This is a genomic window from Paenibacillus sp. GCM10027626 (assembly GCF_042676285.1).
Taxonomy (GTDB): Bacteria; Bacillota; Bacilli; order Paenibacillales; family Paenibacillaceae; genus Paenibacillus_Z.
This window is the reverse complement of record NZ_JBHTHC010000015.1, coordinates 1-57,671: the sequence shown is the minus strand read 5'-3', so window position 1 is coordinate 57,671 and position 57,671 is coordinate 1. Positions and strand designations below refer to the sequence as shown.

The 57,671-nt window shown below is 48.8% G+C and carries 53 protein-coding genes and 3 riboswitches (1 of these 56 running past the window's edge); of the genes, 38 read left to right on the top strand and 15 right to left on the bottom strand.

Annotation, left to right across the window (positions count from 1 at the left end):
- On the top strand, positions 1-451 hold the 3' portion of the coding sequence (locus ACFQ0N_RS25295) for an SCO family protein (protein WP_379331555.1). 173 nt of this gene lie to the left of the window's left edge; the window shows 451 of its 624 coding nt (coding positions 174-624); the start codon falls outside the window, past its left edge; its stop codon occupies positions 449-451.
- A 16-nt stretch (positions 452-467) separates the two neighbouring features.
- A complete protein-coding gene (locus ACFQ0N_RS25290; RefSeq protein WP_379331553.1) occupies positions 468-1,394 on the top strand; it encodes an AEC family transporter in 927 nt (308 codons plus the stop codon).
- Here the strand turns inward: ACFQ0N_RS25290 and ACFQ0N_RS25285 are convergent.
- A complete protein-coding gene (locus tag ACFQ0N_RS25285) occupies positions 1,391-1,759 on the bottom strand; it encodes a DNA primase (protein WP_379331551.1) in 369 nt (122 codons plus the stop codon). The two genes, ACFQ0N_RS25290 and ACFQ0N_RS25285, sit on opposite strands and share 4 nt — an antisense overlap.
- A gap of 537 nt (positions 1,760-2,296) precedes the next feature.
- A complete protein-coding gene (locus tag ACFQ0N_RS25280) occupies positions 2,297-3,451 on the bottom strand; it encodes an MFS transporter (RefSeq protein WP_379331550.1) in 1,155 nt (384 codons plus the stop codon).
- A gap of 190 nt (positions 3,452-3,641) precedes the next feature.
- Between ACFQ0N_RS25280 and ACFQ0N_RS25275 the strand changes: the two genes are divergently transcribed.
- The 11 genes from ACFQ0N_RS25275 to ACFQ0N_RS25225 all read left to right on the top strand — a co-directional run bounded on the left by ACFQ0N_RS25275 (position 3,642) and on the right by ACFQ0N_RS25225 (position 15,262).
- Positions 3,642-4,079: a hypothetical protein gene (locus ACFQ0N_RS25275; RefSeq protein ID WP_379331548.1), complete on the top strand. Its 438-nt coding sequence runs from the start codon at positions 3,642-3,644 to the stop codon at positions 4,077-4,079.
- Between the two features lie 38 nt (positions 4,080-4,117).
- On the top strand, positions 4,118-5,284 hold the full coding sequence (locus ACFQ0N_RS25270) for a transglutaminase domain-containing protein (RefSeq protein ID WP_379331545.1): 1,167 nt from the start codon (positions 4,118-4,120) through the stop codon (positions 5,282-5,284).
- A gap of 66 nt (positions 5,285-5,350) precedes the next feature.
- On the top strand, positions 5,351-7,384 hold the full coding sequence (locus ACFQ0N_RS25265; RefSeq protein WP_379331542.1) for a peptidoglycan D,D-transpeptidase FtsI family protein: 2,034 nt from the start codon (positions 5,351-5,353) through the stop codon (positions 7,382-7,384).
- Between the two features lie 65 nt (positions 7,385-7,449).
- Complete coding sequence (locus ACFQ0N_RS25260) at positions 7,450-8,199, top strand: Cof-type HAD-IIB family hydrolase (protein WP_379331540.1); 750 nt, start codon at positions 7,450-7,452, stop codon at positions 8,197-8,199.
- A 4-nt stretch (positions 8,200-8,203) separates the two neighbouring features.
- Positions 8,204-8,680, top strand: a complete 477-nt coding sequence (locus ACFQ0N_RS25255) for a DUF456 domain-containing protein (RefSeq protein ID WP_379331538.1) — start codon at positions 8,204-8,206, stop codon at positions 8,678-8,680.
- A gap of 94 nt (positions 8,681-8,774) precedes the next feature.
- Positions 8,775-10,412, top strand: a complete 1,638-nt coding sequence (locus ACFQ0N_RS25250) for a putative polysaccharide biosynthesis protein (RefSeq protein WP_379331536.1) — start codon at positions 8,775-8,777, stop codon at positions 10,410-10,412.
- 70 nt (positions 10,413-10,482) lie between these two features.
- Positions 10,483-12,060, top strand: coding sequence for a copper amine oxidase N-terminal domain-containing protein (locus tag ACFQ0N_RS25245; RefSeq protein WP_379331534.1), 1,578 nt, complete (start codon positions 10,483-10,485; stop codon positions 12,058-12,060).
- A gap of 43 nt (positions 12,061-12,103) precedes the next feature.
- Positions 12,104-12,448: a thioredoxin family protein gene (locus tag ACFQ0N_RS25240; protein WP_379331532.1), complete on the top strand. Its 345-nt coding sequence runs from the start codon at positions 12,104-12,106 to the stop codon at positions 12,446-12,448.
- 213 nt (positions 12,449-12,661) lie between these two features.
- Positions 12,662-13,591, top strand: a complete 930-nt coding sequence (locus ACFQ0N_RS25235) for a COX15/CtaA family protein (RefSeq protein ID WP_379331530.1) — start codon at positions 12,662-12,664, stop codon at positions 13,589-13,591.
- Between the two features lie 105 nt (positions 13,592-13,696).
- Positions 13,697-14,431, top strand: coding sequence for a Cthe_2314 family HEPN domain-containing protein (locus ACFQ0N_RS25230; RefSeq protein ID WP_379331528.1), 735 nt, complete (start codon positions 13,697-13,699; stop codon positions 14,429-14,431).
- 105 nt (positions 14,432-14,536) lie between these two features.
- Positions 14,537-15,262, top strand: coding sequence for an SDR family oxidoreductase (locus ACFQ0N_RS25225; protein ID WP_379331830.1), 726 nt, complete (start codon positions 14,537-14,539; stop codon positions 15,260-15,262).
- Positions 15,263-15,386: 124 nt separating this feature from the next.
- Here ACFQ0N_RS25225 and ACFQ0N_RS25220 read toward each other — a convergent pair whose 3' ends face one another.
- Positions 15,387-15,632: a NifU family protein gene (locus ACFQ0N_RS25220; protein WP_379331526.1), complete on the bottom strand. Its 246-nt coding sequence runs from the start codon at positions 15,630-15,632 to the stop codon at positions 15,387-15,389.
- An 85-nt stretch (positions 15,633-15,717) separates the two neighbouring features.
- Here ACFQ0N_RS25220 and ACFQ0N_RS25215 point away from each other — a divergent pair, with 85 nt between their 5' ends.
- A complete protein-coding gene (locus ACFQ0N_RS25215; RefSeq protein ID WP_379331524.1) occupies positions 15,718-15,939 on the top strand; it encodes a YuzB family protein in 222 nt (73 codons plus the stop codon).
- Between the two features lie 32 nt (positions 15,940-15,971).
- Here the strand turns inward: ACFQ0N_RS25215 and ACFQ0N_RS25210 are convergent, their stop codons facing one another.
- Positions 15,972-17,039 (bottom strand): NAD(P)/FAD-dependent oxidoreductase, encoded by a 1,068-nt coding sequence (locus tag ACFQ0N_RS25210; RefSeq protein ID WP_379331522.1) that lies wholly within the window; start codon positions 17,037-17,039, stop codon positions 15,972-15,974.
- A 93-nt stretch (positions 17,040-17,132) separates the two neighbouring features.
- Positions 17,133-18,236, bottom strand: coding sequence for an aminofutalosine synthase MqnE (mqnE, locus tag ACFQ0N_RS25205; RefSeq protein WP_379331520.1), 1,104 nt, complete (start codon positions 18,234-18,236; stop codon positions 17,133-17,135).
- Positions 18,237-18,528: 292 nt separating this feature from the next.
- Between mqnE and erpA the strand changes: the two genes are divergently transcribed.
- Positions 18,529-18,891, top strand: coding sequence for an iron-sulfur cluster insertion protein ErpA (gene erpA / locus ACFQ0N_RS25200; RefSeq protein ID WP_379331518.1), 363 nt, complete (start codon positions 18,529-18,531; stop codon positions 18,889-18,891).
- 535 nt (positions 18,892-19,426) lie between these two features.
- On the opposite strand, the gene ACFQ0N_RS25195 is transcribed toward erpA, so the two are convergent.
- Positions 19,427-20,053 (bottom strand): helix-turn-helix domain-containing protein, encoded by a 627-nt coding sequence (locus tag ACFQ0N_RS25195; RefSeq protein ID WP_379331515.1) that lies wholly within the window; start codon positions 20,051-20,053, stop codon positions 19,427-19,429.
- Positions 20,054-20,306: 253 nt separating this feature from the next.
- Positions 20,307-20,512, top strand: a riboswitch (cobalamin riboswitch).
- An 89-nt stretch (positions 20,513-20,601) separates the two neighbouring features.
- Between ACFQ0N_RS25195 and metE the strand changes: the two genes are divergently transcribed.
- From metE to sda, 7 genes are all read left to right on the top strand, one after another.
- The gene (gene metE / locus ACFQ0N_RS25190; protein ID WP_379331513.1) at positions 20,602-22,887 is read left to right on the top strand and encodes a 5-methyltetrahydropteroyltriglutamate--homocysteine S-methyltransferase; all 2,286 of its coding nucleotides are present in this window, start codon (positions 20,602-20,604) and stop codon (positions 22,885-22,887) included.
- A gap of 105 nt (positions 22,888-22,992) precedes the next feature.
- Positions 22,993-23,679 carry a response regulator transcription factor gene (locus ACFQ0N_RS25185; RefSeq protein WP_379331511.1) on the top strand — a complete coding sequence of 229 codons (687 nt, stop codon included), beginning with the start codon at positions 22,993-22,995 and terminating at the stop codon, positions 23,677-23,679.
- A 12-nt stretch (positions 23,680-23,691) separates the two neighbouring features.
- Positions 23,692-24,795 (top strand): sensor histidine kinase, encoded by a 1,104-nt coding sequence (locus ACFQ0N_RS25180; protein ID WP_379331508.1) that lies wholly within the window; start codon positions 23,692-23,694, stop codon positions 24,793-24,795.
- Between the two features lie 38 nt (positions 24,796-24,833).
- A complete protein-coding gene (locus tag ACFQ0N_RS25175; protein WP_379331506.1) occupies positions 24,834-25,610 on the top strand; it encodes an ABC transporter ATP-binding protein in 777 nt (258 codons plus the stop codon).
- Positions 25,585-27,567: an ABC transporter permease gene (locus ACFQ0N_RS25170; RefSeq protein ID WP_379331503.1), complete on the top strand. Its 1,983-nt coding sequence runs from the start codon at positions 25,585-25,587 to the stop codon at positions 27,565-27,567. The genes ACFQ0N_RS25175 and ACFQ0N_RS25170 overlap by 26 nt, the downstream gene beginning before the upstream one ends.
- A 119-nt stretch (positions 27,568-27,686) precedes the next feature.
- Positions 27,687-28,352, top strand: a complete 666-nt coding sequence (locus ACFQ0N_RS25165) for a YheC/YheD family protein (protein ID WP_379331501.1) — start codon at positions 27,687-27,689, stop codon at positions 28,350-28,352.
- Positions 28,353-28,702: 350 nt separating this feature from the next.
- A complete protein-coding gene (sda, locus tag ACFQ0N_RS25160; protein ID WP_379331499.1) occupies positions 28,703-28,846 on the top strand; it encodes a sporulation histidine kinase inhibitor Sda in 144 nt (47 codons plus the stop codon).
- Between the two features lie 325 nt (positions 28,847-29,171).
- Here the strand turns inward: sda and ACFQ0N_RS25155 are convergent, their stop codons facing one another.
- Positions 29,172-30,146: an NAD(P)/FAD-dependent oxidoreductase gene (locus tag ACFQ0N_RS25155; RefSeq protein WP_379331828.1), complete on the bottom strand. Its 975-nt coding sequence runs from the start codon at positions 30,144-30,146 to the stop codon at positions 29,172-29,174.
- Between the two features lie 360 nt (positions 30,147-30,506).
- Here ACFQ0N_RS25155 and ACFQ0N_RS25150 point away from each other — a divergent pair, with 360 nt between their 5' ends.
- Together ACFQ0N_RS25150 and ACFQ0N_RS25145 are read left to right on the top strand one after the other, a co-directional pair.
- Entirely contained in the window at positions 30,507-31,700 is a 1,194-nt protein-coding gene (locus tag ACFQ0N_RS25150; protein ID WP_379331497.1) for an NAD(P)/FAD-dependent oxidoreductase, read from the top strand.
- On the top strand, positions 31,700-31,951 hold the full coding sequence (locus ACFQ0N_RS25145; RefSeq protein WP_379331495.1) for a hypothetical protein: 252 nt from the start codon (positions 31,700-31,702) through the stop codon (positions 31,949-31,951). The genes ACFQ0N_RS25150 and ACFQ0N_RS25145 overlap by 1 nt, the downstream gene beginning before the upstream one ends.
- 90 nt (positions 31,952-32,041) lie before the next feature.
- Here the strand turns inward: ACFQ0N_RS25145 and hemQ are convergent, their stop codons facing one another.
- Positions 32,042-32,788 carry a hydrogen peroxide-dependent heme synthase gene (gene hemQ / locus ACFQ0N_RS25140; protein WP_379331493.1) on the bottom strand — a complete coding sequence of 249 codons (747 nt, stop codon included), beginning with the start codon at positions 32,786-32,788 and terminating at the stop codon, positions 32,042-32,044.
- A 194-nt stretch (positions 32,789-32,982) separates the two neighbouring features.
- On the opposite strand from hemQ, the gene ACFQ0N_RS25135 reads away from it, so the two are divergent.
- The 3 genes from ACFQ0N_RS25135 (at position 32,983) to dnaI (ending at position 35,903) form a co-directional block, all read left to right on the top strand.
- Positions 32,983-33,288: a YuiB family protein gene (locus ACFQ0N_RS25135; protein ID WP_379331491.1), complete on the top strand. Its 306-nt coding sequence runs from the start codon at positions 32,983-32,985 to the stop codon at positions 33,286-33,288.
- Positions 33,289-33,394: 106 nt separating this feature from the next.
- A complete protein-coding gene (locus ACFQ0N_RS25130) occupies positions 33,395-34,921 on the top strand; it encodes a replication initiation and membrane attachment family protein (protein WP_379331489.1) in 1,527 nt (508 codons plus the stop codon).
- A 28-nt stretch (positions 34,922-34,949) separates the two neighbouring features.
- A complete protein-coding gene (gene dnaI, locus ACFQ0N_RS25125; protein ID WP_379331826.1) occupies positions 34,950-35,903 on the top strand; it encodes a primosomal protein DnaI in 954 nt (317 codons plus the stop codon).
- A 142-nt stretch (positions 35,904-36,045) separates the two neighbouring features.
- On the opposite strand, the gene ACFQ0N_RS25120 is transcribed toward dnaI, so the two are convergent.
- Positions 36,046-36,192, bottom strand: coding sequence for a YqzM family protein (locus ACFQ0N_RS25120; RefSeq protein ID WP_379331487.1), 147 nt, complete (start codon positions 36,190-36,192; stop codon positions 36,046-36,048).
- Between the two features lie 136 nt (positions 36,193-36,328).
- On the opposite strand from ACFQ0N_RS25120, the gene uvrC reads away from it, so the two are divergent.
- Positions 36,329-38,185, top strand: coding sequence for an excinuclease ABC subunit UvrC (gene uvrC / locus ACFQ0N_RS25115; RefSeq protein ID WP_379331485.1), 1,857 nt, complete (start codon positions 36,329-36,331; stop codon positions 38,183-38,185).
- Between the two features lie 51 nt (positions 38,186-38,236).
- Here uvrC and ACFQ0N_RS25110 read toward each other — a convergent pair whose 3' ends face one another.
- Positions 38,237-39,850, bottom strand: coding sequence for a CPBP family intramembrane glutamic endopeptidase (locus tag ACFQ0N_RS25110; protein ID WP_379331482.1), 1,614 nt, complete (start codon positions 39,848-39,850; stop codon positions 38,237-38,239).
- A 246-nt stretch (positions 39,851-40,096) separates the two neighbouring features.
- Positions 40,097-40,276: riboswitch (cyclic di-AMP (ydaO/yuaA leader) on the top strand.
- Between the two features lie 81 nt (positions 40,277-40,357).
- Here ACFQ0N_RS25110 and ACFQ0N_RS25105 point away from each other — a divergent pair.
- A complete protein-coding gene (locus ACFQ0N_RS25105; RefSeq protein ID WP_379331479.1) occupies positions 40,358-41,710 on the top strand; it encodes a TrkH family potassium uptake protein in 1,353 nt (450 codons plus the stop codon).
- Positions 41,711-41,727: 17 nt separating this feature from the next.
- Entirely contained in the window at positions 41,728-42,390 is a 663-nt protein-coding gene (locus tag ACFQ0N_RS25100; RefSeq protein ID WP_379331477.1) for a potassium channel family protein, read from the top strand.
- Between the two features lie 63 nt (positions 42,391-42,453).
- On the opposite strand, the gene ACFQ0N_RS25095 is transcribed toward ACFQ0N_RS25100, so the two are convergent.
- The gene (locus tag ACFQ0N_RS25095; protein ID WP_379331475.1) at positions 42,454-43,362 is read right to left on the bottom strand and encodes a LysR family transcriptional regulator; all 909 of its coding nucleotides are present in this window, start codon (positions 43,360-43,362) and stop codon (positions 42,454-42,456) included.
- A 220-nt stretch (positions 43,363-43,582) separates the two neighbouring features.
- Here ACFQ0N_RS25095 and ACFQ0N_RS25090 point away from each other — a divergent pair, with 220 nt between their 5' ends.
- Genes ACFQ0N_RS25090 through sdhB form a run of 3 tightly spaced genes read left to right on the top strand, consistent with a single transcriptional unit; the run spans position 43,583 to position 46,800 of the window.
- Positions 43,583-44,254 carry a succinate dehydrogenase cytochrome b558 subunit gene (locus ACFQ0N_RS25090; RefSeq protein ID WP_379331473.1) on the top strand — a complete coding sequence of 224 codons (672 nt, stop codon included), beginning with the start codon at positions 43,583-43,585 and terminating at the stop codon, positions 44,252-44,254.
- A gap of 19 nt (positions 44,255-44,273) precedes the next feature.
- On the top strand, positions 44,274-46,019 hold the full coding sequence (sdhA, locus tag ACFQ0N_RS25085; RefSeq protein WP_379331471.1) for a succinate dehydrogenase flavoprotein subunit: 1,746 nt from the start codon (positions 44,274-44,276) through the stop codon (positions 46,017-46,019).
- Between the two features lie 16 nt (positions 46,020-46,035).
- Positions 46,036-46,800 (top strand): succinate dehydrogenase iron-sulfur subunit, encoded by a 765-nt coding sequence (gene sdhB, locus ACFQ0N_RS25080; RefSeq protein ID WP_379331469.1) that lies wholly within the window; start codon positions 46,036-46,038, stop codon positions 46,798-46,800.
- A 56-nt stretch (positions 46,801-46,856) separates the two neighbouring features.
- Here sdhB and ACFQ0N_RS25075 read toward each other — a convergent pair whose 3' ends face one another.
- Positions 46,857-47,165 carry a winged helix-turn-helix transcriptional regulator gene (locus tag ACFQ0N_RS25075; protein ID WP_379331467.1) on the bottom strand — a complete coding sequence of 103 codons (309 nt, stop codon included), beginning with the start codon at positions 47,163-47,165 and terminating at the stop codon, positions 46,857-46,859.
- 197 nt (positions 47,166-47,362) lie between these two features.
- Here ACFQ0N_RS25075 and ACFQ0N_RS25070 point away from each other — a divergent pair, with 197 nt between their 5' ends.
- Entirely contained in the window at positions 47,363-48,202 is an 840-nt protein-coding gene (locus ACFQ0N_RS25070) for a DUF695 domain-containing protein (RefSeq protein ID WP_379331465.1), read from the top strand.
- A gap of 300 nt (positions 48,203-48,502) precedes the next feature.
- Here ACFQ0N_RS25070 and ACFQ0N_RS25065 read toward each other — a convergent pair whose 3' ends face one another.
- The 3 genes from ACFQ0N_RS25065 to corA form a co-directional block, all read right to left on the bottom strand.
- The gene (locus ACFQ0N_RS25065) at positions 48,503-49,318 is read right to left on the bottom strand and encodes a histidinol-phosphatase (protein WP_379331462.1); all 816 of its coding nucleotides are present in this window, start codon (positions 49,316-49,318) and stop codon (positions 48,503-48,505) included.
- Positions 49,319-49,351: 33 nt separating this feature from the next.
- On the bottom strand, positions 49,352-50,254 hold the full coding sequence (locus ACFQ0N_RS25060; RefSeq protein ID WP_379331460.1) for a LysR family transcriptional regulator: 903 nt from the start codon (positions 50,252-50,254) through the stop codon (positions 49,352-49,354).
- A 216-nt stretch (positions 50,255-50,470) separates the two neighbouring features.
- Positions 50,471-51,406: a magnesium/cobalt transporter CorA gene (corA, locus tag ACFQ0N_RS25055; protein WP_379331458.1), complete on the bottom strand. Its 936-nt coding sequence runs from the start codon at positions 51,404-51,406 to the stop codon at positions 50,471-50,473.
- 410 nt (positions 51,407-51,816) lie between these two features.
- Positions 51,817-51,926: riboswitch (SAM riboswitch) on the top strand.
- A gap of 215 nt (positions 51,927-52,141) precedes the next feature.
- On the opposite strand from corA, the gene metA reads away from it, so the two are divergent.
- The 4 genes from metA (at position 52,142) to mqnC (ending at position 57,044) form a co-directional block, all read left to right on the top strand.
- Entirely contained in the window at positions 52,142-53,059 is a 918-nt protein-coding gene (metA, locus tag ACFQ0N_RS25050) for a homoserine O-acetyltransferase MetA (protein WP_379331456.1), read from the top strand.
- Between the two features lie 65 nt (positions 53,060-53,124).
- A complete protein-coding gene (locus ACFQ0N_RS25045; protein ID WP_379331454.1) occupies positions 53,125-54,285 on the top strand; it encodes a PLP-dependent transferase in 1,161 nt (386 codons plus the stop codon).
- A 3-nt stretch (positions 54,286-54,288) separates the two neighbouring features.
- Entirely contained in the window at positions 54,289-55,470 is a 1,182-nt protein-coding gene (locus ACFQ0N_RS25040; RefSeq protein WP_379331452.1) for a MalY/PatB family protein, read from the top strand.
- 437 nt (positions 55,471-55,907) lie between these two features.
- Positions 55,908-57,044: a cyclic dehypoxanthinyl futalosine synthase gene (gene mqnC, locus ACFQ0N_RS25035; protein WP_379331449.1), complete on the top strand. Its 1,137-nt coding sequence runs from the start codon at positions 55,908-55,910 to the stop codon at positions 57,042-57,044.
- The last annotated feature ends 627 nt before the right edge of the window (positions 57,045-57,671 follow it).

Sequence of the window (57,671 nt, the reverse complement as noted above, 5' to 3'; positions counted from 1 at the left end):
AGATTCCAATGGCAAGGTGCGGGTCATCTATTTTTATTTTGCCAATTGCCCGGACATTTGTCCCCCAACGACATTTTTGATGTCTCAGCTTCAAGAAGAGCTGAAGAAGGATGGGAGCTTCGGCAAGGATGTTGAATTTATTTCGATCACCTTTGATCCGGAACGAGACACACCGGAAGCGATCCGCAAATTTATTGAAAAAATACCGGGTGATATCGATCAGTCAGGCTGGAAGTTTTTGCGCGGGACCGATTATAAGCAGACCGAGCAGCTTATGAAAGACAACTTTAATTTAGGGCTGAGAAATAATGAGGACGGCACCTTCCTCCATAGTGATATCATTACCTTTGTCGATCGGGAAGGCAATATCCGCAAGCAAATGACGGGTTCGATTCAAGAGACGGCTGTCAAGAGCTTGAAAGACACCGTCAAGGCTATGCTCAAAGAATAGGCGGTATTCGTAGACGATGGCAGTTTTTTGGTCGATATTGTGGAACACGTTACTTCCGTTGACAGTGATGATTGCACTCGGCGTCACACTGCAACGGTTTTTTTCATTAGATATTAAAACATTGTCCAAGCTGAACTTTTATTTATTCTCGCCTGCTATTATTTTCAGATTGCTATATACAACGGAAATTCCGATGGCAGTCATTGGGCAGACACTCTTGTTTTTTGTGATATTTATGCTTTTGCAGTATGCAGCAGCAGAAGCGCTTGTCCGATTGCGCCGCGCACAGCCGGGCAGACGCAGCGCAATGCGCAACAGCGTATTGTTTTATAACAGCGCTAACTATGCGCTCCCGCTTAATCAGCTTGTATTCGCAGCCAATCCTTTCACCATGTCGGTGCAAGTGATTGTCATGATGATGCAGTCGCTGCTGCCGAACACCTATGGCATATATAGTGTCAATGCGCACAAAAGCTCGCTCGGTCCCTTGCTTCGCAGAATTGCTTCCCAGCCGGTTGTTTATGCTATTCCCGCCGGCTTTCTGCTGCACGGTTTCGGCATCTCGCTGCCGCAATTTGTCGAGACACCGGTTAATTATTTGGCGGATGCCTTTATCGGAACGGCCTTGATTACATTAGGCGTACAACTGGGGAGCATGAAGTGGACGCTGCGCGGCCCAATGATGACGGACGTTTTTTTGACCGCCGGTTTGCGTTTAATTGGCGGACCGCTGCTGGCAGCGCTTGTTGTCTGGATAATCGGCTTCGAAGGCCTGCTGGCCAAGGCGCTAATCGTCTCGTCGGCAGTGCCTACCTCGTTATCCAGTGTGCTGCTGGCAGTCGAGTTTGACAATGAGCCCGAGTTTGCTTCTCAGGCGGTATTTCTTTCTACCTTGATCAGCATCGTGACGGTGACGGTCGTCATCTATATGCTGCATATTTAATACTCATCCTTGCAGTACTGGGCGAGAGCAATTGGGGGATACAAAACGTACTCTTCAAGGCCCGCCTTTTCCAATTGAGCAATCAAATATTCCTCAGGTGTATGTTCGACTCCAGGATAGCCTTTGCGGGTGTACAGATGCTCTGCATCGGGAAATTGATCGCGCAGTATGGCGCGGATTCTTTTGCCGGATGCGTCATTGTCTGTGAAAATATAAGGAAGCTTGCTGCCAACCTGCTTGCTGAGAGCGGCTAGCTGCTCAGGACCTGGTGTACCGAAGGTGCAGTAGACCGGTATTTCTTGCGTTAACACCCGGCGAAGACGGCTTCGGTCATTTTTCCCTTCTACTATTATTGCAATATCCATACGCCAATCACCTCGAACCTATTGTACCGCAAATTGCCGCCTAATATGAGAAAAACTCCTATCGAAGTCATTCGAGGATGAGCGACCGCGTTTAAAGGTAGTTTTTATCGCCAATAAGAATTTGTTTTTCCGCACAGCTTGGAAACTTATAAATTCTTATGTGGTAAGAAGAAACGGCTGACGCCGTCCTTGGTGCGAGGCAAGTTTCTTCCCCTGAAATTTTATAGAATTTATCAGGTAAAACATATAAATTCTATAAAATCGAAAAAAACGGCCTGTCTTGCAGACCGTCCCGTTAAATTTCGCTAATAATGATGCATCCAACTATGATGACAAGTAAAATGAAGAGTATAAGAATCCTGCAGATAAGGGTTAGACGATTGCCGACAACATCTTCTGCATATGGATACATAGTTGTCACCTCTCTCCTGGCACGAGAATAGCGAGCCGCGAATCGACCGGTACAGCTGTTCTAGCCTTTAGCCACACTGTAATGTATGCCTTGGCGGGCTAATCGCCCTGTGCATATACCCAGACTTAGGAAAAATGGGCATTCGTCTTAGGAGGCCGCAGCGAATAAAAAGGCAAAATAGCCACTGCCGCCATCAAGAATAAAAAGGCTAAAAAGTAGGGGGAAATAAAATCTCTTATATGTCCGGCAGCCATCGGGCCGATAAAGGCGCCTACGGAAAAGGCGATGGACAGAATGGAGAAGGTTCGTCCATAACGCTGCCCGCCGCTCAGTTCAATCAGAAAGGTAGTTAACGCCGGGAAAATAATGCCTTTGGCCATACCAAGAATAAGCAATAACAGGTAAAGCGGCAATGGGCCGCCCGCAGCGATCCCGAAATAAGCTAAAGCCAGCAGCAAACTTCCCCATAAAGTGCGCAAATAAGCGGACATTCGATTAAGGAAAAGCATGCTTAAAGTAAGCAGTGCTCCGATGCTGACAACGGAGAACAGCAAGCCGGTCGTCAGCAGCGTATCATGCGAAGTAGCCAGGAGCGGCAGCTCAAAGGACAGAATGCCTTGTGCGCAGCTGGTGGCAATCGGTAAAAGATAGACAATCCACGGTACTGAAGGCGAGGATGCTGCTTTTGTAACGGCTTTGCTCGCGCGCAGCGCCTCTTGGTCGGCCTTTGAAAGCGGGATGTCGCGAATAAAGAACAGGGCGCAGCAGGCGGTGATAATGAGAAGCCAGCCAAGAAAGAGAAAGGCGGTTGTAAAGCCGATCTGCGCCACCAAATAGGCGCCTGCCGCCGGAGATACGACGGAAGCAAGCGTATGGATGAGACCGTTGCCGGCCATAAGCTTGCCCTGCTTTACGCGATCCTGGGACATTCGCGCCAGCAGCGTCATGCAGGCCGGTGAAAGAAAAGCCAGTACAAATCCGCTAATGGACCGCAAAATGAGCAGCTGCCAAGGGTCGGTTACTGAAGCTTGAAAGACAAGGATGACGCCAGCTGCTCCAAGGCTGATAACGATGAAAATCCGGCTGCCCAGACGATCGACGCCATAGCCGGCAATAATGTTGCCAGGCAGGTGAGTGATCGAATACAGTCCCATCATTAATCCGATAAAAGAAGGAGCTGCTCCGAGCGACAATGCAAACGGCGTTAAGATGGGGTATTGGGCATGAAGATCGAAGAAAGCAACGAATAAAAATAAGTAAAGCCAAACCGCAGTTCTCAACTTGCGCATCCTCCCTCAACCGCTAACGGTCATTGTTAAGACCAATCCGGTTGTGTATTACTACTACTTGTACGCCCGTAACGGACAGGTTATGCCAATTGGCGCAATGAGTGGTTTACGGGCTATATGGCATCAGGTATAATATTTTGTATTCAACGTTTGCAGGCGTTATAATGGAGGAGATTAAGAAATGAATTTTAATCAAGATATTGACATTTGGATTCAGTTTTTCAAAGACAACTGGGTGATGCTCCTCATTGCGCTTGTCGTCCTTTTTCTAGTTATTAAAATTGTCAAAACAGTCGTGAAGTGGTTGATTGTAGCCGTTATCATTATTGGGGTTGTTGTGTACAGCGGTTATACGCTTGATGATCTGAAGGATATCGGGACGAAGGCGATTGAAACTGTAAAACAGGAGGTTGTATCGACAATGGCAGGGGAAGTCAAGGATGCCAAATATACAACCAATAAAGACGGATCCTTTACAGTAACGACGAAAAATTTGGAATTAACGGGGATGCCTGGAGACCGTAAAGTGAAAGTCTCATTTCAGGGCACGCCGGCTATTGAAATGAAGATTGATGATACAATTCGCAATTTGATTGATCAAGCCAAGAGCAACGGCTAGCTTGTTTGCGATTGGCGCTCATTTAGGAGGGCCCTGTTGTGAATAGATGGTTGGAGGCGCTGTTCCAATGGGAACCGGTAGCCATCGTGGTGCTGCTCTTGCTGCTCGGCTCACTAATTCAAGGAATGAGGAGAGGTGCGTCGGGATCGGCGAGGCACCTCTTTTTCTTTGTATGGGAAGCAGTGACGGCAGTGCTTTCGCTCATATTGGCCGGAAAAATAGCTGCGCATACGACCACTTATGTCAAGGAATGGCTTATTGCGCGGGAAATAATGGTTCCGAATGAGCAGATGGGAACATTAAAGCAGCTGTGGTATACCTTTATAACCAGCTTGCGCGATTTTGAGCTGCTGCGTTTTGGCGTTCTATTTCTCCTTGCTTATATGCTGCTGCGGTTTGCGCTCAGTTGGCTGTACCCGCTTGGCGGAATGCTGTTTGATTGGCTGGAAGGAAATCGTCATCAGCGCGGTCGGCATCTGGAAAATATGAAGCAGGGATTTACCGGCCGGGCCGCAGGAGCTGCGCTTGGCACAATGATGGGAGCTGGGCGCGCTTTTATCATCCTGTCCCTCCTGTTCATTTATATTTCCCTGCTGCCTGATGGTCCGATGGTTGATTCTATACGGGCATCGGCCCTATACAGCAAGACGGCGGAGGAACTGCTGGAGCCGGTTGCAGGCGACATTCTAACGAAGCGCGGACCGGTGCTTGCCGAGGAAATGCAAGCGGAGTTTCGGCGCGTGCTGCAGCGCAAATATGAAGTGATCGATGCAGCTGTGCCTGATGATATCGAGGAAGCGGCCAAAGCCGTTGTCAAGCATGCTTCCACCGATGAGGAAAAAGCGAAAGCTTTGTATGACTGGCTTGGTTCCAGAATCGCATACGACTGGGATAAGGCCCGCAACTACACAGAACGCGGCGTATGGAAGGAGCAAAACCCTGCTGATACGTTTGCGACCCGCCAGGGCGTATGTATTGATACAGCAAGATTGTATGCTGTCATGGCTCGGACAGTGGGGCTAGAAGTGCGTGTAGTTACCGGACTTGGGGCGGACGGCAGCGGCGGATTCGGTCCGCATGCCTGGAATGAAGTCAGGCTGGCCGATCAAGGAGGCAAATGGATTCCGCTGGATGCGACTTGGGCGGCAAGCGGCAATTGGTTTAATCCGAAAGGCTTCGAAACTACGCATATTCGTGAAGCTTAATGCATGATAAAATCGTTATTAATAGAAGGAATAATGCAGAAACATGCTAGGAAAGGAGGAGCTGTGGTGGAGGAGGATCCGAAGAAACAGGAGATTAACCGGAGGCGGCATTTTTCATTCAGGCTTAATCTGTTTTTTTTCGCGACATTTTTGCTGTTCAGTATTTTGATTATACGGCTTGCCATATTGCAATTTGTGGAGGGGCCGCAATTGAAAGAGGAGGAGTCGGCATTAAGCACGAAATCGGTGCCCATTCCGCCAATCCGGGGAAATATATACGATGCTACCAATACAAAAATTGCTTTTTCCACTTCTACTCAGTCGTTATATTATACGCTGGAGTCGAAGTCGACCAAAGAAGATTCATTAAAAATGGCCGAGCGTTTGTTTGAAGCCTTTAATAAATATGGCGCCCCTGATCATGCGATTACGTTGGAAATGATCGTTAAAAATATGGACCTGGATTTTAGGAAAAACATTCTTTCCGTGCCGCGCCGGATAAAAACCGGACTGACGGAAGACGAGGTCGCGTATTTCCTACAAAATAGGGACAAGTATAAAGGCGTTGACGTCGTTGAGGAAAGCATTCGCCATTATGATCCCAATTCAGTGGCTGTGCAATTGGTCGGTTATTTGAAAAAGTTCAGCGGCGCCCAGCAGCTTGATAAATATAAAGGGCTGGATAAAACCAAAGATGCGAAGCTCAAATATTTGCCGCAAGAAGACGTCGGATATGATGGGCTGGAAATGATGTACCAAGACGAGCTGCGCGGCAAAAACGGCGTGAAAATATTTCCGATTAACTCGGTCGGCAAAATTATCGGCTTGCCTGAAATCGTTAAGCCTGAAAAAGGGAATAACCTTCATTTGACGATTAACCGCGACGTGCAAATGAAGACAGAGCAGGCAATTTTAGACCGGCTCCAATGGCTGCAGACGACGACCGTTGCGAAGAAGCAGCAGAAGAAGGCGAAGACGGGCTACGCGGTAGCGATGGAAGTGAAGACTGGCAATGTGGTGGCGATGGCCAGCATGCCGGACTATGATTCGAATGTGTGGGAAGACGGTTCAATCAGCACAGAAGATTGGGATAAGATAAAAGGCGTTATGGGCAATGGCACGATCCGCTCAATTTACGGCCCCTATGAAAATGACGAAGAGGTCAAAGAGCTCACCTCCTCAGTAGTGCCGCTCGGTTCCACGCAAAAGCCGCTTTCTGTACTGGTGGGGTTGAACGAAAAGCTGTTTACCGTAAATGACAGATATAATGATGACGGCGCATTTTATTATGGTAAAGAAGGAACGCATCGCCGCGCGATTAGAAACTCGGGCGGGCACGCCTACGGCTGGCTGGAACCTTGGAAGGGGATTGCCAAGTCGTCCAACCCGTTTATGGCGAAAATGGTGGGCAATGCCTTGTACTTCAAATATAAAGGCGATGAAGGCGTCCATGTCTGGGATAAATACATGAAGCAATTCGGATTAGGCGTACTTACGGAGAGCGGGCTGCCTGGCGAACAAGCAGGTATCGTCAACTATTTTCACGAGTCTGAGGTTGCGAGTCCGCAATCGGCATTGATTCAGGCTTCATTCGGGCAGCAAGGTCGCTATACGACCTTGCAATTAGCGCAATATACGGCGATGCTGGCCAATCGCGGCAAACGGATGAAACCGCAATTTGTCAGCAAAATTACCGATTCCGAAGGTAAAGTAGTCAAAACGTTCAAGCCGGAAATTTTGAATACGGTCGAATTTCCGCTTGCCTATTGGCAAGAAATCGAGAAAGGGATGTCGCAGGTTAAAGCCGTTGCCTTTGACGGCGCAGCTTACAAAGTGAACCGCAAAACCGGTACATCAGAGCAGGAGGTAGCCGGCAAAAAGATCGACAACTCCATCTTTATCGCCTATGCGCCGGCAGAGGATCCTGTTCTGGCTGTCGCAGTCGTAGTGCCTTTCGGCGGCTTTGGCGCGGATGCGGCGGCACCGATTGCCCGTGAAATTTTTGACGCTTACGATTATGAGATCGGTCTGCACGGAGTTCCGAAAAAATCTACAGAGCAAAAAGCGGCTGATGAAAAGCAGACGGCAGCCGGGGAGTGATGAACGGAGGGTGAGCGCTAGCGTACGCTCGCCGGAACAGCTTGACTGAAACTGGAGGGAATTCCATGACACAGATAAAACTGGTAGCGCTCGATATGGATGGAACGCTGCTGAATGATCAGCAGGAAATTAGCAAGGAAAATGCCTATTGGATTCATAAGGCGCTTGATGCAGGAGTAAAGGTCTGCTTTGCCACGGGCCGCGGCTTTCCCAGCGCGGTGCCGTATGCCGAGCAGCTTAAGCTGGATACGCCTATGATTACGGTCAATGGCAGTGAAATCTGGCATAAGCCATATGAGCTGTTCGATCGCACATTGATGTCGCCTCAGCTGGTGCGGAGGCTGCACCGGCTGGCCCTGCAGGAGGAAGAGTGCTGGTACTGGGCTTACACGGTCAAAGGAATTGTCAATAAAGAGACGTGGATAGAGGCCGATTACGAGCAGTATGAATGGCTGAAATTCGGTTTTTATACGGAAGACCGGGCTGCCCTGAAGCGGATTTTGCATGAATTGTCGCAATGGGAAGAAATCGAAGTGACGAATTCGTCGCCTGACAATATCGAAATCAATCCTGCCGGTATATCCAAAGCGGGCGGCATTCGCAAGCTGTGCGCACTGCTTGGAATCGAGATGTCGCAAGTGGCTGCGATGGGCGACAGTATGAATGATATCGCGATGATTCGCGAAGTAGGACTCGGCGTTGCAGTAGGCAATGCCCAGCAGGCCGTCAAAGAAGCGGCCGATGAAGTGATCGTCACCAATAATGAGCATGCAGTAGCGCATCTTCTTCAACATTTTGTACTGAAAGGAGAATGATGCGATGGAAATCGCCGGCTGGATCATCGTCATTATTCTGTTCATCGTCGGCATGGGAGGCGCAATATTTCCTTTGCTGCCGGGAGCGCTGGCCATTTACCCTGCGTTTTTCGTCTACGGATTTTTTATCTCCTTTAAGCCGTTCGGCTTTTGGTTTTGGACGATTCAAACGCTGATCGTAGTCGTGCTGTTCGTAGCGGATTACGCGGTTAATGCCTGGGGAGTAAAGCGATTTGGCGGCTCTAAAGCGTCGGTCGTCGGCAGTACGATCGGCGTTATTATCGGCCCCTTTGTTATACCGGCCTTTGGGCTGCTGCTGGGGCCGCTGCTAGGCGCAATTATGGGCGAGCTGTTCGCCGGCTCGAATCTCGATAAGTCGCTCAAGGTTGGCTTCGGTTCGGTAGTCGGACTATTTTCAAGCACAGTCGTCAAAATTATTTTACAGCTTATTATGATTATTTTGTTTTTCATCTGGATATAAGACGATTCGAGCACGGACAGGACGGGCCCAGGCATAAAGCAAGCGTCAAAGCCATAGAACCGCAATTTATGAAGCAGGGAGATCGGCAATTGTTATGGTAAAGAAAGACTCCTTGATAAAAGGAACAATTATTCTCGCAGCGGCGGCGCTCGTAGCCCGGGTACTCGGGCTGTTTCAGCGTGTGCCGCTCGATTATTTATTAGATGCAGCGGGAAATACCTATTTTAATGCAGCCAACAATGTCTATTTATTGCTGCTTGTCGTTGCGACCGGCGGTATTCCCAGTGCGATAAGCCGAATGGTATCCGAACGGTATGCGCTGGGGCGCGTGACGGAGGCCAAGCAAATATACCGTGCAGCATTATGGTTTGGAGCTGCTGCCGGTATCGTCATTGCCATTTTGCTCTTTATGCTTGCCCCTGTTTTCGCACAGTGGACAGGAAAGGAAGATGCAGATCTTGCGATAGCGGCAATTGCCCCGGCGCTGCTAGTCTTTCCGGTTATTGCTATGATGCGCGGCTACTTCCAAGGCAGACAAATGATGATGGCCGGCGGCATCTCGCAAATTATCGAACAAATTGCGCGGGTTATAACCGCGATTGGCCTAGTAGTTCTTATATTATCATGGGGCTGGGGGCAGCGCTGGTTAGCCGCTGGCGCCGCGTTCGGCAGTGTATTTGGCAGTCTGGGCGCTTTTGCAGTCATGCTGTACTATGCCCGCAAGCTGCGCAAGCAGGATGCGCTAGAGTCCGGCAAAGGGGAGCAAGCGGAGAAGGATACAAGCCGCAATTTGCGCTTTCGCACCATTTACCGCGAGCTGTTTTCGATATCGGTGCCGATTGTTATTGCCGCGATGACGGTTCAGTTTATTTATTTTTTTGACACCAATTTATCTTCTCATTTATTCAATGCCTTCTATGCCACTGAAAAGGAAGCGGAGCGTGCATTATTTTGGCTCGGTACTAGGGCTCAGGGGGTCGCCGGCATTCCGCCAATTTTGGCAATTGCCCTCAGCTCCTCGATTATTCCGGTCATTTCCTCGGCGTTCTCCGTACAAAATATGGGAGAAGTTCAGCGCCAAACCTCGCTCGTGATGCGGATCGTCGTCTTTACCGGCGTTCCGGTCGCTTTGGCGTTAACTGTAGGAGCGATTCCGACAACCGGATTTTTCTTTTCCGATGCTGACGGCAGCGGAGTAGTGGCCGCGCTGACGGCAGGAACGATTTTTCAAATTACGATGATGACGAGCAATTCTGTGCTGTTCGGGCTCGGCAAGGCCAAGCTGCCCATGCGGCACACAATCATCGGGATGATTGTAAAAGTAGCGGGCAGCCTCGCTTTGACGCCATTGCTCGGCGTTTACGGACTTATTATTGCCTCTACCCTTTGCTTCCTGACGATCGCTTCGCTCAATTTTCGGGCTATACGCAAAGAGGTTCCTTTCTCGGTACTGGGCAATCGGTGGATGGGCTACATAGCGACGATTGTACTGGCAGCCGGTACCGCCTGGCTTGCTGATTGGGGCACGCGGACGTTGCTTGCGGATGTTCCGGCCAAAATCGGTTATTTTACGGCCGCGGCAATGACCGCCATCGTTTTTATGGCGGTTTACCTGGTGGCACTCGTGCTGTTAAAGGTGGTCACGGCTGAAGATATGCGTCAGTTCCCGGGTCCGCTGCGGAAGCTGCTGGCTCCGGTTATGAAACTTGCAGGTCGACAAGCCCAAGGGTAGCATTCCATAAATCCCCTCTTTATGATAGAATAGACATTGGTCTTTCAACCCATGGAGAGGGGATTTATCATTGAAAAAACGAATAAGCGGCAAACGCTCGGTTTGGTTGGTTATGCTTGCGGCTATCATGCTGATTGCTGCAGGGTGTCAAGCAGTTGGCGGGCTTGATCTTAATAAAACGCTTAAACAGGCGTTTCAGGTGAATGCTTACGAGGGAAGTCAAACGATCGAGCTTAAGCTGCAATTCGCAGAAGATGCGCTCCGCGGCGCGCCGGCTGACGAAACTGCACTTATGCGCATGCTTTCCAATATGAAGCTTCAGCTTGATGACATTAAAATGAAGGATGCAGACCATCTGTCGGTGTCCGGTCTGCTAGCGCTGGACAACAAGCAAATCGGCTTCTCAATTGCAATGGACAACAAGCTGGCCGTCCTCCAGCTCGATGGAGCCAAAGCGCCGATCGTGCTTGAACTGAGCGATGACGGGAGCTTGATGGAAGGCTTGAGCCAGGAGTCGATTACCGCGGCAAGCAAGCAAATGGTAGAGGCTGTTGCCAATTATGCTATCGATAATCTGCCTAACCCGTCCAAAATTACAGCAGCTTCTGTACAAGAAACAGTGCTTGGCGAGTCGCTTTCACTCATGCATGTGCAAGCTGAGCTTTCAGGCAAGGAGATCTGGACTTGGATCAGCTCCTATTTGGAGGCACTGCTAAAGGATGAGCAAGGACTTAAGAAGACTTTAACGACAATCTATGAGCTGGTACAAAGTCAGACCCCGACGATCGAGGCGGTGGGCGGAGACAATATTTTTGGCACACTGCTTGATGAGGATTCGGACGAAGCGGTTGCCGATGCGTTCGATTACTTTCTTGAAGGGCTTCGCCAAATGAAAGACGGAATGAAAGAAATCGAGCAGGATCCTGAGTCCGGCTTTGATAAAATCTTTAATCCGAACACGTATGCTAAAGCGGATGTTTATGTTGACAGCAGCTTGAATATTCGCAAAGCTATCATGGAAGCGGCAATAGTGCCGAGTCTTGAGCAGGAGGAAATTGACTCTGAATTTCCGCTGCAAGCTATACATTTCCGCTCGATTACAGAAAGGAAAAATATAAACGGAGAAGTGACGACAGATAAAGTCACCCGGCCAGGCAATGGGCTGAATCTGGAGCGGCTGGCGGAAATGGAAGGCTACGAGATATTGCAGCAGTTCGACCCCAAATCGGCAATATATAAACTATTGCGCAACGATATGCATATAACGCGGCAGCAAATCTACATGCATCCGGAATATAGCTATGTACCTCCGGTTGTTCTTCCTTCAGGAATTACCCTTGTGCCGCTGCGAGATACGGCTGAGCGTCTTGGAGCATCGCTGAAAGCTACAGCAAAAGCGAAAAAAATTACCGTTCATGACCCGGCAACGGCAACAACGATCCAACTGGCCAAGGGCAGCGATCAAGTCTATGTCAACGGCAAGAAGCAAAAATGGTCGTTTCCGGTTACGGTCATCAATGGTGTAACCTATGTGCCCGGCCGTGATTTTGCAAAAGCGCTGGGCGGCAAGATTTATTGGGAAAACGTTACTTACGATTGGGAAACCGGTAATTACGATAAGTATTTGATCTTGCAACGCGAGCCATAATATAAACCATATCTGGATTATGAGTATTAAGGGGATGGCCAATATGGAGCAAATTAAAACCGATGAAGCTTTTCGTTCTGCTATTGCCTCCGGGCGATTAACGGTGGCGGTATTCAAGACAACATGGTGTCCGGATTGTCATTTTATTGATCCATTCATGCCGGAAGTAGAGCAAAAGTACGCTGAGCAGCTTCGTCTGATCGAGATCGACCGCGACGACTTGCCGGATCTCTGCAGCGAGTTGAATATACTCGGTATTCCGAGCTTCATCGCCTTTAAGAACGGCCAAGAGGTAGTGCGATTCGTCAGCAAGCTGCGCAAGTCACGTGAAGAGATTGAACAGTTTCTGGAGCGCGCTTTGCAGGTTAGCGATGCATTGAACAGTTAACGATGAAAGAAACTAAGTCCGCAGGCTTGTCCTGCGGACATTTTTCATTAGGCGTACTGCATTTCCTTAGCCTTTCCGTAACGATTGTCCGATGTGTGACAATCCGCGGCATGATCGTTTCTATTAGGCGCATGTTCACATTTTCAACATGGTTTTTGCCGGTTGATATCGTTATAATTGAAATGATCATTTGCGGAAGTAAGGTGATAACTAATGGTATCCAGTCGGTTTCGCAGACTTGCTGCAGCGACATGTATAGGGATGCTTCTTGTTTTGCTGGCCGGCGCGCTTGTGACGAACACCGGATCAGGACGGGGCTGCGGCGATGATTGGCCGCTTTGTAACGGCAAATTCATTCCCGCTTATACAGTAGAATCGTTAATTGAATATTCCCATCGATTAGTAACAGGGGTAGTCGGATTGCTTGTACTAGCATCCTTTATTGCCGCTTACCAGCTATATCGGCGCAATGGTTATCGTGAAGCGCTTTGGTATGCAGCAGGCTCTGGCTTTTTTACCGTATTGCAAGCATTGCTCGGAGCCGCGGCTGTCATGTGGCCGCAATCGCCGCCAGTAATGGCGCTTCATTTCGGGTTCTCGATCATGGCTTTTGCTTGTACGATGCTGTTGTGGGTTTGGGCTGTACGAATGAATAAAAACGGTGCGGCAGCAGAGGCAGTGATTAAAGTGCCTCGATCGGTCTATATATGGTGTTTGTCGATCATTGTTTATTGTTACTTTGTTATTTATTTGGGCGCCTTCATTCGTCATACGGAATCGGCAGGGGGGTGCATCGGCTGGCCGCTGTGTAACGGTGAAGTCATTCCAAAGCTTGAAGGTGTAACCGGCTTAGTGTTCGCACACCGGGTAGCGGCCTTTATATTGATGGTGCTGGTCGCCTATCTGACCTATCATGTGCATAAAGCATGCAGGACGAATGCGGAATTAAAGCGTTCTGCCATGATTGTACTGGCGCTTATCATTATTCAAGTGCTTAGCGGAGGCTTGCTGACCTCGACGATTACCAATGAAGACGCATTTGTCTTTACCAGCATGCTTCACAACTTAATTATTTCCTTGTTTTTTGGATTTTTAGTTGATTTGACGATACGTGCAGGAAAGTGGCGTGAGCGAAAAAACTAAGGCAAGGCGAGGAAGGAAAGCGAATATTTGCCTGCATGGTGCATGCTTTTCGCCGGGCATCCTAATTGTCAGGAAATAGGCAGCAGGGGAGATGAGCTTAAACGAATGTTGAGAATGTTATTTAATGAGCCTCCCCGTGTGGCGGAAGGTCAGCTGCTGCAAACAATACAAGCGATGGAGCAATTTAGCGGCTTGCTGCGCAAGCAATTTGGAGCGGCAGCGGACGCAAGTAAAGATCGCGGGTCTCAAGCTGTACAGCGATTGCGCAAGTTTGAAGTATGGACCTACGGTTTGATGGCTTCGCTGGATGAGCTGGAGCAAAGCCAGTATGCAGCGGTTCAATTTGCCCGTTCTATTCATTCTGCGACCATTAAAGAAATGTCGCCAGAGGAACGAATGAGTTATTACCGCCATGTCTATTTTGATAAAAATGCCTTTATTCGGGTGTTTGCATTGCTTGATAAATTAGGCACGTTATTAAATGACGTATTTGAGCTGCAAACGGAAAGGATCAAGCCTCACTTTTCCTATTTTACTGTGCTGCGCACAATGCGGCAGCGAAATAAAAACCAGGCGCTAACAGATCAGCTGGTGGAATTAAAGGAACGCTACAAGGAGCCGGTAAGCCGGCTTCGCAAGCGGCGCAATACAGAGATTCATTACATGAATTCCGAGCTGGAGGATGATTTGCGGCAAAGCTCCCAGGCTTTCAGCTCACAGCTGCGGCTGGAAAATTTGCAGGCTCAGATGGATGATTTGGAGCAAGGGATGCAATTTGTAATGAAGACATTGCATTTATCGTTTTCGGCAATGGCCCAGCAGATGAGAAAAAGAAAATAATATGCTATACTTCTCCAAGGATGTTGCTTTTACACGAGGAGGGGAACCGTGGAGCTACAGGGCAGAACAGCATTATTGACAGGCAGCGCCAAAGGGCTGGGCAAAATGACAGCTTTGGCGCTGGCGCGTATGGGCTGTGACATTGTGCTGAATTATGTGAACAGCGAGTACGAGGCGTTAACATTGGCAGAGACGATTTCTCGCTTAGGTGTTAGAGCGACTGCAATTCGAGCCAATATCGCCAATGAACTGGAAGTAGGAGAGCTGGCCGCAGAGGCGCAGCAATGGTCCAGAACAGGAACAATCGATATTTTAATCAATAATGCAGGTCCTTTTATTAGGGAAAGAAGATTGTTTGGCGAATATAAGGAAGAGGAAATTGTCAGTCTGATGAGCGGCAATTTGTTAGGCGTCATGCTGCTTGATCACAAGCTGCTTGCAGGCATGCGGCAGCGCAGCTGGGGACGGATTATTCATTTTGGCTTTGGTCATGCCGGCGAAGGCCGGGCTTGGCCTCACCGCGCTGTCTATGCCGCGGCAAAAACGGGGCTGGTTTCCTTTACCAAAACATTGGCAGTCGAGGAAGCGCCGCACGGCATAACCGTACATATGATTTGTCCGGGAGATATTCGCGGCGACAATAAAGAGCGGACAATTGCAGAAGTGATTGGACAGCGCGATGAAGAATCGCCGCTCGGCAGACCGGGCAGCGGAGAAGATATTGCCAGAGTGATTGCCTTTTTATGCCTGCCCGAGTCCGATTACCTTACCGGCAATATTGTTGATGTAACCGGCGGCTTCGATCCAATCAAAACAACGATTCCCAAGTAAATGTTTAAAACAAATGCAAAAGAGTCTTGCCAGCATGCAGCTCGATGTCGATGGACACAGAGAACATGACCGGCAAGACTCTCTTATTGTGATGCGTTCGCTTTACTTGAGCGATGCGCGCTCATTAGAATACTTGCATAACCTCTTGGATGCCTTCTACTTCTTCAAGCAAAGCGCGTTCAATGCCTGCTTTAAGGGTAATGGTCGAGCTTGGGCAGCTGCCGCATGCGCCAACCAGACGAAGCTTAACGATTCCGTCTTCTACATCGACGAGTTCAACGTCGCCGCCATCGCGCTGCAGAAACGGACGAAGCTTGTCAAGAACGTCCAATACTTCATCATACATTGTATTTTGTACATTTTCGCTCATTGCATTCAACTCCTTTCTTCTTTATTATATTACAAAGTAAGTTAATTGAAAATGGATACCATCGTAAGGATCAGGTGAATAATCGATGTCAAAACCAACAATCGAGTTTTGTGCAAGCAATATGCATCACGGAACCGATCGCATCATGACTCGTCTTGAACAAAATCCGCAGATGCAAGTCATCGAATACGGTTGTTTGGGAAACTGCGGCGAATGCTACTTATATCCTTTTGCACTGGTTAATGGGCAAATTATCGCCGCGGACACAGTAGATGAGTTATATGAACAAATAATAAAGGCTGTTTAGCAAGATGCATCAGTCTGGAAGCTAAGGATATTTTAACCCAAATGATGCTTGGACATCCACAGCACACCGCTTTTTAGTACACGGGGCACTCTTCCCAAGATTGGAGTTTTTCCCATTAATCCGAAGCCGGCTTTTTTGCCGAGCGAGCCGAGAACGCCCTTCAGCTTGATTTTTGGAAGCTGGGGCGTTTTGTCTGCCCAGATGGCTTGCAACACCATGGCAACCTGCTTGCCCTGCGCTTCGGCTGCCTGTCCGCTCGGCGAAAAGGGGAGGGATGCACAATCACCAACGATATAAACATTATTATATTCCGGCAATTGATGATATTCATTAATGATAAGCCGCCCTTGATTGTCCTTCGGCAAATCCAGCTGTTGTACAATCGGCACAGGCTGAATGCCGGCAGTCCATACAGTAACATCTGTATAAATAGGTTCCGCATTGTTCGAATCGTGTAAAATGCCTTGCTCCAGCCGGGTCAAGCAAACATGGCCCCGCATCTCAACGCCGTGCTCGAGAAACCAGGAGGACACGTAATCCTGCAGCTTGGCTGGAAATGCAGACATTACCGATGATCCCCGATCCAGAATGCGGATGTTAAGATCAGGCCGACTTTCGCGCAGCTCGGCTGCAACTTCAACGCCGCTTAAGCCGCCGCCGACAATTGTAACCTGGCCGTAAGGCTTGACATCGTTAAGCTGCTGATACGTTTTTCTAGACGCGGAAAAGGTTTGGATGCTGTTTGAATATTGCTCGGCCCCTTCAATACCATGGTATTTATCCGTGCAGCCAAGTGCGACGACAAGCCATTCATATTCCAGCGGATCTTGATCTTCAATAAAAACTTGCTTTTGCTCCAGATCAAGACCGGTTACTTCGCCATAAGTTATAATTAACCGGGGGTCGGACGGAAAGGCCACCCGCAGGTCTAGATCGGCAACAGTACCTGCAACCAGGGCGTAGTATTCAGTTTTTAAGCCTTGATGCGGCATCCGATCGACAAGCACAATACTTGTATCGTCAGGCAATTCTCCAGCTAGAAGATCTTGAGCGACTGAGAGGCCGCCATAACCGCCACCTAAAATAACAATGCGTTTCATGAGATCTCAACCTCTGTTCTGCTGTAATGTAGGTAATGACGATATGCAGATTTCATGTTCGGTTCCATATAGCTGTAGTATACGCGAAACAAGCTACTCGTACACTTTAACTTCATTATAGAAAGTGTCGCGCTCTACAGGAATACGCCCTGCTCCTTTAATCAGCCAGACTAAATCCTCGCGGGTAATGCCTTCCGGCGTCAAAGCTCCGGCCGCGTGGCTAATGCGCTCTTTAACGATTGTACCGTGAACGTCAGAGGCGCCCATCGTTAACGATACCTGGGTGAGCTGGGTTCCGATATTAATGAAGTAAGCCTTAATATGCTGGAAATTGTCCAGCATCAAGCGGCTGATGGCGATCGTTTTCAAGTCTTCAAAGGCTGAATTGCGGCGTCTGATACTTGCTTTTGGACTGATCGGCTGCATCGAAAGCGGGATAAAGACCAGGAAGCCATTCGTTTCATCCTGCAGCTCGCGAATTTGCATCATATGCCAAATGCGGTCCGCATGCTTCTCAACAGAGCCGTAAAGCATCGTAGTATGGGTACGCAAGCCCAACTGATGAGCCGTGCGATGAACGTCCAAATACTGGGATACGTTTGCTTTCTCTACACGCATTTTGCGCCGGTATTCATCGGATAAAATTTCCGCGCCGCCGCCAGTCAAGCTTTTCAGCCCGGCTTTCATCAGCTCTTCCAGCACTCCCCGATAGCTGAGACCGCTAATTCGCGAGAAAAAGTCAATTTCAGCGGCTGTATAGGCCTTCAAAGTGACATCTGGATAGCGATCATGGAGTGCCTGCAAAGAATCTACATAGTATTGAAACGGAACATGCGGGTTATGGCCGCCTACAATATGAAATTCACGGACTCCTGGATGAATATGCTTTTCAACATAATCGATCATTTCTGCGCCGCTTAAAGTATAGGCCCCTTCTTCACCTTCATCTTTGCGGAAATTGCAAAAAGCGCAATGAGCTTCACATACATTTGTAAAGTAGAGGCTCATATTTTCGATAAAATACACCTTATTTCCGTTTTTGCGCAAATTAACTTCATTCGCCAGCTGGCCGATCGTTAATAAATCATCGGATTGATACAGAAAGACGCCATCCTCGTGAGTCAGCCTCTCGCCTGCGCGGACTTTCTCGCTAATTTGCTGCATTTGCGAATGTTCATTCGGGATAATAATATTCATACATGTTGCCTCCTGTCCTTGAGCGCCAATAATGCTCCTGCATACGGCGTACATTGTGAAAAAAAGAACGTTCTCTGGCCGGATGTGTTAATTGCATCGGCGGCACACTGTTTTCATTATAAACCTTCTATTCACAGAGCGGCAACCCATAAAAAGTTTTCAGTCTCATCCATCCGTATCCCAGGCTAACCAGTGTTCGTCTCTTGAGGCCGGGAACAATAAAGGGTATACTAGAAGTAATGAGTCGCACTGTCGGTCAATACTGAATAGTGTATGATGCGGAGGGATTTCAATGATCACTATTAGCGCACTAGCTAACGAGAAAATAAAGGAAATGCTCGCAGCGGAAGAGACGCCGGATATGTTTTTGCGTATCGGGGTTAAGGAGGGCGGCTGCAGCGGCTTTTCTTATGGAATGGGCTTCGACGACGAGGAGAACGATGATGATAAAGTGTTGGAGCTCGATGGTTTGAAAGTAGTCGTTGACAACACAAGCATCAAATATTTGAACGGCCTGGAAATCGACTTCAAGGAGTCGGCTATGGGCGGCGGGTTTACGATCAATAACCCGAATGCGTCTGCTACATGCGGCTGCGGCTCCAGCTTCCGTACGGCTACCGATGCCGGCAAGCCAGCGGCTGCGGGCGAGTGTTAAGACGTAAACAACGTTAACATACCGGCGCGTATCTTTATGGATGGCGACCTCCTTAACGATATTTAGTCTGTGACTAAATCGTTCGGAGGTCGTTTTTGCTGTAAATTTCCTCCTATCGTCGCCGTAAAATGCGGAGTCTATTGATTTACCACAATATGGGATTTGGTTTGTAGCTCTATTTTACTGGGAATTTATTTATATTGGTGGACTAAATGGATTTTCTACAGTTCGTTTTTTGTTTTGTTCGTTAGATAGCCGGATTAGATGGAAAACCTACAGGTAGAATGGGAGTTAGAGATGGGTAGAGTCGATTTGGCCCAAACTAGCTGGATGATTTCCAGTTAGACCTGCAAATTCGTCTGTTCTGGCGTATATACCTACATAAAATCCAGTTAGTTTTGGGGTAAAGGAAGTCGAGATCAATGCGGGTGCGAATGTTCTATATTATACAACAATTGTACCGCAAACCTTTCCCTGTTATGGTGCAATGAACTTGATTCGATTATTCATGCTTATTCGACGAAGCAGAATTACTTTACATCCTTTTTTGCAAGATACTTGTCGCAATTATCGCCACTACAATATATAAAGTGAAAGATGAAACATACGGTGCAAAGTAACTATACGGGCGCGGATAGAAATGGAAGGCGCTAAATACGAATATACATACAGGAACAGGCAGCATCAGCCATGCGCCAATCGTATATAACTTTTTTCGTTTATTTGCTGCTTGCTCTTTTGCCGCGGTTGAAGCGTATAACACCGTAAAAAAGATACAACCTGCTAATTCTACTAAAACTCCTAATCCAACGGGAACCATCGTTTGCCACGTTCGCCATCCCACGATGACAATAACTAAGCCCACTAAAATAATGCCTAAAGAAATGACAGCCCATATGCCGGAAGAGTATATGGTTGATTTTACATCAGGTTTTACATCTGATTTTATTTCAATAGGGATTTCTGTATTCTCTTTTAGCAAGTAATCGGTAGACACCTCGAACAGTTTACTTAATTGCACGATATTATCCGTATCCGGCATGGACTCGCCTAATTCCCATTTTGAAACCGCTTGTCTTGATACGGTCATGTGAGCCGCTAATTGTTCTTGTGACATTCCTTTTTGTTTTCTAAGCTGTTTGATCTTTTCGCCCAACGTCATTTTCAATTCCCCTTATATGGTTTTGTGTGCCTTAATTATAGGTGCTTTCCCGGTAGCAATCCACCAAATCGGCCTTGAACTTCCGCAACCTGCGGTTGCAAGGCCTTATATTTGCACAGAAAATGCGGTTTTTTTAAATTCACTAATTCCTACTAAATTAGTCGGTTATAGCATTACGCTATAACTAGCTATGGTAAATGGGAAATTGAATTATAATGCGTTATCATGTACTGTTTTCAATATGAGTAACACAATCGCATAAGTGGGAATAGGTGTGCCGGATGTAATTCGACGCTTAAAAGGGAAGTCCGGTGTAAGACCGGCGCGGTCCCGCCACTGTAACGTAGGAGTTCAATACGTATGATGTGATGCCACTAGCTATTATTTGCAGGCTGGGAAGGCTGGCGGATTGGGCAATGATTACGGAGCCAGGAGACCTGCCTGTTCTGTCGACACTGCTGGACCTACGGAGGATAGGGAAGTGTTAAAGATGACAGCCACCAAGCGAATGAAGCAAAGTTTAGAAAAAATGGTGGAGGAGAAGCAGCATGGCAAAAGTGAAAAGTAGTGTATTGGGTTATCCGCGCATTGGCGCAGACCGGGAGTGGAAAAAGGCGCTTGAGGCGTTCTGGGCAGGCAAGCTGAATGAAGCAGACTTTACCGCGCAGTTGAAGCAAATTCGCTTACAGCATTTGCAAAAGCAGCGGGCTGCAGGCATTGACCTGATTCCGGTCGGTGACTTTAGTCTATATGATCATATATTGGATACAGCTGCGATGTTTGGGATCGTGCCAAAGCGGTTTTCTTACGAGGGCGGCCAGGTTCCGCTGGCAACCTACTATGCAATTGCCCGGGGTACACAAGGGGCGGCAGCCAGCGAAATGACCAAATGGTTCAATACAAATTATCATTATATCGTACCCGAGCTGCAGGATGCGAACCCGGTATTAACAGAAAACAAGCCGCTTATTGCGTATCGTGAGGCTAAAGATGAGCTTGGGATTGAAGGCAAGCCAGTATTGGTCGGACCGTTAACATTCCTCAAGCTGTCCAAAGGTTATGCAGCCGCCGATCTGGACAGTTGGGTTGACCGATTGCTTCCGCTTTATGGGCAATTGCTGCAGGAGCTGCAGGAGGAAGGCGTTGAATGGGTGCAAATCGATGAGCCGATTGTTGTGCAGTCGGCAGACGAGCAGGATATCGCACGCTTGCAGCGCATCTACGCGGCACTGCATCAGGCTGCGCCGCAAGTGAAAATTATGCTGCAAACGTATTTCGAGGCCGCTGAGCATTACAAAGCTATTGTTAACTTGCCGGTAGCGGGCATCGGTTTAGACTTTGTGCATGGGGGGCAAGGCAATATTGCCTCTTTGGCCGCTCATGGATTTCCGGCAGATAAAACACTAGGTGCCGGCCTGATTGATGGACGCGGAATTTGGCGTGCGGATTTGAATGAAAAGCTTGCTCTGCTGGAGCAAATTAGCCAATTTGTTGCCAAGGAGCGGCTCATTGTGCAGACATCCTGCAGCCTGCTGCATGTGCCGGTAACAACGGCGCGCGAGGCGAAGCTGGCGCCGGAGCTGCTGGGGGCGCTGGCATTTGCCGATGAGAAGCTTGCGGAGCTATCTGCACTTGCTATTGGCGCAGCTGCAGGGCGGGACGCTATTGCGGGCGTTATTGCGAAGCACGAGCAGGCGTTATCTGCATTGAAAAACTCGCCAGAGCGCAACCGGAAAGATATTCAGCAAGCTGTTGACGTCATGCAGTCCGAATCGACAGGCCGCAATCAGCCATTCGCAGAGCGCCATCTTGTGCAGCAGGAAGCCTGGAAGCTGCCGCTGCTGCCGACAACGACCATCGGAAGCTTCCCGCAGTCGCTGGAGGTACGGCAAGCCAGACAAAAATGGCGCAAAGGCGAATGGAGCGCGGAGCAATATCGTTCGTTCATTCGGGAGCAAATCGATATATGGATCGCGCTGCAGCAAGAGATCGGGCTGGATGTCCTCGTGCATGGCGAGTTTGAACGTACCGATATGGTCGAATTTTTCGGCGAGAAGCTGGCCGGGTTCGCTTTTACGCAATATGGCTGGGTACAATCCTACGGCTCGCGCTGCGTGAAGCCTCCGGTTATTTACGGCGATGTTGCCTATAGCGGAGCGATGACGGTAGAGGAAACTGTCTATGCGCAATCATTAACGAAGCAGCCGGTAAAAGGAATGCTGACTGGACCGATTACGATTTTGAACTGGTCGTTTGTCCGCGAGGATATTGGGCGCGAGCAGGTCGCCTATCAGATTGCTTACGCGCTGCGCAAAGAGGTTGAAGCGCTCGAGCAAGCGGGCATCGGGATGATCCAGGTCGACGAGCCTGCGCTTCGCGAAGGTTTGCCGCTCAAGGCGGCGGATCATGCCGCGTATTTGGACTGGGCGGTCAATGCGTTCAAGATGGCTACCTGCACGGTTGCCGATGCAACGCAAATTCATACGCATATGTGCTATTGCGAATTCCACGATATGATCGATGCCATTAAAGCGCTGGATGCAGACGTTATCTCGATCGAGACGTCCCGCAGCCACGGTGAAATGATTCATAGCTTCGAAGAAAATGTTTACGACAAAGGCATCGGGCTTGGCGTCTATGACATTCATAGCCCGCGCATCCCGCCCGTTGCCGAAATGACAGAGATGATCGATCGTGCGCTTAAAGTGCTTGATCCGGCATTGTTCTGGATTAATCCGGACTGCGGCTTGAAGACGCGCGGACGGGCGGAGACGGTCGAATCGCTGCGCAATATGGTTGAGGCGACAAAGCTCGCCAGAGCCAAATATCACTAAGGTCGACGGGGCGCATCTTCCCAATTGCGGGAGGATGCGCTTTTTGTTGCGGCCGAACCTTGTGATATAATAGCGACGAGAAGCGGTGAAGCGGGGGATGGGACGTTGTATCGGATTTTAATTATTGAGGATGATGATAAAATCGGTGAGCTGTTGAAGCAATCACTGAGCAAATACGGCCTTGAGCCGCTGCGGGCGATGCAGATGGATGATTTAAAGAAGGAGGTCATTGAGACAGAGCCGCACCTCATCTTATTGGATATTCATTTGCCGCATTTTGACGGCTATTATTGGTGCCGGCAATTCCGTACTGTGACGAGTGCGCCGATCTTGTTCGTTTCCGCTCGCTCAGGCGAGATGGATCAAGTAATGGCCATCGAGAATGGCGGGGACGATTATATTACGAAGCCGATCCCGCTAGATTTGCTGCTTGCCAAGATCAAGGGGCTGCTGCGCCGGGCATATGGCGAATATGCGGTAATAGCTTCTGCATCGTCAGAGCCTGAGACCGGCGGCCTGAAGCTTCACTTAAGCCAGAGCGAATTGGAGTGGAGCGGGCAAATCGCCCCTCTGACCAAAAACGAATGCCTGCTGGCGGAATGCTTGCTGACGCATGCCGGGCAGGTCGTTTCCCGCGAGCGCCTGCTGGAGACGCTTTGGGATGATGTGCAGTTTGTCGATGACAATACGCTGACAGTTAATGTAACAAGATTGCGGCGGAAATTAGAAGAGCTTGGCCTGCCGGGCGTGATCGAAACGGTAAGAGGGCATGGCTACAAGCTGGTTATCTAGAGGGGCGGAAGGATGAAGCGGGATAAAGGTGAAGGGAGTCGGAGCGTAAAGCCGCTGCAATATTTGCGCGACCGCTTCGCATATATGATTGCTTTTGTTGCAGCACTGCTTTTGTCGGAGACGGTGCTTGTTCTAAGTGTCATGAGGGACCCAGAGTCAATGGAGTGGCCGACCTATCTGTACGCAGGCTTGCTGGCCATCTTCTTTCTATTGATTTGGCTAAGTTATGACTACTCCAAGCAGCGCACTTACTATCAGCAATTAGATGAAGCCAGGCGCCATGTATCCGAGCTGGATGCCGCTATGAGGGTGCGAGCGGGAGTAACGCAAGACCAGCTGGCGGTACAGCAGCTGCTGAAAGCGCAGTATGAAGCGTTCATGGAGGAGCTGGAGGGGCATCACCGGCTGCAGGAGATGCATCAGCATTTTGTGCATCAATGGGTGCATCAGATGAAGACGCCTATCTCGGTTATCGATCTCATTGCCCAGCAGGGGCAGGATCATCTTGCGCGCGACAGCTCCAGCCTGTCGGCGGATTTTGGCAGCATTCGCGAAGAGGCGGAGCGGCTATCGCGCGGGCTGGATTTGATGCTGTATACGGCAAGGCTGGAAAAGTTCGAGCTTGATCTTCATGTGCGCCGCGTTGATTTGCATAAGTTGGCCAGACAAGTGGTCAATACTTATAAGCGGCTCTGTATCAAGCATATGATTTACCCGCATATCGAAGGAGAGGGCCAAGCCGAGACTGATGAGAAGTGGATGACTTTTATTTTGCATCAGCTTGTGGCCAATGCGATCAAATACAGCAAGCTCAAGCCTGGAGCAAAGAAGCTGCTTGTACAGATCAAGCAGCATGAGCAAGGCGAGGTGAGCCTGCTTGTCGCGGATGAAGGCATAGGAATAGCGGAATATGAATTGCCGCGAATTTTCGATCCTTTCTACACCGGGCAAAATGGCCGGCTTGTCGAGGAATCGACAGGAATGGGGCTCTATTTGACAAAGCAAGTATGCAGCAAGCTTGGGCACGAACTGCATGTGCATTCAGTTCCGGATGAAGGGACGACAGTAACGGTGACCTTCGCCGGCAAAAGCTTGCATCGGCAGCAAATGACCTAATGCGGGAGCGCTGCGTCGCAAGGAAGGAGGCGGTAGAAATGCATATGCTGAAAGCAACGGCGCTGAGCAAAACATACACCAGCCGGGGACATGTCACGCACCGGGCGCTGCAGGATGTTAATCTGGAGGTGCTCCCCGGCGAGTTTATCGGTATTATGGGACCCTCGGGCAGCGGCAAGACCACCTTGCTTAATTTACTGGCGACGATCGATAAGCCGACAACGGGAACGATAGAGCTGGGCGGCGTCAACGTCATGTCGTTATCTGAGAAGGAGCTTGCTCTTTTCCGGCGCCAGGAGCTCGGGTTTATTTTTCAGGATTTTAATTTGCTGGACACCTTGTCAATAAAAGAAAATATTGTACTGCCGCTTGTATTGGAAGGGATGGCGGTAAAAGATATTGAGTCGCGGCTGCTTCCTTGCGCCGAGCTGCTGGGAATTTCAGCTTTGCTGGATAAACGAACCTATGAAGTATCGGGCGGCCAGCAGCAGCGCGCGGCAATTGCGAGAGCAATCATTCATCAGCCGTCATTGCTGCTTGCCGACGAACTGACAGGCAATTTGGATTCAAAAGCGGCCAAAGACGTTATGGAATCACTCAAGCTGCTCAATGAGACGAGGCGGGCGACGATTATCATGGTTACACATGATCCTTTTGCGGCAAGCTATTGCCGGCGCATCGTCTTCATTAAGGATGGGAAATTTTTTTCGGAAATTCGCCGCGGCTCGAATCGCCAGCTGTTTTTTCAGCATATTTTGGATGCACTGAGCGTACTGGGAGGCAATTTCGATGACATTCCGATCACTCGCGCTTAGTGCGCTGAAAGGAAACTGGCGGGCGTACAGCGCCTTTTTTTTGAGCAGCGTGTTTGCAGTTTTTATTTTTTACGTATACGGGGCGTTCGTCTACCATCCGGATGTCATTAACGGTCATTTTAGATCTGCCGACAATGTGCGCAAGGCGATGGCGGTCTGTCAAGTCATCGTAGCTGTATTTTCCTTTTTTTTCGTCCTTTATGCCAACGCAGCCTTTCTAAAAACGCGGCAAAAAGAGTTCGGACTGCTGACGTTGTACGGCATGACGCGCAACCAGCTGAGACGGATGATTATGCTGGAAAATACGGTACTTGCAGTTTTGGCGATTATTGTGGGGACTGGAATCGGAATTTTGTTCAGCAAGCTGTTTTTCATGATCATCGCGCTGCTTCTTCATGCGGGCCGGACGCTTGAGTTTGTTGTGCCGCTGCGCGCCGTGCTCCTTACGGCAATCGGTTATATGGCTTTATTCCAGCTGCTGTCAATCTGGTCATGCGCCCGGCTGAAAAAGCTGGAGATCATTGATTTTTTGCGTTCAGCGCAAAAAGCGAGAGTGCTGCCGGGAGCATCCTTGTGGCTGGCGATGCTTGCCCTGCTGTCCCTTTTCGCCTGCTATTCGATGGCCTGGAATTTAAACGGCGATAATTTTATTTTGCTGGTGCTGCCGATAATGGGATTGGTGACAATAGGTTCTTATTTTCTGTTTACGCAAGGCAGCATCATACTGCTTCACTTTTTGCAGCGGAGGAAGCGGATTTACTATAAGCGCACCAATTTAATCATAGTTTCGCAGCTTGTTTATAAATTGCGAGATAATGCGACGATTTTTTTTGTGGTCGCTCTGTTGAGTGCGACCGTGTTGACGGCTTCAGGCACATTTTACGTCGTTTCGGAAACCGGGCAAAAGGAGCTGCTGCAAAATAATCCGCAAACATTCAGCTATTACGAGCGCGGCCTGGACCGGCATGAGGTAGCGGATCCGGCTGTTATCGAATCGATATTTGCAGAGGATGGCAGACAGCTTAGGTATATGCTGGAGACGACAGGAATTAAAATCGATCACCTTACCGCTGCAAATGCAGAACTTTCCGGTAAAAAAGCTTCGGCGGAGTGGATGAAACGCATAGAAAAGTATGCGGCGGCCATCTCCGTGTCTGACTACAATCGAGCAGCGGAGACGGCGGCAATTGCCGCCCCGCTGCAGCTTGAAGCCGGGCAAGCAGTGTTTATAAATCCGTACGGGGGGACGTATACGTCAGCAAGGGAACTGCTAACGCCATTGGAAATGCAGATAAAGGGCAACCGTCTGACGCTGCAGCTGGTCGAAACGCGTTTCAGCCCGGTCATTCAGCCGCTGGGACCGTTTAGCTACGTTCTCGTTATAAACGATGACCAATTTGAACAGCTGCATCAGGCCGTTCCGCTGGAAGAACAATTCCGTATGTACAGCTTTGAGCCTGTCGATTGGACAGCGGCGCAATTAACGGTTGAACGGGCCAAGGATGCGATGTCGTCCAATCACAGCGAGCATATATATACAGACCGTATTGACAGTTACCGGGCGCTGCAGGAGATGACGGTGCTCACTTTATTTGTCGGCTTGTTTATCAGTCTGCTCTGTTTTATCGCTTCCGGCAGTATGCTCTATTTTAAATTGTTTACAGAAATGAAAGACGATGAGGAGCAATTCCGCGCATTGGCAAGAATGGGGATGACATCAGGGGAAATTGGGCGGATCGTTGGGGTACAGATCGGCATCCTGTTCTATGTACCGATTTTGCTTGGTTTCGTGCATACCTTTTTTGCTATGAAATCACTAAGCAATTTTATCGGTTCAAGCACACTGAAATATACAGCGGTAGTAACATTTATTTATTTGCTGCTGCAGACACTCTATTTCCTAATCACCTTTGCTGCATACAATAAACGGATGAAACAAACCATCGCGCCGATATGAAAAATAAGGCGTTTGATGGTTTTTGCTTTTTAACGCTAATAACGGACGATCATCCAAGAGATAACTGTCTCTCAGACATATGCTATCTATGTAGAATCAGTTTGAAAGGAGAAAGCCATATGGATGGAAGACAGTTGGCAAGCAAGTGGGCAAAAACAGAAGCGTTGCTGTCACAAGAGAGAGTCGCTCCGCATATTCCACCAACAAGGATGTTCAACTCATTCAATTTGCGCAAGATGTTGAATACGCATAGAATGGTTGTCGTAAAGCCGGTCAGGGGGGCCGGCGGACACGGCGTTATTAAGGTAACCAAGGAAGGAAGCGGCTATGCTCATACCTACTATGCACAGAAGAAGCATTTCTCTTCCTTTAACGGATTGTACAAATCGTTGAATAGATTGCGCAAAGGGAAAAGCTATATCATTCAAAAAGGCATTCATTTGGCGACTATTGACGGCCGGCCGATTGATTATCGGGTCAAATATGTAAAAAAAGAAGATGGGAAATGGAAAATAAGGGCGATCGTCGGCCGGCTTGCCCGTCCGGGCTTATTCGTTACCAATCTGAGCCGCGGAGGTACAATGATGGCGGGGTCAGAGGGCATCCGCCGCTCCTTCTCACCGAAAGCCGTAACAAGTAAAAAACGCGAAATGCGCGAGCTGACACGGCTGTCGACTCAGGTGCTGGAAGGGCGTTATCCCGGCATTGGGCAGCTCGGATTCGACTTTGGCATTGACAACAGCGGAAAGATATGGATCTTTGAAGTTAATACAAGACCACAATAAAGGAACGGGCTGGCTATTAAGTGTGTCAAATCGACGAATAGCGAGCCCGTTTATTTGCAGAATGTTGGAAAATAAGGCGATGACCGCCGAAATTTCAAGCTTAATGACGTTTAATATATTTGGTTGATAGGTTTATAGACAATCATTAAAGTTTTTTATTGCACACGCTCGAGCCAGGGCTGTGTATAACCCTATCCACATTATCCTCATTGATATTACTGTTTATTTGCTATTTACCCACAACATACACACATGCTGTCCACAAAGGGTTGTGGATAATCGGAACGCTTGTTCTCTATTAAGAGAGATGATAAGATGAACTAGGAAGAAATAGGAAAGGGGTGTGAACGATGGAGATGCTGTCTGACGAGCAGCTAGTTGATGCTTATCATGCTGCCTTACAATTCAAATTGGAGTCTGATTTCATTCAACTGCTTGCAATTGAAATAGAGCGCAGGCAGATCAACCCTGACAATTACCGGTACTCTGCATAAGTTTTTATGTTTTCCCGGTATGAGGCAACAAGATGCACACTAACCTACCTTTTAAGCAGTCTTTAACCTTTCTTTTTGAGTTAGCACTCCAGACATTTACTATATGCCGTTCATGATGATTCACTTATTCGTTTCCACTTTACTGGAGGCGACTCCGATTGCAAGCTGGTCTTATGGAGTTACTGGACGGTCCGGCAGCTATGAGTTTATTTCCACTCCATTCGCAGATGGAACATCATATAACATAAATAGGGTATCCTTTTCTTATGCTGTATGGCTGCAGCCACGCGCTTGGAGATAAGGATACCCTGTTTTTCTAATGAACTTAAAGCTTCATATTGCTGCTGTGGCCAGGCGATAATTTCGCTGTTGGATCGATATACACTTTGGCGTTATTGATGGCGGTAGGCGCTTCGCCGAAACCGACAGCGATCAGCTTCAGCTTGCCGGGATATGTCGTAATGTCGCCTGCGGCAAAAATACCGGGAATATTCGTCTCCATTCGCGAATCGACGACAATTGATCCGTTCTCAATATGAAGCCCCCATTCGGATATCGGGCCCAGAGAAGAGACGAAGCCGAAGTTAACGATAACCGCATCGACAGGAATTTCGGTTTCCTCCATCGATTTGGCGTGCTGCAAGGTCACTTTTTCGATGTGCTGATCGCCATGCAGCTTCGTAATTTCATAAGGCGTCATTATTTTAACGGCAGAATTGTGCAGCTGCTCGACACTGTGCTCATGAGCGCGGAAACGGTCGCGGCGATGGACAAGCGTAACGCTTGCCGCAATGGGCTCCAGCATAAGCGACCAGTCCACGGCGGAATCTCCGCCCCCGGTAATTAATACATGCAGCCCTTTGAATTGCTGAAGATCGTTAACAAAGTAATGCAAATTGATTTTTTCGAATTTGGCCGCTTCCGGCAGATCGAGCCGCCGCGGTGCGAAGGCGCCGACGCCAGCTGTAATAATGACTGATTTTGCATAGTGCGTCGTCTTATCGGTAATAATCGAGAAGGAACGCTCGCCGAGCTTCTTCACCTCAACTACTTTTTCTTCCAGACAAATTGTGGATTTAAACAGCTGCATTTGTTTTTTTAACTGCTCCACAAGCTCTTGGGCCGTCACTTTCGGAAAGCCTGCGACATCATATATATATTTCTCAGGATAAAGCGCGGCTAACTGTCCGCCGAGCTGGGGCATACTTTCGATTATTTTGACTGAAGCCTGACGCATACCTGCGTAAAAAGCGGCAAACATGCCGGCAGGACCTCCACCGATAATGACAATATCATCCATTGCTTCTTCTGCTTGTACGTTGGACACGAGTGCACCTCCGAATTAAAAAATTATTGTAGTCCATAAAGACTATTATAGCTTTTTGCGTCGTCATAAGGAAATAAAATTGTACGTTATTCTAAAGTTTTTCGTATATTTTACCCTTGAACTTTCAACGAAAAATTTGTATTATGTGAGATATTAAAGCATAGTCTGTCGATTATGCAACAATTTCGGCTATATTATGGTGAGTTTTTAGCGCAGCTTGATTCCCGCGCATAAAGACTGCATCCTTAATTATAAACAGAAAAATAGACTTATTGTTTTCGATTGTGTAATTTTTCACACAGTCAAACGAATAGGAATGGATGGGATTCTGCGATGAGCAACATACCAAAGATTGTCATACTGGGAGCTGGCTACGGGGGGATTTTGACTGCCCTGCGCCTGCAAAAAGAGCTAAATTACAACGAAGCTGATGTAACGCTTGTAAATAAGCATGACTATCATTATATTACAACACATTTGCATATGCCGGCAGCCGGTACAGATAAAGCGGAGAATGCTCGCGTAAGCATCTCTAAATTAATCGATGAATTTAAAATTGATTTCGTGAAATCTACTGTAGTGCAAATTCGAACGCAAGACAAGAAGGTCATTTTGGAGGATGGCACCTTGTCTTACGACTATTTGGTCATCGGCGTCGGCGGCGAACCGGAAACATTCGGAATTCCGGGCATGCTGGATTATGCCATGAACATCCGCAGCATCAACTCCGTACGGCTCATTCGCGAACATATCGAGTATCAATTTGCCCGTTATAAGCGCGAGCCGCATCGGACCGATTATTTGACCTTCGTCGTAGGGGGCGCCGGATTTACAGGCATTGAATTTGTAGGCGAGCTTGCCGACCGCATTCCTGAATTGTGCAAGCAATTCGATGTCGATCCGCAGCTAGTAAAGCTCTATAATATAGAAGCGGCGCCAACAGCGCTTCCAGGCTTTGATCCTGAGCTTGTCGAGTACGCTATGGAGGTTCTTACTAAGAAGGGGGTTACATTCCGTATCGGTACAGCGATTAAAGAATGCACCCCTGATGGCGTTATTGTGGGCGAAGGCGAAGAGATCCGCGCCGCGACTGTCATTTGGGCGGCAGGCGTCAGAGGCAACCGTCTGGTGGAGGAAGCCGGAATTGAAACGATGCGCGGCCGTGTAAAAATTGACGAATTTTTGCGTGTGCCCGGACATGAGAATATTTATGTCGTCGGGGACAACTCGCTTATGTTCAACCCGGAGGGCAAGCCATACCCGCCTACAGCGCAAATCGCGATGCAGCAAGGCGTTGTATGTGCGCATAATCTGGTAGCGGCAATCCGCAATCAACCGCCTAAAGTATTCGAATTTAAAAATAAAGGTACAGTCGCATCTCTCGGCAAAGGCGAGGCAGTCGGAATCGCGTTCGGCAAAAAGTATAAAGGCAGCTCGGCAGCTTGGTTGAAAAAGCTGATCGATCTTCGTTATTTGTTCATTATTGGCGGCATTCCGCTGGTGCTGCGCAAAGGGAAGTTTTTCTGATGCGGCATTGCAGTGTACAAGTGAGAGGACTGCTGACGCGCGACGAGCTGGACCGCTATAATGCTTTAATGGAAGTCGGCTCTTATCTGGAAGCGGAAAACCGCCATGATCTGGCGTACACGATACAAAAAGAGGTCGATATCCTCATCTTGCCGGCAATCGAGCGGTTAAAGGAGAAGAGCCGCGAGCGCGACCGGCAGACTGAAGCTTATCTGGAAGCCAAACGTTTGCTGGAACAAGAAAACGAATAATAGAAAGCAAGCTCCGCTAATCAGTTGTACTGTGTGCGGAGCTTGCTTTTCATTTTTTGCGGATTTCGTTCCGCGGCTAATCGCCCTAGATTACAACGCAAATAAAGCATCGACCTTGTCGCCTGTCAGCAGATTGCCGATATAAAAATCGCCAAATTCGCCATAGCGTGCGCTCACTTCGTCAAAGCGCATTTCGTATACAAGCTTTTTAAATTGCAGCGCATCGTCTGCGAACAGCGTAACGCCCCACTCCCACATGTCAAAGCCGACGGAGCCGGTAATAATTTGTTTTACCTTGCCGGCATATTTGCGGCCGATCATGCCGTGGCTGCGCATTAACGAACGGCGCTCATCCATGCTGAGCATATACCAGTTGTCGTTGCCTTCACGGCGCTTGTTCATCGGATAGAAGCAAATATGGCCTGCTTTCGGCAGACGCGGCTTGAGGCGTGCCAAAATGTCCGGATTTTGCATCGGATCAGTGCCTGGAGGCGCCATGTAATTGCTAAGCTCAACAATGCTGACATAGGAATAGACGGGAATTGTAAATCCGGCAAAAGCGGTTTTATTAAATGCTGTTTCGATGGCATTCAATTCCTCCAGCGATTCGCGCAGGTGCATCGTAACAAAATCAGCCTTCTGCCCTACGACCGAATAGACAGCAGTACTGCCGATGCCTGCATCTTCAATTGCCTGCCAATCATGCAAAAAGGCGCGAAGCTCGTCCAGCGCTGCATTGCGTGTATGTTCATCTGCCGCTCTCCAGGCTTTCCAGTCGATCAACCGGAAATCATGAAGGGCATACCAGCCTTCTAAAGTTTGTGCTGCTTCACTCATAGATCTGTCGCTCCTTTGATCAAGGGACAAAGGCCCTTATTTTTGTAAATAGTGTGCTCCAATTGACGATTATTCTCATTGTAACTTACGCATGCGAGCAAGAGCAAATGACGGACTTGTGACAGTTAATTTGGTGAATTGACTTCCTTCCCGCCATCTACTAAACTATTCGTAGCGAAAGGGGAAAATAGACGATGAATACGGATGTTGACATCCTGCAGCTCGTAATTGCGACTGTATTATTTTTTGTGATGATGTTTGGAATCGGGTTTATTTTAAATATGCTGCTCAAGACGACCTGGTTTCCGATATACTTATTTATATTTGTGCTGCTGCCGGTTTTCATATGGCAAACCTGGGACAAGGACCGCACCTTCATCGGCAATTTTACCGCTTTTACCTTCGTCGATATTTTACCGGCGGTCGGAGCGCTTGTCGGCGCTTATGTAAGCGGTGCGACTATTCGGGCTTTGCGCCGCGGCGGATACAAAATGTTCTAAACATGAAGCTGAAAATTCCTCCTGATGGGGGAATTTTCTTTTTTACGAGAGAGGGTCAAAGTATGTTAAAATAGTAGAAAGTATTTTGGGATGGAGTGTCAGCAAGATGCGGATCGGTCATTTGCATCAATTTACAGAGCATCATCGTTATTATATTTTTCGCGATTTTTCATTAAGTGCAGTAGACCGCAAAATGATCAGCCTTATTTACCAGCCGATGATCGGTGCCTTTGCCGCAAGCTTGTACCATTATTTATATCAGCAAATCGCAGACGATTATTTGGGCTATTCTCCATTGGAGGCGCAGCGTAAACTGCTGCTTGGCCTCGGACTTGAGATGCATGAGAGGGATCGGCAGGAGCTGATAGACAATGCTTCCAGACTGGAGGCGGTGGGCTTGCTGCAGACTTCACGGCTTGGCGTGCCGGATAGCGACGATTTTGTTTATGAATACGAGCTGGTAAAGCCGCTGTCGCCGGAGGAGTTTTTCCGCAATCCGCATTTGATGCTGCTGCTTCGCGATAAAGTAGGCAAATATGCGGTTATTTCCTTGCGCGAATCCTTTTACGCCAAGGAAGCCGACGAGCTGGCGGGAGCCGAGCTGCAGCGCGATAATATTACAGTGCCGTTCTATGAGCTTTTCCGTCTGAATGCCCAGTCTGTCGATACAGAGCTGGAGCAGGCACTGGCGGAAGTGGCACCGGCGCGCAATGTCGCGCATACGCCGCCGCTTGAGACGGCTGGCATTCAATATGGAGAGGTGATCAGCCGCTTTCCCCGCAACTCGGCCAATCGCAAATTTGTAGAGCGGCTGCGCGGCGATGACAATCAGATGGCGCAATTGAATTATGTCGCCTACAAATATAATCTAGCTGTAATAGATTTATGCCGCTTGCTGGATGAGGACGGCGTTTTTAATCCGCGCGGAGAGCTGATGGTGGATGAGCTGCAGCTGCGTGCCAGCCAGATGTATCGTCAGGACCGCAAGCGTGAAGGGGAGCGCCAGCGGATGATGGCCAGATCGGCTGCCGCTTCCGAAAGTGGCGGCAATGAGACGGCGGAATTGGACGAGCCGCCTGAGGAAATGGCGGTGGCTTCGGAATACTATCTGGATGTTCCGGGGCAGCTGGCGGACAGATGCGATATTCATCAATATAATATGTTAATGCGCAACGAGCCGCATACGCGCTTTCTGGCCCGTTTTTTTCCTGGCGCAGTACCGGAGTGGATCATTCGCGTATTTGAAGTGATCGATCTGAATTACCGGCTGAACGGCTCGGTAATTAATGTGCTGATTCATTATGTATTGGGCATGAATGATGCCCAGCGGATTAATAAAACTTACATAGACGCCGTTGCTTCCAATATGCTGGTGAAGCAAGTAGATTCTTTTGAAAAAGCGGTTCAATATGTACGGGAACAAGTTCGTCTGGAGCAGGAGCGGGAAATGCGGCAGCACAGCGGCGGTGCGGCATCTGCCGGAACAGTGCCTCGTCCCGGGGGAACCAGCCGGGCGCGCGGGCGCAAGCCTTCAATGGCCATTGTGCAGGACGCGGTTTTGGAAGAAACGATATCGCAGGAGGAACTGGAGGAAATGCGGCGCCTCGCCCGCAAGCTGGACGGCAACAAGTAATAGATGAAGGAGGGCGAGAGGTATGACGATGGAATCGCTCGGCAATTTGATCAAACAATGGCCAGCCGGCAAAAATGCGCTTCAGGAGGCGGGGCGGCTCATGCAAGAGGTATTGGCCGACCCGATCGTCCAGCAGTTTTGGGCCGAGCATCCTGAGCTTGACCGCGATATGCTTCGGGTTAATTTAAACCGTATTTACCAGTACGCCAAGGAACAGCGCAATTGCGCAAACTGTCCGGGACTGGACAATTGCCCGAACGATTTTGAAGGCCATTATACGATACTTTCCTGCGAGCAGATAGGAGAGGATATTCAGCTGCAGGATCGCAAAGCCGCCTGCCATAAATTAATTGCGCGCCAGAGCGAGAATCAAATCCGCAGCCGGGTGCGCAGCTTTTATGTAGACGAGCGGGCATTATTGCAAGGCTATTCGGCAGATGAAATATTGACCAATGATCTTAAAAGAAGCAAAGCGGTCATGCAAGTGCTGCAATATATAGATCGAACCAAGGAGCAGGGGCTGCAAACAAAAGGGATATATTTGGCCGGTTCCTTCGGTACAGGAAAAACCTTTTTAATGTGTTATATGCTGCATGAGCTCGCGAAGTCGGGATATACCGGAGCCATCGTTTACATGCCGGAGTTTGTCGAGGATTTGAAGGCGTTAATGCATGAGCCGGGGAAATTGAAGGAAACGGTCGAATTGATGAAGGAAACCGATCTGCTCGTTTTTGACGATATCGGGGCCGAAAATTTGAACCCATGGGTCAGAGATCATGTCATGGGCGCGATACTCAATTACCGGATGAATCGCAAGCCGACCTTTTATACATCGAATTATAATTTGGACATGCTGGAGAGGCACTTCAGCTTCACAAACAAAGACGGGGATGAACTGCATAAGGGACAGCGGCTAATGGACCGGGTCCGCCACTATGTGGAGGTAGTCCATGTAACAGGCCATAACAAGCGCGGCCGATAAAACTGTATGCACAAAATAAGGTATCGCAGGTCCGCTTAGCCGCTCGGATCCGGGATGCAAACAAAAAGACACCGGCCGGCGGTTGACGGTCGGTGTCTATGTCGCCAAGGACGGCGCCAGCCGTTTCTTCTTAGGCTGTTCTTTAGGAAATCACAAACTTGATAATGACCGCAGCTGCGAATACGATAAACATAAATCCAAAGAAACCGGCAAAACCGAAAGCGACATCAAAAAAGTCGTTGCGCGGTTCCTCGTTGACGTGCTCGCGGGGGTCTCTAACATTTTCCATTTGTATAACTTCCTCCTCGGGCGCATTTTGCTCATCTTAGTATACCCAAGATCATGAATAAATGTAAAGCTTCCTTCGTGACAATTATGGTACAATAATTCACAAACTGTTCAAACGGTGTTTGGGAGGAGAAAGAATGAAAGAGAATGAAGCGGCCGAACTGATTCGCAGCAAGCTTGCGCTGCTTCCAGATCAGCCCGGCTGTTATTTGATGAAAAACGCAGATGGCACCGTTATTTATGTCGGCAAGGCAAAAGTATTGAAAAATCGGGTGCGCTCGTACTTTAACGGCAGTCATAACGGCAAAACGCAGCGGTTAGTCGCTGAAATCCGCGATTTTGAATATATTGTCACCGCAAGCAATATGGAAGCTTTAATACTGGAATGCAATTTAATTAAGCAGTATCATCCTCGTTACAATGTGCTGCTTAAAGATGACAAAACCTTTCCTTATATAAAAATTACAAGCGACAAACATCCGAAGCTAGAGGTAACGCGGCGGATCGTCAAGGACCGCGGCAAATATTTCGGGCCTTATCCGAATGCCTTTGCGGCGCAGCAGACGAAAAAACTGCTCGATCGGCTCTATCCGCTGCGCAAATGCAAAACATTGCCGGATAAAGTATGTCTCTATTATCATATCGGCCAGTGTATAGCTCCTTGTGAGCTGGAAATTGCTCCCGGCACATACGAAGCGATGGTCCAGGAAATTACGAAGTTTTTGAATGGCGGTCATGAAGAGGTGCGGCGCAATTTGCAGCAAAAGATGGAGGCTGCCGCCGAGAAGCTGGAATTTGAACGGGCGAAAGAATTCCGCGATCAAATACAGGCGATCGATGCCATTATGGAAAAGCAGAAAATTACGTTGTCTGACGCTATGGATCGCGACGTCTTCGGCTTCGCAACCGAAAAAGGCTGGATGTGTGTGCAAATTATGTATATGCGCCAAGGCAAGCTGATTGAGCGCCGGGCAACGAGTTTCCCCTATTACGGGGAAGCTTATGACGATTTTATCACCTTTGTAACGCAATATTACAGCGAAAACCCTGCTCTTCCAAAAGAAATTCTGCTGCCTGCTCCGCCTGAGGCTGTGACGGAAGAGGGAGCAAATAACGACAGCGCGCCGGCAGCGGCGAATACGGCCGAAGACGTGCGCGCAGCGCTGGCGGACTGGTTGAAGGTGAAGGTATTTATGCCTCGCCGCGGCCAGAAGCGGGAAGTCATCGCCATGGCCAATCAAAATGCGCATATGGCGCTGGAGGAAAAGTTCAGACTGATTGAACGCGACGAACAGCGGACTCTGGTCGCAGCACAAGGGCTGGCGGAAGTGCTGGGGATGGCAACGGTCGGCCGGATCGAGGCCTTTGACAACTCCAATATTCAGGGGACTGACCCGGTGTCGGCGATGGTGGTCTTTACAGATGGCAAGCCGGATAAAAAGGAGTACCGCAAATATAAGGTGAAGACGGTACAAGGGCCGGACGACTATGAGACGATGCGGGAGGTCATCCGCAGGCGCTATGAACGAGTCTTGAAGGAAGGCTTGCAGCTTCCCGATCTGATCATCGTCGATGGCGGACGGGGGCAAATCTCCGCTGCCCTGGACGTGCTGGAAAATGAGCTGGGCCTATATTTGCCGGTATGCGGGCTTGTGAAGGATGCCAAGCACAAAACGGCGCAGCTGATGGTTGGCGACCCGCCGGAAATTGTGCCTCTTGCCCGCGACAGCCAGGAGTTTTATTTGCTGCAGCGCATTCAGGACGAGGTACACCGGTTTGCGATTACGTTTCATCGCGAGCAGCGAGGCAAGTCGATGGTGGCTTCGCGTCTTGACGCTATCCCGGGTATTGGCGAAAAGCGGCGCAAGCTGCTGCTCAAGCATTTTGGATCGATCAAAAAAATGAAAGAAGCAGCTGTCGAAGATTTCCGCCCGCTATCCATTGGCGAAAAGCTGGCTGCTCAAATCATTGCCGCTTTGAATGAAGAGGCGTAAAAAGCAAAAAGCCGTTCTTGCATCCATCAAGAAACGGCTTTTTGCTTTATTTCATGAAGCTGTCGGCGTCCTCATTTCCCTGCGGGATGACCAGAAGCGCAGCAGGGCGGCAATTGGAATCGGCAGCAGAATATAAAGGATGCCCATTGCGATATTGCCTGCTGACCCGAGAAACATAAGCGACATTGCCATCATCAAGCTGTCGAAGATCGCATGTGCGAAGATGACCGTCGCCAATCCAAAGCGTAGAAACAAGTAACAAAACAGTAAACCGATCAACGTTAGTTCGAATAAGCGGGTCGTCGCCGGGAAAATCGGATAGGTGACGTGCCCCAAGGCCCAAATGATGGTCGGAATTAGCGAGGCGACGAAGGTGTTGCGAAACCATTTTTTCATAAGGGCTATGCCAAAGAAGCGATAGACCGCCTCCTCAGAAATAGCGGCGCACCATGCCAGCAGCGGAAAGATCAACGGCGATGCAAAATTGTAAGGCGATTGCGCGACATCTGTAGTCGACCAGGCGCCCGTAGATTTTTCCAAAACCATTAGGATGACCGTTTGAGCGCCGAGCAAAATAAAGGCGCACAAGTAGCCGAGCCACATACTTTTCCAGATATGATCTCCATATCCCCGTTCTTTGCTGCGCAGCCATAAATTGCGTCCCATGGAACGCCAGAGCCCATCGCCGGCTACAAGCGAGAAATATACGGAAAGTGCCATAACCGCTGTAATGGCGCAAGTTACGAGCGTAGCGACAATCGCAAATACGGCGGCATCAGGCTCTTCCCCGAAGGTGGCAATTATGCCGTCCAACATGTTGAAATTGTTGACTAGATAAAAGAGCAAAAACACGCCGGCCAGCAGCAGGCCTCTGACAAATGAGGTATGCTTGCGGTAAAGTGCCGCATAAATTATGGCCAGAACGAACAAGACAAAAGAAAGCAGCAGACTGCCGATCAACGAAATGGTCGCTGCAAGCTTCGATTGCTCGTTGACATAGCTTTCGTAGTCAGCCGGCACGACGAACGCCGGTTTATAGCCGGAAATGTATAATTGGCCGTCCTCTGTTTGATTGACGCGAATCGTTAAACGCAGGGCAGCGTCTTTGACCTTCTCGCCCGTTACCAGCAATTTCACGACGCCGGGAGCTGCAGCGCCGTCCTCCACAGTTAGCCTGTCGGCCGCATAGCCTTGGCTTGCAGCGAAAGTAAGCGCCGCTTCCAGGGGCTTAGGGGAGGCGGAGGAGACAGCGTCCACCTGATTCCAGGCAACAACACTGCCGGTTTCCATATGAACATACATAAATAAATGACTTTTATCCGGCAGCGTGGCAGAAACCTGGAAAGTATCGGTAGGGAGCTTGGCTCCGTATTTTTTGTCATAGGCCTCAACTTGCTTTTCCTTTGACAAATAACCGTATAACAAGCTGTTCGATTGGTGGACGGCGTGAACGGCCGTAGGCTTCTGCTTGAATTGCTCCTCGGCAAAGCTGACAGCTGCCTGCTCTGCTGCCGCTTTGCTGATTACCTTCGCCGCTTCATTTTTGAAAAATGTATCTGCCGTTGCCGGAATCACTTGCACCACAACATAGATCGCGGCGCAGACGGCTGCAAACCAAGTGAATAATTTCCAGTTAGGCTGCAGTTCGGGCTTTTGAATGGACAAAAGATTCACCTCTTCATGTAGGGATACGTCATTGGCTGCGAATATATACTAGTACCATATCATAACTGCTCTGTTTTTTTCCATGTAACCGGTTATTTCGTCATGCGGAAGAGAAAAAAGGATGAAAAGCATCGTGCGATATTGATTTTATGTCCCCATTAAGGTAAATTGCCCTTTTTCGCTTCATTTTTAAACCCATTTAAACTTGGCTATTTTTTGGTGTGAACCGTATAATGAGTACGAATTAAATAGTGACAGCCGAATTTCAAGAGTTGAAAACGGGGGAACCAATTTTTGTCGCTTTTCGTCTGGCGACATGGGGTGAATTTCGCAATGCATGTTAGGCAATGCTAATGATTGCGAATAGGGCCGCCTTTCCAGGCCCGAATCCGTCAGCTAACCTCGTAGGCTGCGTGGAACAGGACTCATCTGCGAATAAGCATTGGGGTACCAGTGCTTTTTTTTGTGCCTGTAAACCATAGCATAGATCGGAAAAGGTGATGAAATATGCTCAAGCACTGGAGACGATTTCGCTGGTCGCCGCCGCGAATTTTGGCAGCAGGCTTCGCAGTTATTATATTCCTTGGGGCTGTTCTGCTTTCCATGCCGTTTGCTTCCAGAGACGGCAGCGGTACGCCGTTTATCGACTCTCTATTTACAGCTACCTCGGCTACATGTGTTACAGGTTTAATTTCTGTCGATACCGGCAGTCATTATTCGACAATCGGCCATTTAATTATCATTTTTCTCATTCAAATTGGCGGATTGGGATTTATGACGGTAGCGACGCTGTTTGCTTTTATGCTGCGCAAAAAAATATCGTTCAAGGAACGGTTAGTTTTGCAGGAGGCGATGAACCAGGGAAGCATTGAGGGGATCGTCCGGCTAGTCCGCAAGGTACTGCTGTACTCGCTGACGATTGAAGCGGTCGGCGCTGTTTTGTTTACGATTCGCTGGTCTTTCGATATGCCGCTGGCGAAGGCGATTTTTTTTGGCTGCTGGCATGCGATTTCGATGTTTAACAATGCCGGCTTTGATTTATTTGGCCAATTTGGGACGCCGTTTGTCAGCTTTACCGCCTATACAAGCGATCCGCTGGTCAATTTGGTCACGATGGGGCTCATTATTTTAGGCGGGCTCGGCTTTATTGTCTTGTCGGATATTATTGAATACCGCGTCAAGCGAAAGCTGAGCTTGCATTCCAAAATCGTGCTTACGATGACGGCAGCGCTGATCCTCATCGGGGCAATTGTCACCTATTGCTTCGAGTTTTCCAATCCGCACACATTGGGAGCTTTGAGCTGGGACGGGAAAATTTGGGCGGCATTCTTTCAATCCGTCTCGCCGCGCACCGCGGGAGCAAACACGGTCGATTTGTCCAGTCTGAGACAAGCCACGCAATTTTTTATGGTGGTGCTGATGTTTATCGGCGCATCGCCGGGCTCGACGGGCGGCGGCATCAAGACAACGACCTTCGCCACATTAATCGGTGCCGTCATCACGATGATTCGCGGACGGGAAGATATCGTCATGTTCAAAATGCGGCTCGGCCGCGAACGCATATTGAAAGCATTGACGATTACAATGCTGGCGCTGGCATTAGTAATTGTCGTAACGATGCTGCTCACTGTGACGGAAGATAAGCCGTTTCTGCATCTTTTGTTTGAAACGACATCCGCTTTTGGTACTGTCGGGCTTTCATTGGGAGTTTCGCCAGAGCTGACATTGCTTGGAAAAGTGCTCGTATGCCTGACGATGTTTGCCGGAAGATTGGGGCCGTTGACATTGGCTTACGCGCTTGGATCTACCACAGATAAAGAGCTTTACCGTTACCCTGAGGGGAAAATTACGATTGGATAGGGAAGTAGGAGAGGGAAATGAAGACAGGTCAATTTGTAATCATTGGGTTGGGGCGTTTTGGTTCTAGTCTGGCCAAAGAGTTAATCGAGCTTGGCTATGAAGTGCTTGGCATCGACAAGGATGAGGAAATCGTCCAAGACTTGAGTCCGCTTTTGACGCATACGGTCGTAGCGGAATCTACGGACGAGGATGTGCTCCGTTCGCTCGGCGTCCGCAATTTTGACTGCGGCGTTGTGGCGATTGGCGATGATATTCAGGCAAGCATCATGACGGCTATTTTATTGAAGGATCTCGGAGTGAAAACAGTCGTAGCCAAAGCGCTTAACGAGCTGCATGGCCGGGTGCTGGAGAAGATCGGAGTCGATCGCATCGTCTACCCGGAGCGGGATATGGGGATCCGCGTCGCGCATCAGCTCGTATCACCCAATTTGCTTGACTATATTGAACTGTCGAAAGACTATACGATTGCTGAGCTGGCGGTACCCCGCTGCCTAAACGGAAAGACGCTGCAAGACTTGAACCCGCGTGCCCGTTTTGGCTGCAGCATTGTGGCTATTAACACGCCAAAAGGCGTCATAATCGCCCCGTCGGCAACAGATGTGCTGGCCGAAAAGGACGTTATGGTCATCATCGGCACCAATCAGCAAATCGAGCATTTTGAAGCGGCGGTTATTCGGTAACAAATATCGGGAATACTAAAAGGATAGCGAGCCGGCTGCAGCCTGTGCGGCTCCGCTGTCCTTTTAAGTATGCTTGGACTCGCTTCGTTTATAATAGGTAGAGATTTCATCGATCCATAACCGTACGGAAGGGCTCAGGCTTTCCGGCCCCGCATGAATTAATGCTGTCGTCCGTTTCGTCGCTTCAAGCTCGCGGATCGGCACGACAGCCAGATCGTTGTCGCTGAGCAGCTGCTGGCGCAGGTAGGATTTGGGCAGCAGCGTGCCGGCTCGGCAAGTGTGAAGCAGGCGGAGGATCGCCTCGAAGGAATCGATCTCCATACGGACATCAGGCAGCAGCCGATAAGTTTCGAATACTTCGTCCGTCAAAATGCGGTACCACGTGCCTTTGGAAAACAAAATCATTGGCAAGCCATTTATATCGCCAATTTCCGGTTTTCCTTTTTCCATAATAAAATGATTGCGCGGCAGTACAAGAATAAGATGATCGTCGAATAGCGGCACACAAGTTAGTGCGGAATCGTCAATTCGCGAGGCTACAATGCCGATATCTGCTTTCTTTTCCCGGACAAGTGTAACAATTTCGTGGGTTTTGCCCGTAATCGCTTTTATGTCAAGCTCCGGACTCCGCGCTGTCAAGGCTTGTATGAGATCGGGCAAAGTTGTTTGCAATGTAGTGAGGCTGGCGCCGATCGTCAATGTCGTCCGGCCGACTGCTTTATACTCCGCGACCATTTGCAAATAACGCAAATGTTGATGACGGACCTCGGTGGCATACTCATAGGTCAATTCTCCGATTCTGGTCAGCTCCAGCCGTTTGCCCACCCGACGGAAAAGCTCGACGCCGAGCTGTTCTTCCAATTTGGCAATTTTGCGCGATAGGGCGGGTTGAGATAAATTAAGCAAAGAAGCTGCTTTATTCATGCTCGATTGATCGACTACGACAGCAAAAACATTCAATTCTTCGATCATAATGGCCTCCATTTCTCTGCTTATGCAAATAAGTTATAAAAATTAATCAACAATAAGCAATTCCATTATAAGCGGAAAAGGAGTATGATGTGAAGTGTGACCAAAATGTGTCAAGCTTTCTGTTGACGCTTTAGGGGGCGGGAGTTACAATGGACAATGGTGTTTTGACAAGGAACGACGAAAAAGTAATCGACAGGATTGAAAGGAGAACGCGAACGTTATGAAAGGAAATTCGTATTTAGCGCGCAAGATTCACTCGCTGCTCGGAGTTATTCCGCTCAGTTTATTCATCGTTGAGCACGGAATAACGAACTATGCAGCATTTGAGAGCGGGCCGCAAGGGTTTAAAGATGGTGTCGATTTTATTAACGGTTTGCCGCTTATCTTTTACCTAGAATTGTTCGGGATTTGGCTGCCGCTGCTATTCCATGGAGTATATGGCCTCTATGTAGCCTATCAGTCGAATATCAACACCGGACGTTTCCAATATGGGCGCAACTGGGCGTTTATGATGCAGCGTATTACCGGCGTCATCACGTTTATTTTTGTTGTGTGGCATTTGTACCAGACCCGCTATCAGTTGATGGTCGGCAACATTACGCATGATCAGCTTGGCTCAACCATGCATAGTATTTTCGACAACCCGTTATATGTTGCACTTTATGTTATCGGCGTACTCTCAGCGGTGTTCCATTTCAGCAATGGTATGTGGGCATTCCTTGTAAGCTGGGGTATTACTGTAGGTCCGCGCGCACAACGTATCTCTTCCTACATTTGGATGGGCGTATTCGTGATCGTGTCGGCGTTCTTCCTGCTTTCTCTGACTGCATTCCGCGGTGACGAGTTTAAAGAAGCGGCTACGGCTGCATTGACGCTCATTAATATCGGGTAAAGAGAAGGAGTGAATTGAAATGGCTAAAAGAAAGGTTATTGTCGTAGGCGGCGGTCTTGCCGGCCTTATGGCTACAATAAAAGCAGCGGAAGCTGGCGTGCAAGTCGATTTGTTTTCACTTGTGCCAGTGAAACGTTCGCACTCTGTTTGTGCTCAAGGCGGCATTAACGGCGCCGTTAATACAAAAGGTGAAGGCGACTCTCCATGGGAGCACTTTGACGATACCGTCTATGGCGGCGACTTCCTGGCCAATCAGCCTCCCGTCAAGGCGATGTGCGAAGCTGCCCCTGGCATCATTCATTTGATGGACCGCATGGGCGTTATGTTTAACCGCACGCCTGAAGGCTTGCTTGATTTCCGCCGCTTTGGCGGCACGCAGTACCACCGTACGGCCTTTGCCGGCGCGACAACCGGCCAGCAATTGCTGTATGCGCTGGATGAGCAGGTTCGCCGCTGGGAGACGGTTGGCCTTGTCAACAAATATGAGCATCATGAATTTTTGGGAGCGGTGCTTGACGATGACGGCGTATGCCGCGGTGTATCGGCACAGGATTTGCGCTCGATGGAAATTCAAACGATATCCGCAGATGCCGTAATTTTGGCTTCAGGCGGTCCTGGCATTATTTTCGGCAAGACGACCAACTCCGTTATTAATACAGGTACGGCAGCAAGTGCTGTATATCAGCAGGGTGTACATTATGCGAACGGCGAATTTATTCAAATTCACCCGACTGCGATTCCGGGCGATGACAAGCTTCGTCTGATGTCGGAATCGGCGCGCGGCGAAGGCGGCCGGATCTGGACATATAAAGACGGCAAGCCTTGGTATTTCCTTGAGGAAAAATATCCGGCGTACGGAAACCTTGTACCGCGTGACATTGCGACACGTGAAATTTTCCATGTGTGTGTAGATCAAAAGCTGGGCATCAACGGCGAGAACATGGTTTATCTTGATCTATCGCACAAGGATCCGAAGGAATTGGATGTCAAGCTGGGCGGCATTATCGAGATCTATGAGAAATTTATGGGCGATGACCCGCGCAAAATTCCGATGAAGATCTTCCCGGCGGTCCACTACTCGATGGGCGGCATGTGGGTTGATTACAACCAGATGACCAACATTCCCGGCTTGTTCGCTTGCGGCGAATGCGAATATCAATATCACGGAGCGAACCGTCTTGGCGCCAACTCGCTGCTGTCGGCGATCTACGGCGGCATGATCACCGGCCCGAAAGCAGTTGAATATATCAAAGGCTTGAAAAAATCTGCCGACGATATTTCCTCCGCGGTGTTCGATCGCGAGCAAAAGCGGCAAACGGACAAATACGAAAGCATCATGAATATGAGCGGCACCGAAAATGCTTATGTGCTTCATAAAGAGCTTGGCGAGTGGATGACCAACAATATGACCGTTGTCCGCTTCAACAAAAAGCTGGAAGAAACAATTGCCAAAATTAAAGAGCTGAAGCAGCGTTACAACAATATCAACATCAACGATACGGCGCGCTGGAACAATGCGGGAGTGGCGTTTACACGCCAATTGTGGAATATGCTTGAGCTGTCCGAGGCGATGACGCTTGGCGCCCTGATGCGCAACGAAAGCCGCGGCGCCCATTACAAGCCGGATTTCCCGGATCGTAACGATGAGGAGTTCCTGAAAACGACGAAGGCTGCTTGGACGAAGGAAGGTCCGAAAATTTCGTACGAGGACGTTGACGTTTCCTTGATTAAACCGCGCAAACGCGACTACTCGAAGGATAAATAGAAAGGAGAAGATCACGATGGCGGAAACGACAGTGGCAGCAAAGACAATTAAACTTTTGATCAAGCGCCAGGATGCGCCTGACAAGCCGTCCTATACGGAAGAGTTTGAAATTCCGTATCGCCCGAATATGAATGTCATTAGTGCATTGATGGAAATTCAGCGCAATCCGAAGAAGAGCGACGGATCAGCGACTTCTCCGGTATGCTGGGAATCCAACTGTCTGGAAGAGGTATGCGGCGCTTGCTCGATGGTTATTAACGGCAAGCCTCGTCAAGCTTGCAGCGCATTGGTCGATAAATTGGAGCAGCCGATTCGGCTAGAGCCAATGAGCACCTTCCCGGTAGTGCGCGACTTGGTTATTAATCGCGAACGGATGTTCAATGCATTGAAGCGCGTTAAAGCATGGATTCCAATTGACGGCACTTATGATCTCGGTCCTGGTCCAAGAATGGCGGAGACGAAGCGCCAATGGGCGTACGAGCTGTCCAAATGCATGACTTGCGGCGTTTGTCTGGAATCATGCCCGAATGTCAATGACCGCAACAGCTTCATTGGCCCGGCAGCGATCTCGCAGGTTCGTTTGTTCAACGCTCATCCAACCGGCGAAATGAACAAGGAAGAGCGTCTGGAAACGTTGATGGAGGATGGCGGTATCGAAGGCTGCGGCAACTCGCAGAACTGCGTTCGCGCTTGTCCGAAAGGCATCCCGCTTACGACTTCGATTGCGGCGATCAACCGCGATACGACGAAGCAGCTGTTTAAAAAATGGCTCGGCATGTAAGCTGAAAAATAGTAAAAAAACCACGCAACGACAATTTGTCGGTGCGTGGTTTTTTTTCACAGCCATCGCTCGCTCCAATTTTGGATGGATTCAATGACAGGTTTGAGATGCTGACCTTTCTCGGTAAGCTCATATTCGATCCGGACAGGCATCTCCGGGTAGACATTTCGTTTCACAATTTGGCAATGCTCTAATTCTTTCATGCGGTCTGTCAACATTTTGTCGCTCATATCAGGGATTTGTTCCTTGATTTCTTTGAAACGTTTCGGTCCGCCCAACAACACGCGGATAATCAACCCTGTCCATTTTTTTCCTAGCAGCTCCGCAGCAATTTCGTACTTTGGGCACATCTTGGAATAATCCATTACACTCACCCCTCTATAGGTATTTCTATTGTAGCACATCATCATATCAAAAGGGAGAGGATGCCGACCCGATTATTGATAATTCCAAAAAGTTATTTACTTTAATTAAGTTTGTAAAGGGTGTTCTCTTTTGAAAAAAGCGTTATAATGGTTGGGATACAACAAGTGATATTGATGATAGAAGTGGTGAGATACAGATGACAGATGATTGGGGCTTCTATGAACGAAGGGAAAATTCGGAGCGGTTGCGTATTTTAGTTAATGTAGGCTACAAAGATCGTGCCCCATTGGCGGAATATGGTGAGCTGCTCTCGGTTACGATTAATTTGTATGCTATCATGCGGAATAGCCGATCCAAACAAGAGGTAGTCACCCAGCTTGAAAAGACGGAAGCAAGTCTGGAAAATTGGCTGTCAAGCCATAGCAAAGCGCTCTATGTTGGGCGTATTAATACCGTCAACCGGCTTGAGTTTTTCTATTATGTAAATCGCAATCATCATGATGATGTGAAATTTCGGGAATGGATTAAGCGGCAATGGGATTTCCGGGTAGCGGATTATGTGAAGCCTGATCCGGAATGGAGCTTTTACCGCTACTTGCTGCCAGATACCCTGGAACAGCTGTATGTTCATAATGCCCAGATGGTCTATGCCCTTATTCATAAGGGAGATGATATAAAGCAGCCGCGGGAAGTGTATCATTGGCTGAAGTTGAAGCAAGCTGAAGACCGGCTTGCCGTAGAATCGGCGCTGCAGGCGCTGGGGTATCGAATCGAACGCGACAAAGAAGGCGAGCCGGATAGCGCGTATCCATTTCCGCTTGTCATTAGCCGCTATGATAATGTGATGCTGGATACAGTCAATGAGCGTGTACGCGAGTTGTACCGGTTGCTGGTGGGCGTAGATGGTCGTTATGAGGGCTGGGGATCGGCAATGCGGCTCAAAGGCGCCAGCAAGATGAAGTATGGGCTGCGCAAATGGAGGGCAGTATTGGAAGCGATCATAAAGCGTATATGGCCGTTTCATCATAAGCGCTAATATTTGTTAACATTCCGATGATAATTTGTTACACAACTGCAATCGTTCCGTTATCGAAATTACACATTAACCGGCTATTATAATAAACAAGACCCCCTTTTAATAATATAAATTTTGGGACCTGACGCTAACGGTTGGCGCAGGTCCACTTTTTTTTCCACATAAGAATTTATAAGTTTCCAAGTTGTACGGAAAAGCAAATTCTTATTGGCGATAAAAACTACCTTATGCTTACGAAGCGGGTTTGCCAGGCAAACCTTTAGGTCGCTCATCCTCGAAGGACTTCGATAGAAGTTTTTCTCACTCAATGGGCACAGTAATTTTTTCTTTTTGTTTAAAGTAAACCCAGTGCTTGAAGCCAATTTCTTTGAGCCGCTGCCGGACCTCGTCCCACTCATCTGCCACACGCTCCGGCTTATGGGCATCGGAGCCGAACGTTACATCAACGCCGCAGCGGCAAGCGCGTTCCAGTATAGCATCGGAAGGATACCAACCGCCGACTTTTTTCGTTTTGCCAGATGTATTGATTTCGATGGCGACGCCATTATCGGCAATCACCTGTAAAGTTTCGTCAATTGCCGCATCCGCCGGAATATTGGAAAAGGCGGGGTAGTAGCCCTTCATCGCATCAATATGGCCAAGAATTTGGAACATGCCGGAGCTTGCGGACTGGCGGATCAAATCATAGTAATGGTTTTTTTCCTCAATCTGCTGCTGCTCGTTCAATTTGTCCCAGCGATGGCGATTGAAAATGCTGACCCCTCTCGTCTGATGTACGGAGCCGATAATGTAGTCAAACGGGTAGGAGCGGTACATGTTGCGGTATATATCTGCATGCTCAGGATAAAAATCAGATTCCATTCCGAGCAGTACATCGATTTTATCCGCATAGACGGATTTCAGCCGCAGCACTTCGTCAATATAGGCGGTAAAGTCGCTTTTGGCCATGGCGATCCCCGGATGGGGCTGATCCTCTGAACTGGCGAAGTAAGGGGAATGATCGGAAATTCCGATCGCGGTCAACCCTGCGGCAATGCCGGCTTTTATATAGTCTTCAATATCGCCAAAGGCATGGCCGCATCTGTAATGATGGGTATGGATATCGAATTTACTCATGATATTTCGCTGCCTCCTCTATTCATGCACGCATTATTCGCTGCTAATAAATTGGTCCTCAGGCATTCCCTTCAAGTCGCTTAAAAACTGCTGCATGGCAGAGTTCAAATAACGGCCGGATTTATAGACGACCCCAACCGGATGGCTCAGCTCAAGCTCGTTTACTTTAATCATTTTTAAGGTGCCAAGCCTTACTTCATTGACGATGGAAAGTTTGGACACAACAGCCGCCCCCAGATTAATTTCCACCATCCGTTTAACTTCCTCGCTGCTGGACAACTCCATGATGATATTCGGGTTGAAATTGTATTTGCGGAAAATTTGATCTACAAATCGTCTGCCCAGTGTATCCGGCGACAGCATAATCATCGGAATATCTTTGAGCGATTCGACGGTCGTATGCTTAAGGCTGCTCATGGGATGATCAGGGGAGACGACAAGCTCGTACGTATCATAATATAAAATTGATGTTTCGACACTGGGGTTACGCTCTGACAAGTAAGTAATTCCAATATCGACCGAGCCGTTTTCTACACTTGTCATCACCTGTGAGGAAGGCATGGAGTGAATTGTTGTCTTGATCAAGGGGAATTGATCCTGAAAATAAGAGAGCACGCGCGGAAGAATTTGCATCGCGATGGAAGCTGTTGTACCTAGGACGATATGTCCTTGAGGGGTTTGGCTTAAATCGGATAGCTTTTGCTTAAGCTCTTCAACAATGGCTAATATTTTTTCGGCATGATCCAGAAACACCTGTCCCCGATCAGTAAGTGTAACGGGCTGATTCCGATCGATCAGTACCGTCTTGAACTCATCTTCCAAACTTTTAATTTGCGCCGATACTGCCGGTTGGGTCAAGTTAAGCAGTTCTCCCGCCTTTCGGAAACTCATTGTTTTGGAGATTGTCAGCAGCGTTTCAAGCTGGTTTATGTTCACACGGAATCACTCCTTTGCACGACCCTAGCGATTAATCTTTTTAATCGCTAATGATTTTATTATAAAGGTTTTTGGTCAAGACAGCAAAAGGATGTTATGTAAAGCGGCTTCGCGGCTCGCAGTGGATGGAGAAAAGGGGCAAAGCGTAGTACGTAACGGACAAACAGTTGTCGCCATCTGCCGCCCGTTACGGTTTGCTTTACGGATATATGGGCATTACAGCCAATCCTTTTTCTTGAACAAAAAAAACATCCCGGCACCCAACACGAGCATAATCGCGATCATAATAAAAGAGCCGCCAGGAAAATGCGCGCCAGGCAAGTAGTCGAAGTTCATCCCATAGACGCCCGTCAAAAACGTCAGCGGCATGAAGATCGTCGTCAGCGCGGTAAAAACACGCATAATTTCGTTCGCCCGCGCCGAAAGGCTCGACTGGTAGGCCTCCCGCAAGTTGCCCATCAAATCGCGATACGTATCGAAGGTTTCCGTAATTTTAACGGCATTTTCATAAATATCAAGAAAGTACTTTTGCAAATGGTCGTCAATTAGCTTTAAATCCCGTTTGTTGAGCGTGGCGATAACGTCGCGCTGCGGGCCGAGGACTTTCCTCAGCCATAGTATTTCACTGCGAAGACCGATAATTTCAGTCAAATGCGTTTTTTTCGTGTGGATAAGAATGTCTTCCTCAAGCCGGTCAATCCGGGTTTCGATCCGGTCCCCGACCTGAAAATAGCTGTCCACGACCAGATCGACGAGATGGTAAAGGAACTGATCGGGACGGTTAACTTCTTCTTCCCATAGAACGGGCTTTACTGAGCGAAGCTCATTTATTTTTTGTTTCGTAACTGTAATAATATAGTGCCTGCCCAAAAAGATGTTCAGCGCCCGCAAAAAAATTTCTTCATCATCGAAGCGGATGCTGTTAATAACGATAAAATAATGGCCTTCGTAGATTTCAAATTTGGGTCGCTGCTCTTCTTCGCTGAGACAGTCCTCGACTGCAAGATCATGAAGGCCGTAGAGCGGCTGCAAAACCGCCAGATCGTCAACATCTGCATCGATCCAGTAAAAGCCTTGATCCGGTGCTCTCAGCGTCGAAGAAATGTCTTCGACCGGTGTGAATACACCTTGATTAACCATACGGATTTTCATCTGGTATCTCTCCCTTCATCCTGTCACGCCAGTTGCACGGACGCACAAAAGCCGAAAGAGAGCGAACCAGGGCGAAAACAAGCATAGCTAACAGTGTTCGGTGAACACAGCATGCTTCCGAGGCTGGCTGCACTTCCGGTATTTGTCATCCTTGCGGTTGTCCGCTGGCCACGGGTCGCCTTCCATGTTCATCAACACCCCTTTGAAGTGATCGAATAACTTGAAGTCAATGGCTTGGAATCCTTGGTCTAGTATACTCCGACATCGTCATTCCATTCAAGCGAAAAGTATCGGTAACGTTTACATCATTTCCGAGGAAAAAGGACAATATATTCCTAATAAAATAGCTTGACGGAAGCTGCAGAATGCTTTAAAGTAGAGCTAACCTATTTTAATTGAATAAATCAGCTTTCTTATCAAGAGCAGGCGGAGGGACCAGCCCTATGAAGCCCGGCAACCGGCATGTTATTGCACGGTGCTAATTCTTGCGGAGACCAATCAAGTTTCTGAGAGATGAGAGGCGCATGACTGTGACCTACTATGCCCTTTCTCCTTTTGGAGAGAGGGCTTTTCTGCTCTCTGTTACGCCTTAGTCAGAGCGTGTATTGGGGACAGCGTCGCCCAGTTGCAGGCCGCTACACAGTATTATGACCGCTGCTTGGATTATCTCGTTCACAAAATACGAGTTTTCAACACTGAAAAGGCGGATTTACTTCCAGAGAAGGAGAGATTGAGATGCCAATTAAAGTGCCGGATCATTTGCCAGCCAAAGAAATCTTGAACCAGGAAAATATTTTTGTCATGGATGAAAGTGTCGCATACCATCAAGACATTCGTCCGCTGCGCATTGCCATCCTGAACTTAATGCCGACAAAAGAGACAACAGAGACCCAATTGCTGCGTCTGATCGGCAATACGCCGCTTCAGGTGGAAGTGGTGCTGCTGCATCCGAAGACGCACACCTCCAAAAATACGTCGCCTGAGCATTTGGAGTCGTTTTATAAAACCTTCGATGAAATTTCGGACCAATATTTCGATGGCATGATCGTCACAGGGGCTCCTGTTGAGCATTTGCCGTTCGAACAGGTGAACTATTGGGAAGAATTAAAGGAGATTATGGATTGGGGGGTTCGGCATGTAACATCGACCTTCTATATTTGTTGGGCTTCCCAGGCCGGCTTGTATCATCATTTCGGCATTCCGAAATACGATCTCGAGGAAAAAATGTTCGGCGTATTTCCGCATACGATCGCCAAACGCAATGTTCCGCTGCTTAGAGGCTTCGACGAATACTTCCATGTGCCGCAATCCAGGCATACAGAATTTCGGCAAGCGGATATTGAACAAGTAGCCGAGCTTGAGGTGCTGTCTGTATCCGAGGAAGCTGGCGTTTATATTGCGGCAACCCGCGACGGCAAGCAAATTTTTGTTACGGGCCATTCCGAATATGATCCGTTGTCGCTGAAAGCGGAATATGACCGCGATGTGGCCAAAGGGCTTAAAATTGACGTTCCTAAAAATTATTTCCCGAACAACGACCCTTCGCAGCCGCCGATATCCAGCTGGCGCGCGCATGCAAATCTGTTGTTTTCCAATTGGTTGAACTACTACGTCTACCAGCAGACGCCGTATGATTTGGGGGCAGGCATCTGACGCTGCCGCTTTTGCCTGCCGCATGCTGAAACAAGCAATATTCTTCGTAAAGGAGCATTTGAACCATGAAAATTGAAAGTCGCCTAGCTCAAATCGGCTCGATTTGCGATCCGGTAACTGGAGCAATCAGCTTCCCTATTTATCAAGCTACTGCTTTTCGTCATCCTGAATTGGGCCAAAGCACCGGATTTGACTACTCCCGCACGAAGAGCCCAACGCGCAAAGTGTTGGAAGATGCAATTGCTGAGCTGGAGGCGGGCGATGCCGGGTTCGGCTGCAGCAGCGGCATGGCTGCGCTGCAAACGGTATTCGCTTTGTTTGCGCAAGGGGATCATCTCCTTGTTTCACTTGATTTGTATGGCGGCACCTACCGGCTTCTGGAGCAAGTCATGAGCCGCTTTGGCATCACGGCGTCCTATGTGGATACGAATGATCTGGATGGGCTTGCCGCACATTACAGACCGGAGACAAAGGCGCTGTTGATCGAGACGCCTACCAACCCGCTTATGATGATTACAGATATTGAGCGGGTATGTGCATGGGCGAAGTCCAAGGAATTGTTGACGATCGTGGACAATACACTGCTGACGCCATTTTTTCAGCGGCCGCTGGAGCTGGGCGCAGACATCGTTGTGCATAGCGCGACCAAATATTTGGGAGGGCATAACGATGTGCTGGCCGGCTTGATTGTCACGAAAGGCAAAGAACTGTCAGAACGGATGGCGTTTCTGCACAATTCAATCGGGGCCGTACTCGGGCCGCAGGATTCGTGGCTGCTTGCCCGCGGCATGAAAACGCTGGCGCTGCGGATGGAGCGTCATCAATATAACGCTACGGCGATTGCGCATTGGCTGGACAAGCATGAAGCTGTCGAAGAGGTGTATTACCCTGCGCTTGAGCAGCATCCTCAGTTCGCTATCCAGCAGCGGCAATCGTCTGGCAATACCGGAATTTTATCTTTCAGGGTGAAGGATGCGCGGTATGTAGCGCCAATTCTCCGCCATATTAAGCTGATTGCCTTTGCTGAAAGCTTGGGCGGCGTAGAATCGCTGATGACATACCCCGCCGTACAAACGCATGCGGACATTCCGGAAGAAATTCGCCGTCAAGTCGGTGTAGACGACCGCTTGCTGCGGTTTTCCGTCGGGATTGAGCATGCCGACGACTTGATTGAGGATTTGGCACAGGCTTTTGCGGCCGCAAAGCAACAAATTGAGGAGGCATAACTGATGACAACTTACAACTTTGATGAGCGGATCGAGCGCAAAGGGACGGCCTCCTACAAATGGGACCAATCGGAAAAGCTGTTCAGCAATAAAGATGTCTTGCCATTGTGGGTAGCAGATATGGACTTTCCGGCTCCGCGGGAAGTGGTCGAGGCGATTGTGGAGCGGGCAAAGCAGGGCATATACGGTTATACCGTCCATACGGAAGGCTATTATGCTGCTGTCAAAGGCTGGCTGAGCAGACGCCATGGCTGGGAAGTGCAGAAGGAGTGGATTTTATCTACTCCAGGCATTGTACCGGCATTAAGCATGCTTGTGCTTGCGCTTAGCGAGCCTGGCGACGGCATTATTTTGCAGTCCCCGGTCTATTATCCTTTTTATGAAGTCATCCGCAAAAATGGCCGGACAGTTGTGGATAATGCGCTGATTCTCAAAGACGGACGATACGAGATGGACTACGAGCTGCTCGAGGAGCAGGCGAAGGCAGGCGCCAAAATGCTGCTGCTCTGTTCGCCGCATAATCCGGGAGGGCGCGTATGGACACGTAAAGAGCTGGAGCGTGCGGGTGAAATTTGCTTGCGCCACAATGTACTGGTCGTTGCCGATGAGATTCATCATGATCTTGTCTTCAAAGGCCATCGCCACACGCCGTTTGCCTCGATTAGTCCGGAGCTTGCCGATATTACAGTGACCTGCATGGCGCCGAGCAAAACCTTCAATCTGGCAGGCTTGCAGGCCGCGCTGACCGTTATTCCGAATGAAGAGCTGCGAACCAAATATCATCGTCAGCTAACGACGCTTTCTTTGCATATGGAAAGCTACTTTGGCTTAACCGCCGTTGAGAGCAGCTATACGTATGGGGAAGAATGGCTGGAGCAGCTGCTGGAATATGTGGAAGGCAATCTGAATTTATTAATCGACTACGTTTCCGCTCATATCCCTGAGATCACGCCGATTCGCCCGGAAGGCACTTATTTGGCATGGTTGGATTGCCGCGCCATATCGGAAGATCCGGCTGAGCTGAAGAAGCTGATGTTCGAGCAAGCGGGCGTAGCTTTTAGCGAAGGCTCTGTATTTGGCAAGCAGGGCGCCGGTTATTTGCGCGTTAATCTAGCTTGTCCGAGAGCGATATTGCAGGAAGCGCTGGAGCGCTTTGCAAAGGCAGTGCGGGAGCGAGAGCAATAAAAGAGCAGGAGAGCAGTCGTCAGCGAGAAGCGGCGCTGCTCTTTTCGATTTTTTCTCAGGGCGAGGGGGGCGATACGGACCTACGATCCGCTATTTTGCCAAAAAACAGGCTAATTCAAGGTTTCGCGGACACACGATCTGTTATTTACGCTTTTTCCTCGCTTTTCGCGGCGTTTGGAGGCGAATAACGGAACCACGGTCAGCCGACTTGCTGTTTTAGCATGTTTGTTCACAGATAACGGAACGTCGGTCCGCGAAAATGGCTATGCTCGCTCGATAAAGGACGGCGAAGCCGTTTCTTTCATTTTACGCGGCCAAAATAAAATTTGACGCTATCGTGACGATGATGACTGAAACTGTCCATTTATGTTACGATGGTAAAGAACATAGACGGTTGGTGGACGTTAGTTTTTTAGGAGAAGGAGGGTCCGGATAAAATGAGTCAAGTGGACCGCATTTTGCAACATGCATTGAATGGGCAGCGTTTAATGCTAGAAGATATTGTGACTTTATTTGAGTCGGATGAAATCGAAAAAATGGGGCATGCCGCCAATCAGGTGATGCTGCGCAAGCATCCGGAGCCGGTTACTACGTTTGTCGTAGGCCGCAATATAAACTACACGAACGTATGTGATGTTTATTGCCGCTTTTGCGCCTTTTACCGCAAACCGGGCTCCGCGGAAGGCTATGTATTGCCCGACGAAGTAATTTTGCAGAAAATACAGGAAACACAGGACGTGGGCGGCACCGAAATTTTAATGCAGGGCGGCACGAACCCGAACCTGCCATTCAGCTATTATACCGATTTGCTGCGCAAAATTAAGCAGCATTTTCCGAACATTACGATGCACTCCTTTTCGCCGGCGGAAATTCATAAAATGCGCGAAGTATCCGATGGCCTTACATTGGAGGAGGTCATTAGGCAAATTCATGAGGCCGGCCTCGATTCCTTGCCGGGCGGCGGCGCGGAAATTTTGGATGACCGGACAAGACGGAAAATCAGCCGCTTGAAGGGCTCGTGGACGGATTGGATGGATGTCATGAAGATTGCCCATAAAATCGGCATGAACACGACGGCTACGATGGTCATCGGCTTCGGTGAAGAGATGGAGGAACGCGCTCTTCATTTGCTGCGGGTGCGCGACGCGCAGGATGAATGCATTGCGAATGGTTACCATACGCCGGGATTTTTGGCGTTTATTCCGTGGACCTTCCAGCCGGACAATACGAATATGAAGCGGGAGAAGGCGACGCCTGAGGAGTATTTGAAGACGCTTGCGATCAGCCGCCTGACGCTGGACAACATCGATAACTTCCAATCGTCCTGGGTAACGATGGGGCCTGAAATCGGCAAGCTGTCTCTGTCTTACGGCTGTAATGATTTTGGCAGCACGATGATTGAGGAGAATGTCGTATCCGCGGCGGGCACGACACATAAAGTGAACATCGAATTGATTTTGCAATTAATTCGCGAAGCCGGCAAAATTCCGGCACAGCGCAATACGCGTTATGAGATTTTGAAGATGTATGGGGAGCACGAAGGCAGCGAACGCGACTTTGTCATGCAAAACTAATTAAAAAAGACTGTCTCGATTAGAAGGGAGCTTTCGCTCATCCGCTTCGTCTTCGGGCAGTCTTTTTTTGCGACACAAGAGTTTATAACTAGGCTTTCACAGAGTAAATTCGCCTTGCGGACGATCTATTCTGAAAATTGCCCGATATTGGTGCATTTTTCATCCTTCTGACGGGGCCGCGGGTACGACATGGACGTCTAACTGGATTTTATACAGTTAAATTCAAGCCAAATGCAGAAAGGGACTAAATTAGCTGGAAAAACTGCATTTAAAATGGTTGATTTATGGCGATGTCGCTCTTTTTGCAAAAAATAGATGGAAGTTTTCCCTTTAGCTACCTTTTTTCGCCCTAAAGCAGCAAATTAGCTGCATGAATTCCATTTAGTCATCTTTGTCGCTAAAAAATCGGGGCACCGTAAGGCTGATGGGCACACATAACCGGACTGTTGGTTTTCAGAAACTTCCGTGTCACAGCATCGCCCCCTCAGAATGTTGTATTTAATGTAGGCCTGTTGATTAGCCAAAAAAAGGTATGCAATAAATGGTAAAAAACTAATAAAAAAGACCGTCCAGTCGATGTAATGTTTGTCCCCACAAACTAATCGAAACGAGGCGGTCTCATGAAAA

Coding starts and splice junctions, on each gene's coding strand:
- ACFQ0N_RS25290 (WP_379331553.1), top strand. CDS start 468: ATGGCAGTTTTTTGGTCGATATTGTGGAACACGTTACTTCCGTTGACA.
- ACFQ0N_RS25285 (WP_379331551.1), bottom strand. CDS start 1,759: ATGGATATTGCAATAATAGTAGAAGGGAAAAATGACCGAAGCCGTCTT.
- ACFQ0N_RS25275 (WP_379331548.1), top strand. CDS start 3,642: ATGAATTTTAATCAAGATATTGACATTTGGATTCAGTTTTTCAAAGAC.
- ACFQ0N_RS25260 (WP_379331540.1), top strand. CDS start 7,450: ATGACACAGATAAAACTGGTAGCGCTCGATATGGATGGAACGCTGCTG.
- ACFQ0N_RS25255 (WP_379331538.1), top strand. CDS start 8,204: ATGGAAATCGCCGGCTGGATCATCGTCATTATTCTGTTCATCGTCGGC.
- ACFQ0N_RS25250 (WP_379331536.1), top strand. CDS start 8,775: ATGGTAAAGAAAGACTCCTTGATAAAAGGAACAATTATTCTCGCAGCG.
- ACFQ0N_RS25240 (WP_379331532.1), top strand. CDS start 12,104: ATGGAGCAAATTAAAACCGATGAAGCTTTTCGTTCTGCTATTGCCTCC.
- ACFQ0N_RS25235 (WP_379331530.1), top strand. CDS start 12,662: ATGGTATCCAGTCGGTTTCGCAGACTTGCTGCAGCGACATGTATAGGG.
- ACFQ0N_RS25230 (WP_379331528.1), top strand. CDS start 13,697: ATGTTGAGAATGTTATTTAATGAGCCTCCCCGTGTGGCGGAAGGTCAG.
- ACFQ0N_RS25225 (WP_379331830.1), top strand. CDS start 14,537: ATGACAGCTTTGGCGCTGGCGCGTATGGGCTGTGACATTGTGCTGAAT.
- ACFQ0N_RS25220 (WP_379331526.1), bottom strand. CDS start 15,632: ATGAGCGAAAATGTACAAAATACAATGTATGATGAAGTATTGGACGTT.
- ACFQ0N_RS25215 (WP_379331524.1), top strand. CDS start 15,718: ATGTCAAAACCAACAATCGAGTTTTGTGCAAGCAATATGCATCACGGA.
- ACFQ0N_RS25210 (WP_379331522.1), bottom strand. CDS start 17,039: ATGAAACGCATTGTTATTTTAGGTGGCGGTTATGGCGGCCTCTCAGTC.
- mqnE (WP_379331520.1), bottom strand. CDS start 18,236: ATGAATATTATTATCCCGAATGAACATTCGCAAATGCAGCAAATTAGC.
- erpA (WP_379331518.1), top strand. CDS start 18,529: ATGATCACTATTAGCGCACTAGCTAACGAGAAAATAAAGGAAATGCTC.
- ACFQ0N_RS25195 (WP_379331515.1), bottom strand. CDS start 20,053: ATGACGTTGGGCGAAAAGATCAAACAGCTTAGAAAACAAAAAGGAATG.
- metE (WP_379331513.1), top strand. CDS start 20,602: ATGGCAAAAGTGAAAAGTAGTGTATTGGGTTATCCGCGCATTGGCGCA.
- ACFQ0N_RS25180 (WP_379331508.1), top strand. CDS start 23,692: ATGAAGCGGGATAAAGGTGAAGGGAGTCGGAGCGTAAAGCCGCTGCAA.
- ACFQ0N_RS25175 (WP_379331506.1), top strand. CDS start 24,834: ATGCATATGCTGAAAGCAACGGCGCTGAGCAAAACATACACCAGCCGG.
- ACFQ0N_RS25170 (WP_379331503.1), top strand. CDS start 25,585: ATGACATTCCGATCACTCGCGCTTAGTGCGCTGAAAGGAAACTGGCGG.
- ACFQ0N_RS25165 (WP_379331501.1), top strand. CDS start 27,687: ATGGATGGAAGACAGTTGGCAAGCAAGTGGGCAAAAACAGAAGCGTTG.
- sda (WP_379331499.1), top strand. CDS start 28,703: ATGGAGATGCTGTCTGACGAGCAGCTAGTTGATGCTTATCATGCTGCC.
- ACFQ0N_RS25155 (WP_379331828.1), bottom strand. CDS start 30,146: ATGGATGATATTGTCATTATCGGTGGAGGTCCTGCCGGCATGTTTGCC.
- ACFQ0N_RS25150 (WP_379331497.1), top strand. CDS start 30,507: ATGAGCAACATACCAAAGATTGTCATACTGGGAGCTGGCTACGGGGGG.
- ACFQ0N_RS25145 (WP_379331495.1), top strand. CDS start 31,700: ATGCGGCATTGCAGTGTACAAGTGAGAGGACTGCTGACGCGCGACGAG.
- hemQ (WP_379331493.1), bottom strand. CDS start 32,788: ATGAGTGAAGCAGCACAAACTTTAGAAGGCTGGTATGCCCTTCATGAT.
- ACFQ0N_RS25135 (WP_379331491.1), top strand. CDS start 32,983: ATGAATACGGATGTTGACATCCTGCAGCTCGTAATTGCGACTGTATTA.
- ACFQ0N_RS25130 (WP_379331489.1), top strand. CDS start 33,395: ATGCGGATCGGTCATTTGCATCAATTTACAGAGCATCATCGTTATTAT.
- dnaI (WP_379331826.1), top strand. CDS start 34,950: ATGGAATCGCTCGGCAATTTGATCAAACAATGGCCAGCCGGCAAAAAT.
- ACFQ0N_RS25120 (WP_379331487.1), bottom strand. CDS start 36,192: ATGGAAAATGTTAGAGACCCCCGCGAGCACGTCAACGAGGAACCGCGC.
- uvrC (WP_379331485.1), top strand. CDS start 36,329: ATGAAAGAGAATGAAGCGGCCGAACTGATTCGCAGCAAGCTTGCGCTG.
- ACFQ0N_RS25105 (WP_379331479.1), top strand. CDS start 40,358: ATGCTCAAGCACTGGAGACGATTTCGCTGGTCGCCGCCGCGAATTTTG.
- ACFQ0N_RS25100 (WP_379331477.1), top strand. CDS start 41,728: ATGAAGACAGGTCAATTTGTAATCATTGGGTTGGGGCGTTTTGGTTCT.
- ACFQ0N_RS25095 (WP_379331475.1), bottom strand. CDS start 43,362: ATGATCGAAGAATTGAATGTTTTTGCTGTCGTAGTCGATCAATCGAGC.
- ACFQ0N_RS25090 (WP_379331473.1), top strand. CDS start 43,583: ATGAAAGGAAATTCGTATTTAGCGCGCAAGATTCACTCGCTGCTCGGA.
- sdhA (WP_379331471.1), top strand. CDS start 44,274: ATGGCTAAAAGAAAGGTTATTGTCGTAGGCGGCGGTCTTGCCGGCCTT.
- sdhB (WP_379331469.1), top strand. CDS start 46,036: ATGGCGGAAACGACAGTGGCAGCAAAGACAATTAAACTTTTGATCAAG.
- ACFQ0N_RS25075 (WP_379331467.1), bottom strand. CDS start 47,165: ATGGATTATTCCAAGATGTGCCCAAAGTACGAAATTGCTGCGGAGCTG.
- ACFQ0N_RS25070 (WP_379331465.1), top strand. CDS start 47,363: ATGACAGATGATTGGGGCTTCTATGAACGAAGGGAAAATTCGGAGCGG.
- ACFQ0N_RS25065 (WP_379331462.1), bottom strand. CDS start 49,318: ATGAGTAAATTCGATATCCATACCCATCATTACAGATGCGGCCATGCC.
- corA (WP_379331458.1), bottom strand. CDS start 51,406: ATGAAAATCCGTATGGTTAATCAAGGTGTATTCACACCGGTCGAAGAC.
- metA (WP_379331456.1), top strand. CDS start 52,142: ATGCCAATTAAAGTGCCGGATCATTTGCCAGCCAAAGAAATCTTGAAC.
- ACFQ0N_RS25045 (WP_379331454.1), top strand. CDS start 53,125: ATGAAAATTGAAAGTCGCCTAGCTCAAATCGGCTCGATTTGCGATCCG.
- ACFQ0N_RS25040 (WP_379331452.1), top strand. CDS start 54,289: ATGACAACTTACAACTTTGATGAGCGGATCGAGCGCAAAGGGACGGCC.
- mqnC (WP_379331449.1), top strand. CDS start 55,908: ATGAGTCAAGTGGACCGCATTTTGCAACATGCATTGAATGGGCAGCGT.